Annotated in this window: 48 protein-coding genes, 10 tRNA genes, 3 rRNA genes, 1 pseudogene and 1 other annotated feature (1 of these 63 only partly in view); of the genes and pseudogenes, 12 read left to right on the plus strand and 50 right to left on the minus strand. The window is 36.6% G+C overall.

What is annotated here, in order from left to right; genetic code table 11:
- Positions 1 to 104: 104 nt before the first annotated feature.
- Both MOO47_RS01250 and glyA read left to right on the plus strand, forming a co-directional pair.
- Entirely contained in the window at positions 105 to 1,196 is a 1,092-nt protein-coding gene (locus tag MOO47_RS01250; protein WP_249513043.1) for a DUF871 domain-containing protein, read from the plus strand.
- 308 nt (positions 1,197 to 1,504) lie between these two features.
- Positions 1,505 to 2,734 carry a serine hydroxymethyltransferase gene (gene glyA / locus MOO47_RS01255; protein ID WP_249513508.1) on the plus strand — a complete coding sequence of 410 codons (1,230 nt, stop codon included), beginning with the start codon at positions 1,505 to 1,507 and terminating at the stop codon, positions 2,732 to 2,734.
- 40 nt (positions 2,735 to 2,774) lie between these two features.
- Here the strand turns inward: glyA and MOO47_RS01260 are convergent, their stop codons facing one another.
- A complete protein-coding gene (locus MOO47_RS01260; RefSeq protein ID WP_249513044.1) occupies positions 2,775 to 4,202 on the minus strand; it encodes a C69 family dipeptidase in 1,428 nt (475 codons plus the stop codon).
- A 17-nt stretch (positions 4,203 to 4,219) separates the two neighbouring features.
- Positions 4,220 to 4,813 (minus strand): sugar O-acetyltransferase, encoded by a 594-nt coding sequence (locus MOO47_RS01265; protein ID WP_249513045.1) that lies wholly within the window; start codon positions 4,811 to 4,813, stop codon positions 4,220 to 4,222.
- Positions 4,814 to 4,945: 132 nt separating this feature from the next.
- Here MOO47_RS01265 and MOO47_RS01270 point away from each other — a divergent pair.
- Positions 4,946 to 5,018: transfer RNA gene (locus MOO47_RS01270), tRNA-Gln, on the plus strand.
- 107 nt (positions 5,019 to 5,125) lie between these two features.
- On the opposite strand, the gene MOO47_RS01275 is transcribed toward MOO47_RS01270, so the two are convergent.
- The 3 genes from MOO47_RS01275 to MOO47_RS01285 all read right to left on the minus strand — a co-directional run bounded on the left by MOO47_RS01275 (position 5,126) and on the right by MOO47_RS01285 (position 7,630).
- Positions 5,126 to 6,436 carry a sensor histidine kinase gene (locus MOO47_RS01275; protein ID WP_249513046.1) on the minus strand — a complete coding sequence of 437 codons (1,311 nt, stop codon included), beginning with the start codon at positions 6,434 to 6,436 and terminating at the stop codon, positions 5,126 to 5,128.
- A 6-nt stretch (positions 6,437 to 6,442) separates the two neighbouring features.
- On the minus strand, positions 6,443 to 6,568 hold the full coding sequence (locus tag MOO47_RS01280; RefSeq protein ID WP_249513047.1) for a bacteriocin: 126 nt from the start codon (positions 6,566 to 6,568) through the stop codon (positions 6,443 to 6,445).
- Between the two features lie 219 nt (positions 6,569 to 6,787).
- Positions 6,788 to 7,630 carry an NAD(P)H-hydrate dehydratase gene (locus tag MOO47_RS01285; RefSeq protein ID WP_249513048.1) on the minus strand — a complete coding sequence of 281 codons (843 nt, stop codon included), beginning with the start codon at positions 7,628 to 7,630 and terminating at the stop codon, positions 6,788 to 6,790.
- Between the two features lie 57 nt (positions 7,631 to 7,687).
- On the opposite strand from MOO47_RS01285, the gene MOO47_RS01290 reads away from it, so the two are divergent.
- Positions 7,688 to 7,771: transfer RNA gene (locus tag MOO47_RS01290), tRNA-Leu, on the plus strand.
- Positions 7,772 to 7,896: 125 nt separating this feature from the next.
- On the opposite strand, the gene MOO47_RS01295 is transcribed toward MOO47_RS01290, so the two are convergent.
- The 3 genes from MOO47_RS01295 to MOO47_RS01305 all read right to left on the minus strand — a co-directional run bounded on the left by MOO47_RS01295 (position 7,897) and on the right by MOO47_RS01305 (position 13,302).
- Positions 7,897 to 9,561, minus strand: a complete 1,665-nt coding sequence (locus tag MOO47_RS01295) for a putative polysaccharide biosynthesis protein (protein WP_249513049.1) — start codon at positions 9,559 to 9,561, stop codon at positions 7,897 to 7,899.
- A 32-nt stretch (positions 9,562 to 9,593) separates the two neighbouring features.
- Complete coding sequence (gene leuS / locus MOO47_RS01300) at positions 9,594 to 12,014, minus strand: leucine--tRNA ligase (protein ID WP_249513050.1); 2,421 nt, start codon at positions 12,012 to 12,014, stop codon at positions 9,594 to 9,596.
- A 36-nt stretch (positions 12,015 to 12,050) separates the two neighbouring features.
- Positions 12,051 to 12,256, minus strand: a binding site (T-box leader).
- Positions 12,257 to 12,303: 47 nt separating this feature from the next.
- The gene (locus tag MOO47_RS01305; protein WP_249513051.1) at positions 12,304 to 13,302 is read right to left on the minus strand and encodes a glycoside hydrolase family 73 protein; all 999 of its coding nucleotides are present in this window, start codon (positions 13,300 to 13,302) and stop codon (positions 12,304 to 12,306) included.
- 299 nt (positions 13,303 to 13,601) lie between these two features.
- Between MOO47_RS01305 and MOO47_RS07730 the strand changes: the two genes are divergently transcribed.
- Positions 13,602 to 13,997 carry a phosphatase PAP2 family protein gene (locus MOO47_RS07730; protein ID WP_396022059.1) on the plus strand — a complete coding sequence of 132 codons (396 nt, stop codon included), beginning with the start codon at positions 13,602 to 13,604 and terminating at the stop codon, positions 13,995 to 13,997.
- Here MOO47_RS07730 and MOO47_RS01310 read toward each other — a convergent pair.
- From MOO47_RS01310 to MOO47_RS01380, 17 genes and pseudogenes are all read right to left on the minus strand, one after another.
- The gene (locus MOO47_RS01310; RefSeq protein ID WP_249513052.1) at positions 13,939 to 15,435 is read right to left on the minus strand and encodes an MDR family MFS transporter; all 1,497 of its coding nucleotides are present in this window, start codon (positions 15,433 to 15,435) and stop codon (positions 13,939 to 13,941) included. The two genes, MOO47_RS07730 and MOO47_RS01310, sit on opposite strands and share 59 nt — an antisense overlap.
- Before the next feature lie 16 nt (positions 15,436 to 15,451).
- Positions 15,452 to 16,651: a methionine adenosyltransferase gene (metK, locus tag MOO47_RS01315; RefSeq protein WP_249513053.1), complete on the minus strand. Its 1,200-nt coding sequence runs from the start codon at positions 16,649 to 16,651 to the stop codon at positions 15,452 to 15,454.
- Positions 16,652 to 16,773: 122 nt separating this feature from the next.
- Positions 16,774 to 17,946 (minus strand): SAM-dependent methyltransferase, encoded by a 1,173-nt coding sequence (locus tag MOO47_RS01320; RefSeq protein ID WP_249513054.1) that lies wholly within the window; start codon positions 17,944 to 17,946, stop codon positions 16,774 to 16,776.
- Between the two features lie 1,162 nt (positions 17,947 to 19,108).
- Positions 19,109 to 19,183 (minus strand): hypothetical protein, encoded by a 75-nt coding sequence (locus MOO47_RS07735; RefSeq protein ID WP_396022060.1) that lies wholly within the window; start codon positions 19,181 to 19,183, stop codon positions 19,109 to 19,111.
- Between the two features lie 77 nt (positions 19,184 to 19,260).
- Positions 19,261 to 19,356: pseudogene (locus MOO47_RS07740) on the minus strand (DNA-3-methyladenine glycosylase); the annotation flags it as partial.
- Between the two features lie 138 nt (positions 19,357 to 19,494).
- A tRNA-Val gene (locus tag MOO47_RS01325) sits at positions 19,495 to 19,567 on the minus strand.
- Between the two features lie 5 nt (positions 19,568 to 19,572).
- Positions 19,573 to 19,644 (minus strand) — tRNA-Glu (locus MOO47_RS01330).
- An 18-nt stretch (positions 19,645 to 19,662) separates the two neighbouring features.
- Positions 19,663 to 19,735 (minus strand) — tRNA-Val (locus tag MOO47_RS01335).
- A 5-nt stretch (positions 19,736 to 19,740) separates the two neighbouring features.
- Positions 19,741 to 19,812: transfer RNA gene (locus MOO47_RS01340), tRNA-Glu, on the minus strand.
- A 23-nt stretch (positions 19,813 to 19,835) separates the two neighbouring features.
- Positions 19,836 to 19,926 (minus strand) — tRNA-Ser (locus MOO47_RS01345).
- Positions 19,927 to 19,935: 9 nt separating this feature from the next.
- Positions 19,936 to 20,008, minus strand: a tRNA-Asn gene (locus tag MOO47_RS01350).
- Between the two features lie 7 nt (positions 20,009 to 20,015).
- Positions 20,016 to 20,132 (minus strand): 5S ribosomal RNA (gene rrf / locus MOO47_RS01355).
- 75 nt (positions 20,133 to 20,207) lie between these two features.
- Positions 20,208 to 23,116, minus strand: a 23S ribosomal RNA gene (locus tag MOO47_RS01360).
- 119 nt (positions 23,117 to 23,235) lie between these two features.
- Positions 23,236 to 23,308: transfer RNA gene (locus MOO47_RS01365), tRNA-Ala, on the minus strand.
- Between the two features lie 12 nt (positions 23,309 to 23,320).
- Positions 23,321 to 23,394: transfer RNA gene (locus MOO47_RS01370), tRNA-Ile, on the minus strand.
- Between the two features lie 89 nt (positions 23,395 to 23,483).
- Positions 23,484 to 25,050: ribosomal RNA gene (locus MOO47_RS01375) — 16S ribosomal RNA — on the minus strand.
- The 16S, 23S and 5S rRNA genes sit together here with 8 tRNA genes alongside, the layout of an rRNA operon.
- A 288-nt stretch (positions 25,051 to 25,338) precedes the next feature.
- Positions 25,339 to 25,713 (minus strand): CvfD/Ygs/GSP13 family RNA-binding post-transcriptional regulator, encoded by a 375-nt coding sequence (locus tag MOO47_RS01380; RefSeq protein WP_249513055.1) that lies wholly within the window; start codon positions 25,711 to 25,713, stop codon positions 25,339 to 25,341.
- Between the two features lie 67 nt (positions 25,714 to 25,780).
- Here MOO47_RS01380 and MOO47_RS01385 point away from each other — a divergent pair, with 67 nt between their 5' ends.
- Positions 25,781 to 26,770, plus strand: a complete 990-nt coding sequence (locus tag MOO47_RS01385) for an NAD(P)/FAD-dependent oxidoreductase (protein WP_249513056.1) — start codon at positions 25,781 to 25,783, stop codon at positions 26,768 to 26,770.
- 67 nt (positions 26,771 to 26,837) lie between these two features.
- Positions 26,838 to 27,476: a VTT domain-containing protein gene (locus MOO47_RS01390; RefSeq protein ID WP_249513057.1), complete on the plus strand. Its 639-nt coding sequence runs from the start codon at positions 26,838 to 26,840 to the stop codon at positions 27,474 to 27,476.
- On the opposite strand, the gene MOO47_RS01395 is transcribed toward MOO47_RS01390, so the two are convergent.
- From MOO47_RS01395 to MOO47_RS01415, 5 genes are read right to left on the minus strand one after another with little or no spacing between them, the layout of a single operon-like run.
- Complete coding sequence (locus MOO47_RS01395) at positions 27,473 to 28,117, minus strand: TIGR01906 family membrane protein (protein ID WP_317617091.1); 645 nt, start codon at positions 28,115 to 28,117, stop codon at positions 27,473 to 27,475. The two genes, MOO47_RS01390 and MOO47_RS01395, sit on opposite strands and share 4 nt — an antisense overlap.
- Positions 28,105 to 28,869, minus strand: coding sequence for a TIGR01457 family HAD-type hydrolase (locus MOO47_RS01400; protein ID WP_249513059.1), 765 nt, complete (start codon positions 28,867 to 28,869; stop codon positions 28,105 to 28,107). The genes MOO47_RS01395 and MOO47_RS01400 overlap by 13 nt, the downstream gene beginning before the upstream one ends.
- A 7-nt stretch (positions 28,870 to 28,876) precedes the next feature.
- Complete coding sequence (locus MOO47_RS01405; protein WP_249513060.1) at positions 28,877 to 29,392, minus strand: YutD family protein; 516 nt, start codon at positions 29,390 to 29,392, stop codon at positions 28,877 to 28,879.
- A 16-nt stretch (positions 29,393 to 29,408) separates the two neighbouring features.
- On the minus strand, positions 29,409 to 30,785 hold the full coding sequence (locus tag MOO47_RS01410) for a bifunctional metallophosphatase/5'-nucleotidase (RefSeq protein WP_249513061.1): 1,377 nt from the start codon (positions 30,783 to 30,785) through the stop codon (positions 29,409 to 29,411).
- Positions 30,786 to 30,789: 4 nt separating this feature from the next.
- Entirely contained in the window at positions 30,790 to 31,101 is a 312-nt protein-coding gene (locus MOO47_RS01415; RefSeq protein WP_249513062.1) for a hypothetical protein, read from the minus strand.
- 27 nt (positions 31,102 to 31,128) lie between these two features.
- Between MOO47_RS01415 and MOO47_RS01420 the strand changes: the two genes are divergently transcribed.
- Positions 31,129 to 32,532 (plus strand): glycerophosphodiester phosphodiesterase, encoded by a 1,404-nt coding sequence (locus MOO47_RS01420; protein ID WP_249513063.1) that lies wholly within the window; start codon positions 31,129 to 31,131, stop codon positions 32,530 to 32,532.
- 46 nt (positions 32,533 to 32,578) lie between these two features.
- Positions 32,579 to 33,979, plus strand: coding sequence for a dipeptidase PepV (gene pepV, locus MOO47_RS01425; RefSeq protein WP_249513064.1), 1,401 nt, complete (start codon positions 32,579 to 32,581; stop codon positions 33,977 to 33,979).
- Between the two features lie 28 nt (positions 33,980 to 34,007).
- Here the strand turns inward: pepV and MOO47_RS01430 are convergent, their stop codons facing one another.
- Positions 34,008 to 35,168: an MFS transporter gene (locus MOO47_RS01430; protein WP_249513065.1), complete on the minus strand. Its 1,161-nt coding sequence runs from the start codon at positions 35,166 to 35,168 to the stop codon at positions 34,008 to 34,010.
- A 272-nt stretch (positions 35,169 to 35,440) separates the two neighbouring features.
- On the opposite strand from MOO47_RS01430, the gene MOO47_RS01435 reads away from it, so the two are divergent.
- A complete protein-coding gene (locus MOO47_RS01435; RefSeq protein WP_249513066.1) occupies positions 35,441 to 38,263 on the plus strand; it encodes a transglycosylase domain-containing protein in 2,823 nt (940 codons plus the stop codon).
- A 37-nt stretch (positions 38,264 to 38,300) separates the two neighbouring features.
- On the opposite strand, the gene ccpA is transcribed toward MOO47_RS01435, so the two are convergent.
- Positions 38,301 to 39,317: a catabolite control protein A gene (gene ccpA, locus MOO47_RS01440; protein ID WP_249513067.1), complete on the minus strand. Its 1,017-nt coding sequence runs from the start codon at positions 39,315 to 39,317 to the stop codon at positions 38,301 to 38,303.
- Positions 39,318 to 39,470: 153 nt separating this feature from the next.
- Between ccpA and MOO47_RS01445 the strand changes: the two genes are divergently transcribed.
- Positions 39,471 to 40,574 (plus strand): M24 family metallopeptidase, encoded by a 1,104-nt coding sequence (locus tag MOO47_RS01445; protein WP_249513068.1) that lies wholly within the window; start codon positions 39,471 to 39,473, stop codon positions 40,572 to 40,574.
- 77 nt (positions 40,575 to 40,651) lie between these two features.
- Here the strand turns inward: MOO47_RS01445 and MOO47_RS01450 are convergent, their stop codons facing one another.
- Together MOO47_RS01450 and MOO47_RS01455 are read right to left on the minus strand one after the other, a co-directional pair.
- Entirely contained in the window at positions 40,652 to 40,936 is a 285-nt protein-coding gene (locus MOO47_RS01450; RefSeq protein ID WP_249513069.1) for a hypothetical protein, read from the minus strand.
- A gap of 15 nt (positions 40,937 to 40,951) precedes the next feature.
- Positions 40,952 to 41,347 carry a DUF948 domain-containing protein gene (locus MOO47_RS01455; RefSeq protein WP_249513070.1) on the minus strand — a complete coding sequence of 132 codons (396 nt, stop codon included), beginning with the start codon at positions 41,345 to 41,347 and terminating at the stop codon, positions 40,952 to 40,954.
- Positions 41,348 to 41,454: 107 nt separating this feature from the next.
- On the opposite strand from MOO47_RS01455, the gene MOO47_RS01460 reads away from it, so the two are divergent.
- Positions 41,455 to 42,360: a mechanosensitive ion channel family protein gene (locus MOO47_RS01460; protein ID WP_249513071.1), complete on the plus strand. Its 906-nt coding sequence runs from the start codon at positions 41,455 to 41,457 to the stop codon at positions 42,358 to 42,360.
- A gap of 22 nt (positions 42,361 to 42,382) precedes the next feature.
- On the opposite strand, the gene rdgB is transcribed toward MOO47_RS01460, so the two are convergent.
- The 16 genes from rdgB to MOO47_RS01540 form a co-directional block, all read right to left on the minus strand.
- Entirely contained in the window at positions 42,383 to 42,967 is a 585-nt protein-coding gene (rdgB, locus tag MOO47_RS01465) for an RdgB/HAM1 family non-canonical purine NTP pyrophosphatase (protein WP_249513072.1), read from the minus strand.
- Entirely contained in the window at positions 42,964 to 43,785 is an 822-nt protein-coding gene (racE, locus tag MOO47_RS01470) for a glutamate racemase (RefSeq protein WP_249513073.1), read from the minus strand. The genes rdgB and racE overlap by 4 nt, the downstream gene beginning before the upstream one ends.
- Positions 43,786 to 43,823: 38 nt before the next feature.
- Positions 43,824 to 45,101 (minus strand): D-alanyl-lipoteichoic acid biosynthesis protein DltD, encoded by a 1,278-nt coding sequence (dltD, locus tag MOO47_RS01475; protein ID WP_249513074.1) that lies wholly within the window; start codon positions 45,099 to 45,101, stop codon positions 43,824 to 43,826.
- Positions 45,094 to 45,336, minus strand: coding sequence for a D-alanine--poly(phosphoribitol) ligase subunit DltC (dltC, locus tag MOO47_RS01480; RefSeq protein ID WP_249513075.1), 243 nt, complete (start codon positions 45,334 to 45,336; stop codon positions 45,094 to 45,096). The genes dltD and dltC overlap by 8 nt, the downstream gene beginning before the upstream one ends.
- Positions 45,337 to 45,347: 11 nt before the next feature.
- Positions 45,348 to 46,568: a D-alanyl-lipoteichoic acid biosynthesis protein DltB gene (dltB, locus tag MOO47_RS01485; protein WP_249513076.1), complete on the minus strand. Its 1,221-nt coding sequence runs from the start codon at positions 46,566 to 46,568 to the stop codon at positions 45,348 to 45,350.
- Entirely contained in the window at positions 46,561 to 48,072 is a 1,512-nt protein-coding gene (gene dltA, locus MOO47_RS01490; protein ID WP_249513077.1) for a D-alanine--poly(phosphoribitol) ligase subunit DltA, read from the minus strand. The genes dltB and dltA overlap by 8 nt, the downstream gene beginning before the upstream one ends.
- Positions 48,073 to 48,087: 15 nt before the next feature.
- Positions 48,088 to 48,228, minus strand: coding sequence for a teichoic acid D-Ala incorporation-associated protein DltX (locus tag MOO47_RS01495; protein WP_249513509.1), 141 nt, complete (start codon positions 48,226 to 48,228; stop codon positions 48,088 to 48,090).
- Between the two features lie 129 nt (positions 48,229 to 48,357).
- A complete protein-coding gene (gene trxA, locus MOO47_RS01500) occupies positions 48,358 to 48,666 on the minus strand; it encodes a thioredoxin (protein ID WP_249513078.1) in 309 nt (102 codons plus the stop codon).
- A gap of 73 nt (positions 48,667 to 48,739) precedes the next feature.
- Positions 48,740 to 51,091: an endonuclease MutS2 gene (locus MOO47_RS01505; RefSeq protein WP_249513079.1), complete on the minus strand. Its 2,352-nt coding sequence runs from the start codon at positions 51,089 to 51,091 to the stop codon at positions 48,740 to 48,742.
- A 52-nt stretch (positions 51,092 to 51,143) separates the two neighbouring features.
- Positions 51,144 to 51,674 (minus strand): CvpA family protein, encoded by a 531-nt coding sequence (locus MOO47_RS01510; protein ID WP_249513080.1) that lies wholly within the window; start codon positions 51,672 to 51,674, stop codon positions 51,144 to 51,146.
- 31 nt (positions 51,675 to 51,705) lie between these two features.
- On the minus strand, positions 51,706 to 52,008 hold the full coding sequence (locus tag MOO47_RS01515; protein WP_249513081.1) for a DUF1292 domain-containing protein: 303 nt from the start codon (positions 52,006 to 52,008) through the stop codon (positions 51,706 to 51,708).
- A gap of 10 nt (positions 52,009 to 52,018) precedes the next feature.
- Complete coding sequence (gene ruvX / locus MOO47_RS01520; protein WP_249513082.1) at positions 52,019 to 52,459, minus strand: Holliday junction resolvase RuvX; 441 nt, start codon at positions 52,457 to 52,459, stop codon at positions 52,019 to 52,021.
- A complete protein-coding gene (locus MOO47_RS01525; protein WP_249513083.1) occupies positions 52,459 to 52,719 on the minus strand; it encodes an IreB family regulatory phosphoprotein in 261 nt (86 codons plus the stop codon). Before MOO47_RS01525 ends, ruvX begins: the two co-directional genes overlap by 1 nt.
- 65 nt (positions 52,720 to 52,784) lie before the next feature.
- Entirely contained in the window at positions 52,785 to 55,433 is a 2,649-nt protein-coding gene (gene alaS / locus MOO47_RS01530) for an alanine--tRNA ligase (RefSeq protein ID WP_249513084.1), read from the minus strand.
- Between the two features lie 230 nt (positions 55,434 to 55,663).
- Positions 55,664 to 57,013: a DEAD/DEAH box helicase gene (locus MOO47_RS01535; RefSeq protein ID WP_249513085.1), complete on the minus strand. Its 1,350-nt coding sequence runs from the start codon at positions 57,011 to 57,013 to the stop codon at positions 55,664 to 55,666.
- Positions 57,014 to 57,047: 34 nt separating this feature from the next.
- On the minus strand, positions 57,048 to 57,671 hold the 3' portion of the coding sequence (locus MOO47_RS01540) for a DHH family phosphoesterase (protein WP_249513510.1). It continues 315 nt past the right edge of the window; the window shows 624 of its 939 coding nt (coding positions 316-939); its start codon lies off the right edge, out of view; its stop codon occupies positions 57,048 to 57,050.

A 57,671-nucleotide genomic window follows, 5' to 3' on the forward strand; every position in this document is an offset into this window, starting at 1 on the left:
CCCCAAAAAATTATAACGCTATCTCTAAATCATTTTAGCATTGCAAAATAATCTGTACCAGTTAAAATGTAAAGGTATACAAATTATAGATAGTGGGGTTTCTTATGACTAAACGGCAACTTGGACTTTCCATTTATCCCGACCATAGTAACTTTGAACAAGATCAAAAATATTTAGAATTGGGTAAAAAATACGGCTTTTCACGAATTTTTATGAGTATGCTGGAAATTTCTGAAAGTGCTGCTGTTACGCATAATAAATTCGCTAAAATAATTAATGTTGCTAACCAATTAGGCTATCAAACTATTTTAGACGTCTCCCCCAGCATCTTTGATCGCCTACAAATATCTTATAACGACCTGTCATTTTTCAAAGATTTACAAGTTGCCGGAATTCGATTAGACCAATCCTTTGACGGAGCAACAGAAGCTATGCTTACGTATAATCCTTATAACTTAATTATTGAATTAAACCAAAGCAATAATGTTGCTTATTTGGACAATATTATTAGCTACCAAGCTAATAAACCGTTTCTTTATGGTTGTCATAATTTTTATCCACAAAAGGGGACTGGATTGCCATTCGATTACTTTATGGCTTGTAACCGGCGCTTCAAGAAATATGGTTTGCACACAGCAGCCTTTGTTTCTAGTAATGTCGCTCAAATGGGACCATGGAAAATTAACGATGGTTTACCTACTCTAGAAGCTGATCGTTACTTACCAATTTCTGTGCAAGCGAAACATCTTTTTGCCAGTGAATTAATTGATGATGTCATTATTGGTAATGCTTATGCTAGTGAAACTGAACTCGCAAAATTAGCGCAACTCAATAAATATCAAATTGAATTTAATTTGCAATTATTGCCTAATATCAACCCAATTGAAAAAACCATTTTATTCAAACCGCAACATTTTAGGCGTGGTGATGTTAATACGCAAGTCATTCGATCGACTATGCCGCGCGTCACTTATCGTTCTCAAACTAATCCGCCACATGATAATGATATAGTCTTTGAACGCGGTGATGTAATCATCGGTAATGACGATTTTAAAGTCTACAAAAATGAATTACAAATTGTCTTACAACCTCATCAAGATCCCCGCAAAAATAAAGTAGCCCACATTAATTCACAAGAATTAATGCTCTTAGATTTCATCAAACCTTGGTCTAAATTTAAATTTCAAAAGCAATAAAAAGCTACCAACAAAATGATAGATGTTATTGTTTTCTAATATGTACAACAATAAGTTTTTAAAAGCAGCTTTTCCAAATAGAAAAGCTGCTTTTTAATCAGGTCATCGGGGAAAAAATATTTTTGAAGTTTTTGAGGTTAATATTAGTTCAAATAATTGGATAGTTAAAGCTTTTCATGACCTGCATGCTCATTATAGAACATCAAAGTGAAAGTATGCACATAATTTGGCTTGTAATTAATCTTTAGTTTCTATTTTTTTATTGACCATATATAATAATAAAATCAGCTTAACAAGGGAGTGTTATGATGGATTATCAACAACAAGATCCACAATTATGGCAAGCAATCGCCGCAGAAAATCAGCGTCAAAAACAAAATATTGAATTAATTGCTTCAGAAAATATTGTTTCCCAAGGCGTCTTAAATGCTCAAGGATCCATTCTAACTAATAAATATGCTGAAGGTTACCCTGGAAAAAGATATTACGGTGGCACCCAATATATTGATGTAATTGAACAATTAGCCATTGACCGTGCCAAGGAATTATTTCACGCATCATACGTTAATGTGCAGCCTCATTCCGGATCACAAGCTAATGAAGCAGCTTATCGTGCTTTAATTAAGCCTGGTGATCGTGTTCTAGGCATGAACTTGGATGCCGGCGGTCATTTAACGCACGGTTCAGCCGTTAATTTTTCCGGTAAAACTTATGAATTTCACGCTTATGGCGTAGATAATCAAGGCTTCCTTGATTATGAAGCGATTGCCCAATTAGCAATACAAGTGCGACCACAGTTAATTGTCGCTGGAGCTTCTGCTTATAGCCGACAAATTGATTTTCGCAAATTTCGCCAAATTGCCGATAGTGTCAATGCTAAATTAATGGTTGATATGGCACACATCGCTGGTTTAGTAGCAACTGATTTACATCCTAGCCCGGTTGGTATTGCTGATATCGTAACCACCACGACACACAAAACTTTGCGTGGCCCGCGTGGAGGAATGATTTTAGCAGACCAGAAATATGCCAAAAAAATTAACAGTGCTGTTTTTCCCGGTACACAAGGTGGTCCACTAGAACATGTTATTGCAGCTAAGGCTGTTGCCTTGTACGAAGCTTTGCAACCCGAATTTACAACCTATATGCAACAAGTCATTACAAACGCGCAGGCAATGGCAGCTGTCTTTAACCAAGAAAATAATTTAAACGTTCTAACAGGTGGTACTGACAATCACCTCATGACTTTAGATTTGAGCCAAACACCACTCAATGGCGCCCAAGCCCAAGACTTGTTGGATATCTTGCACATCACAACCAATAAGGAAGCAATCCCCAATGATCCCCTTCCTCCTTCACAAACTTCCGGGCTGCGCTTAGGGACACCTGCAATTACAAGCCGTGGTTTCTTGGAAAATGACAGTCAACAAACTGCTGAACTAATCATTGCAGCTTTTAAGAACTATAATAATCCGCGACAATTAAGCAAAATTAAAGAACAAGTTTTACAACTCACCAGTAAACATCCACTTATATAACTAAAATGCTCTAGATTAATTAATAATCTAGAGCATTTTTTTACAAATTCAGATCAGTTTTAAAATTTAAAGGTGATAGTTCTGTAGCTTTAGTCAATAACTTGGCTGCTAATTGTCGATATTGCTCCGCAGCATAATCAGCCATTTGCGCCGATTGTTGTGTCAAAAAGTCTGTCAACATCGCCTGATCACTATATTCGAGAGCTTGCTGATCAATTTGGCGCACTTGTTGGTTTAGGTGTACGTTAATTTTTTTCTGATAATCGTGCAGCATAGATCCTAATTCAGGATAATGCGCATCTACTAAAACACCTACTAATTTATATAACCAATAAGCTGAATCAAAATCTGCTGGCAACTTACCTTTTCGATAAAACACCGGCGTTTGTTTCATGCCTAAATAAAACGGCACATAAACACTTTGAGCAGTCACGCCCAATGCTAACCAATGTAAACAAGCTATTGCTTGATTATCAAAATTTCTAATTTGCAGTAAATGGGATTCTTGCGTTTTAGCTAAACTAATCGGACGAAAATCATGATGTTGTGCTTTAGGATTTAATAAATCATAAGGTGTTTGTTGGTAATGTGAACTCAAATACATTTTGGCATCATCGATACTTAATTTACGTTGTGGACGCAAGTAAAATGGCAAATCTTCACTAGTTGGCTGAACTTCTTTATCAAAATCAGAAAATTGTTGTTGTCCCCACCAAACACGTGGCGTATTATAATGTTCGTCAAAATCACCGCGCGTCCCAAAAATCAAGCGAAAATTAAAATGATCCGGTTGTGGATTGAGCTGATTATCAATCACGAATTCTTTTAAATCATCTTTAAACATAAAATTATAATTATCTTCAAAATCCACTTCTTGAATAGCAACTTGATTGGCAATAACCGCATAACAATCGTCCGGAATACGTTGAGCTAACCATTGATGCCCGCAAACAATTTCCATATACCAAGCTTCTTTGACATCAGCGAACAAGACACCATTTGACTCACAAGTTCCATATTTTTCTACAATGGATCCTAGGCGCTCAATCGCGGCGCGAGCAGTCTTAACATATGGCAAAACACAAGTTACCATTGCTTCTTCGCCAATTCCCTCAGCTACTAAAGGATCTGCCCCTAGTGCCGTGGCATTTGTGTAAGTACTTTCTGTAGCGCTCATTGCCACACCAAATTCATTAAAGCCACTTTCCTCAAACTTTCCCTCTTTGTCTGTCCATTCCGGTGTAGCAGTATATTTATAGCGTATTTTGGGTAATGTTAGTCGAAATTGATTGACTTTCGAAATAAAACATGGATTTTCTTTATATTCTTTCCGTGAATGGACAATAAAATGCTTGGGCAATGATGCACTGGCATCTTCATTGCGTCCAATGATAATAGAACCGTCAATCGTAGCTTTTTTACCAATTAAAATACTCGTACAAGAACTAGTTCTGTGGTTATTACTCATTTTTTATCCACCTCCTATTATTCAAACTCATCAACCAAATCTTGTTCACTTTGCTGATCAATTTGCCGCTGTACAACTGCTGGGACACCATAAGCCAAAGAATTATCTGGTAAATCATGTACCACTACCGCACCAGCACCAATAACACAACCACTACCAATACTAACACCTGATAAAACAGTGACATTAGCCCCAAACCAGCAATTGTCACCGATTGTAATTGGTTTGCCTGTTTCGATTTTTAGATTGCGTGCAGCACTAGTTAAAGGATGCTCCGGTGTCGCCAAAGTGACTTGCGGACCAAATAAAACATTATCTCCAATCGTGATCAAACCATCATCCATAAAATAACAATTATGATTCACGAAGCAATGCGCACCAATTGTAATATTGACGCCATAATCGACCATAAAAGGTCCCAGTATAGTTGTATCAATAAGATTTTGTTGTAATAATTCTTCTAAAATATGTTGTCGTTGTTCTTCTTCTATAAGCGAAGTTTGATTCAATTGTTCACATAATTTTTTAGCGTGTAACCATTTTTTAGCTAATTTTTTGTTGCCTGAAGCTAAATACCAATCACCAGAAATCATCTTAGTAAATTCATCCATGCAAATCCCTCACATCATAATTTACTTCAATTGTAGTGATAAGCAGTTTTAGAAGCAAATTTTATTATTAGTCTTGACAGCTTCACCATTATTGTATATCATTTTACTTGTCGTTTGAAATGCTATGTCCACTGGGTATTCGCCAAATTGGTAAGGCAACGGACTCTGAATCCGTAATTTGTAGGTTCGAGCCCTACATACCCAATCAATATTAAACATCAAGCTAGTTGCTTGATGTTTTTTTGTGACTAACAATAAAAAACCAGACTACAAAAGTAGTCCGGTCACTATTTAACTTGTTAACATTGCAGGTTAATTGATTATTGTCAAACTAATACGCAAGTGGTCACCAATAATATGCGTGTTTAACAATAAATTAGATTCCTTACTAATTAATTCTCTAACATTACCCAAGCCCAGGCCCTCATGTTTATCCTTAGTCGTATACCCTGAACGGAATAGCTGATTAACATTATCCAATGGCTTACATTGATTATCAATAATAATTGTCGCAGTATCACCATCAGCATTAAATGCACATCGAAATATTTTAGCACCAATTTGCTGCACTTGTTCCAGTGCATTATCTAATAAAATACCTATAATGCGAACAATCGCCAAGATGTTATTGGCTTTAATAAAAATTGGTTGCGTCAATTCTACATCTAAAGAAATATTAGCTTCCTTAGCTAACAAAAATTTTTGAATAATTAATCCGCGGATCGGATCATTTTGCAAATAATCAATGTTTGCAATGGTTGACTGACGCAAATCTTGCTTAACAGGCTGCTGTTTTAGCAATTCTTGATAGTACTTATCAAATTGTGGCGAATGCTGCTCTTTTACAAAACCATCTAGTGATAACAAAATATTTTGATAATCATGTTTAAAACGCCGCATCTCATCATATTCACTTTCAATAACCTTCAAATATTGGCGCAATTCTTTGTCTTGTTTTAACTTTTGTGTTGCTTCGGCGTTAGCCAGATAAGATCTGATGTATAAACGCGACATGAAAAAAGAAAAGATTATAAAGAGCAAATATAAATAGAAAACAATAAAAATTGACTGCACCATCAATTTTTTTATTTGTAAAAACACAATCGCAGCTTCCCAAAGAATGAATAAAACAAATGAAAACCAGAACAACTGTTTATCTATTTTCAAAAAAACAATTTGCCTAATAAAATCAGTCATTTTACTAAAAAAGCTATAAATAATAAAAATAAAAACAAACAATAAAACAAATTTAATTGCCAAAAATACTATCAAATCAACAGTTAAATTATCAATTGTATTATAGAAAACCAAATATATAATCTGTTCCAAAATTTCAAATGACAGTACAATTGCAATACTAAAAATTTTTATAAGACCATAGTAATGGTCTAATTTAAATGACCTGCTTTTAATCATTTTTAAAATCATTGTCACAATTAGCCAAATAACAATGTAGCTATCACCAATAAGATTTCCTATCAAGCCCCATCCTAATGCAGCCAAAATATCTGTAACAAAATATCTTTTTTGATGATCATAAGCTAAAAAATGTTCCAAAATTAAAATTAAATAAATCAAGGATGAATCTTCTAGCCAATCAAACCACATATTGACAATTATCATGGTTTATTAACCTTTTAAATGATTGTAGATCCAACCTAGAACACTACCATTGCTTCCACAAAACAAATTAAAATTAGACACCGTTGCTCCACCATTGATTTGTTTTAGTTCCTGATCAGATAGATTCTTCATAAATAAAACCCCCAAATTAATTTTGGACCATTCAACATATAAATTTCATGCATGACCCAACTTAATTTATTATATGCTTTAATTTATGGCAAAAGCAACTGATCATTAATAATAAAATATACAATTTAATAAGTTTAATTCAATTATCTGGAATATTTTATTTGAAAATTTCTTTATAGTAGAGTACCAGCATTCAAAAATAACTTATTTAAGAATATTTCAGTTTTCCCAGCGTTTCATAAACTGCGGTAAATGCTGAATAATCATCGAAGGCAAGACTACATATCTATCTTGTGCTAGTTCTTCAGCCAAATAACTGTGAGTAAAAACAGCAGAGGCCACAATTGATGCACTAAAACCAAATTGTGCAACAAATCCGGCAATGATCCCTGTCAAAGTATCGCCCATGCCACCAGTTGCCATAGCGGGGGTTCCTTTAGTATTTTGAACTACAGTTTGTTGACGATTATCATACAAATGACTTGGTGCTCCTTTAAGGAATAAAAAAGTTTGCGGTGGGGTTAATTGTTGGAGTATTGCTAAATTATTAGTATGCGTTTGCTGAGCAATATCTAAATCGGATAAACGCTGCCATTCCACCACATGGGGCGTTAGAACTAAATTAGCTGCTGCCGTTTTTAGCACTTGCTTTTGCTTTTGTAATAAGGTGAACGCACTAGCATCCAAAATAATGGTTTGCCTAGAATTTGCTAGTTGTAACAATTGCTTAATTAATACTTCATTAGTTGCGGAAATCGCTAATCCCGGACCAATAGCAATAACATCAACTGTGACAGCTAAATCCAGTATCTTTTTATGATCGCTTAATTTTTGTGTCATGACCTCAGGAAAATTGCTACGCAAACTAGTAAAATTACTCGGATCGGTTGCCAAAGTCACCAGACCTGCTCCAGCATAGACACTTGCTCCACTGGCCATAAGTGCCGCTCCGCCATATTGTGCGTCACCTGCAACCAGAAGCACCTTACCGAAAGTGCCCTTATAAGAATTTCGTGGCCTTTTTTTGATTACTTGTAAAATTGTTGAATTTATTTGTTTCATATTTGGTTACTCCTAGTTACAATTAGTCTAAAATTTGATATAATATCTGATTGTGAGGCCGTTGTGGCGGAATTGGCAGACGCGCAGCGTTCAGGTCGCTGTATGGGTTTCCATGTGCAGGTTCGACTCCTGTCAACGGCATATTATATATCATTAAGCCTTAAAACATCATTTTAAGGCTTTTTGTTGTACTCAATTGAAGAAGGTTTAAATAACAAAAAACACTTCCTAATATATAATATATCAAGAAGTGTTTGTAATATTGATTAACTAATACGTAATTTTTGACGTAAACGTGCCAACCTTGAACCAACTATTTTTTCTGCTAGTCTAGTTTTCAAAATTAAATACAGGTACACACCCACACCAATAATGACTTCCACTATCAATAAACAAAGTGCTGCAATACGATTAGTGTTTGCCAGCCAATGGTAGCAAATCAAATTGATCACACTAATAATGACCAGCATTAACACTGAAATTAAAAATATCAAGCATACTCGATATAAAGTTTGCTGTATATTAAACTTAAAGCGCACTCGCAAATGGCGCAACATAAACCAACAAGTAACTGTCATACCTACCATTGTAGCCATTAATGGTCCAAACATGCTAAACAGCAAAATCATCGGGTATTGCACAATCATTTTAACTATAAAACCAATTACAAAACATTTAATCGCAACTTTATTTTGATATAGTCCTTGCAAAACAGCTGCTAAGACCGTAAATAAGCCCAAAACAATTGCAACTATCGCACTAAACTGTAAAATATAAATTCCTAAACTATCATATCGATAAAATAAAATATAAAGCGGTTTAGCAACAGCATACATTCCTAAGGAAGCTGGCAGCATTACTAAGAAAAATAACTGCAACGTGCTACCAATATGCCCTTTTACTTCGGTACGATCATGTCTTGAATAAGCAGCCGACAATAATGGAACTGCTGTAACTGCCATCGCTGTAGCCAAAGAAACAACGATCATAATTAATTTATTGGCATTAAAACCAAACAAAGCGTACATGTAATCTAAAGTATCTTTCCCCAAACGTTGAAAAGAACTCATCATAGAATTAAACGTCGCTTGGTCAAAAATCTGAAATAAAACAATCCCTGAATCCAAGATAATAAAAGGCAAAGCCTGATGCATAATTTCCAAAAAGAAATTCTTATTATCAATATCAATTTCTTGCTTACTATTTTGCGATAATTTACGTAATTTAGGTAATTGCTTAACTAAAAAATAAACCAAAATTCCTAATCCAAAAATTGCCCCGATAAAAGCCGCAAAGGTCGATTGAGTTACCGCACTAACATAGCTGCCTTTTTGCACTTTCATAATCCAATAAGTTGCTACAAGCATATAAATAACACGTGCTACTTGTTCAATAAACTGGGAAATTGCTGAAGGAGCCATTTGGGAATAACCTTGAAAATAACCACGTACCAGACTCATTGTAGGAATAATTAACAGGGCAAATGATAATGCTTGTAAAACTGGAATAGCCTGTTTGTTGCCTCCAGCAAATATATTAGCAATAAAAGAAGCCCCAAAATACATTACAGCAGCTGTTACAATGCCCATCAATGCCATAATTTTTAAACCTTGGCGAAACAGTTGATTACCAGCCTGATACTCATTTAGCGCATTATAATGCGCAATTTGCTTTGAAATGGCACCAGGAATTCCGGCTGTCGAAATAATCAAAAAGAAACTATAAATATTATATCCCTTAGAAAACAGAGAATTAGCTAAAGTAGCAGTAAAAACACTACCAAACCACATGTTCCACGGAATAATATAAATTGCACCCAAAATGCGAGAAAAGATACTACCAGCTGTCATCCAAGCTGAACCTTTGATTAAATCAGCCTTACCTTGATCAGCCAAATCACTAGTAGTTTTTTCTTCGATGTCACTAGCCATTAATTAAGACCTCTCTAATCATTTAGAAGCAATTATTTTACCACAAAATTAACAATTTTATTAGGCACTACAATAACTTTTTTAATGTCTTTGTCAGCTATGAAAGACTGCACTTTAACATCAGCTAATGCTAATTTTTCTAAATCGTCTTTAGTAGTGTTCAAAGGAACAACAATTTTATTACGTAATTTACCATTAACTTGCAAAATTATTTCTGCTTCATCATTAACTAAATCTGCCTGATTATAAGTCGGCCATTTAGCATAAGTTATTGATTGGGAATTACCTAATTTTTGCCATATTTCCTCGGAAATATGTGGCGCAATCGGGGCTAACAATTTAATGAAACCAGTTGCATATTCTTTGGGGAACGTTGTACTTTTTTGCACAGCATTCACAAATGTCATTAATTGCGAGATTGCCGTATTAAATTGCAACTTTTCAAAATGATCAGTAACAGTCTTAACAGTTTCACTATAAATTTGCTTCAAATCATCATTAGCTTGTGGCGTAATAAAATCTGCACGTAATGAGTTGTCGTCATCATTGTTCACATATAGTCGCCAAACACGTTCCAAAAAGCGATAAGAACCCGCCAAACCATCTTCACTCCAAGAAATGGAAGCATCTAATGGCCCCATAAACATCTCATAAAGACGCAAAGTATCCGCACCGTACTCTTCTACAACATCGTCTGGGTTAACTACATTACCTTTAGATTTAGACATTTTCTCATGATTGCCGCCTAAAATCATGCCTTGATTATACAATTTTTGGAAAGGTTCACGTGTTGGCACAACACCCAAATCATACAGTACTTTATGCCAAAAACGTGCATACAGTAAATGCAATACTGCATGTTCAGCACCACCAATATACAAATCTACTGGCAACCATTTTTTCAATTTGTCATAATCAGCAATAGCGTGGTCATTGTTAGGATCAATATAACGAAGATAATACCAAGAACTACCTGCCCACTGCGGCATTGTATTAGTTTCTCTTCGACCCTTACGACCATTTTCATCAACAACGTTGACCCAGTCTGTCAAATTAGCTAGCGGACTTTCAATCGTACCAGAAGGCTTAATGTCTGCCTCTTCTGGCAAACGTAACGGCAATTGATCTTCTGGCACCAAACTAGTAGTTCCATCTTCCCAATGAATTAAAGGAATTGGTTCGCCCCAATAACGTTGACGAGAGAACACCCAATCGCGCAACCGATAATTCACTTTTTTAGTTCCTACTTTATTATCAGTCAGCCAAGTAAGCATTTTTTCTATAGCTGCATTTTTATCTAAACCATTTAAAAAATCTGAATTAATATGTTCACCATCACCGACGTAGGCTTTTTGAGTAACATCACCACCGTTAATTACTGGTGTAATTCGCAAACCAAATTCCTTGGCAAAATCGTAATCTCTTTGGTCGTGCGCCGGTACTGCCATGATAGCCCCAGTCCCATAGCTAGCCAAAACATAATCTGAAATCCAAATGGGTAGATGCTCACCATTAACTGGATTGATCGCAAAAGCACCAGTAAAAGCGCCAGTTTTTTCATGATTAAGATCTGTCCGATCTAAATCACTCTTTTGAGCTGCTTGCTTTTGATAACTTACCACTGCCTTCTTTTGATCAGCTGTTGTGATTTCATCAACTAGCGGTAATTCAGGTGCCATCACAATATAGCTAGCACCGAACAAAGTATCTGGACGTGTAGTAAATACTTGAAAATCTAAAGCAGTATCTGCCACTTTAAAATTAATTTCAGCGCCTTCAGAGCGACCAATCCAATTGCGTTGCATCTCTTTGATATTTTCAGGCCAATCTACTAATTCCAAATCATCAATTAACCGATCTGCATATGCCGTGATTTTTAGCATCCACTGTTTCATAGGTTTGCGGTAAACGGGAAAACCACCACGTTCAGTTTTGCCATCTACAATTTCTTCATTAGCAACGACTGTTCCTAAATCAGGACTCCAGTTAACCGGAATTTCGGCTTCATAAGCCAAACCTTTTTTATACAGTTGCTCAAAAATCCATTGCGTCCATTTGTAATAGTTTGGATCAGTAGTATTAACTTCACGCTCCCAATCATAAGAAAAGCCTAGTGAATTAATTTGACGTTTAAACGTATTAATATTTTCTTGTGTAAAATCTTTGGGATTGTGTCCGGTTTTAATAGCATACTGTTCTGCAGGTAATCCAAAAGCATCCCAACCCATTGGGTGTAAAACATTACGCCCCTGCATCCTTTTAAAGCGAGCAACAATATCAGTTGCCGTATAGCCTTCTGGATGTCCGACATGTAATCCTTTACCAGATGGATAAGGAAACATATCTAAAGCATAAAAATTTTCTTTATTTTCATCCTCAGTAGTTTTAAAAGTTTTATTGTCTGCCCAATATTTCTGCCATTTTTTTTCAATGGTTTTGTGATTATAACTCATAAATTTCCTCCTACAAAAAAGTCCTATTGCATAATGCAATAGGACGAATAACCGCGGTACCACCTAAGTTTTATGAAATAAATCATAACACTTGTTGTAGTTAACGATACCCCGATAATGACTGAGAACTAACATCAGACCAATAGAAACAAGTTCACCAAAATTTTCTTGTGGAATCACACCAAACTTCCACTCTCTGAAAAAGAAAAATTAAAGTTACTACTTTTCTACACATAAACTTAACAATATAACGCTATTATAAAAAACAAGATATCCAATTGCAATACAATTATTGATTATTATCTCTAGTTACAGTAATAGTTGATTGTGAATTATAGTCATCATTATTTTGTACTGGGTCAGATTTTGGCTTTGCACTAAAATAAGCTTTATCTTTCATGGATGAACTATTTTTGGCAACTGGTGGCTGTGTTAACTCTTCGTTATAACCGATCACATCATCCAAAGAATTATTGACTGATGATGCAGTATCCTCAGATTCATCATTCTTTTGATAATTATTTAAAACAATTATCGGAGCTTGTTGATCACCATAAGATCCTTTTAGATTAATTGGATTATTCAAAGTTTTAGTAGCAAAATTAATATTATTAACTATGATATCATTGCTACTTGTTTGCTGGTTCCAATCTAATGGCTGATCAAATCTGGTCAAATCATACTTTTCAATTAAGCTATTTAACTTTTGATCATAAGATGTATCTGTAGCATACTTACCTGTTAAACACTTGGTGGCATCTTTATAAGAAGCAGCATTACTCTTCCAAGCATCTTTATATATCTTATTATCACGAATGACACGCACATAATCTTCTAGTGATTCTTTGTATGAAGGATATTTACGAAAATTGGATTGAATAGTATATAAATTGCCGGAACCATCATCTTCTTGCGTCGACATATCAACACTATCTTCCTGATATGTTCCTTTCACACCGAATAAATTATAATTAGGTGCTTGCGCTAAAGAGCTAGTTCCCCAACCACTTTCTAACAATGCTTGCGCTATCATTACGGAAGCATAGACATCATTATTATTGGCTAATTTTTGCGCTGATAGTCCCAAGTAATTCAGAAAAACAGTGTCACCATAACCATTAGACGTAATCGTATTTTGCTGGTCAGCTACATCGCTGACTTGAATTGTCAACGGATTATTAGTTGTAGCGTAAACGACTTGCTCGTGATGATGCAAACTTCCAACTGATCCCCCACTAATTAACATTAACATCAATATTTTTTGATATTTATTTGCTTTTAAAATCATGTAAGTTAATCTCCAGCTTCCAATATTAAATAATGATCCAAAATTATACTAAAATAAAAACAACAAATATTTCAGGAGTGCTTATTCTTATGAAAAAAAATTATCTATATCTAAGTTTTGTACTATATATATTTTTTATTATATTAACTTTCTTAATAGTAACTAACAATCTATTTGTTAACCATATTGATCAACAAACTTTCAACGTCCTAAACAATGTCAGCCATCACTATACAAAATTATTTGCTACTATTACCGTACTAGGTGCTCCCAAAACCATTAATTGTCTAACGGTTATTATGCTACTTTTTTTAAAAAACAACCAACAAAGAATCTTTTTATTGTGCAGCGTACTGGGCAACAATCTGCTAAATCAAGTTTTAAAATTCAACATTCAGCGTCCCCGTCCTAATATTGAACATTTAACTGCAGCCAGCGGATTTAGTTTTCCTAGTGGACACGCTATGGCTACAGCAAGTTTTGCACTAGCAATTTGTTTGATCTATAGTCAAATTACCCATAAAAAACTATTTTTTTGCTTGAATAGTATCTTTTTTTGCTTAATTTTTATAAGTCGCCCGCTACTGCACGTTCATTATTTGTCTGATGTCGTTGCTGGAAGTCTTCTAGCCAGTGCTAATATTCTACTGTTTTATTACTTTTTTGGTAATCGCGTAAAGTATAATCACTCTTAGTATCGAAGAAAGTAATTATTAAAGCCAAAATCAAAACAATTAATCCCACGATATATATCCAATGTAAGCCACCAAAGACAACTTGACGCGCCACACGCAAATATTTTGCAGATATTCCCGCAGCTGTTGAAGGATTGATCATTTGATCCAACATCTTAAAAGTTAAACCAGAATTATCTTGAACGCACTTAGCCATACGTAAATTAAAGACAATACCAAATAATGAAACCATTAAAGTTTGGCCTAAACTACGCGCTAACGTATTAAAACTAGTAGCCGTTCCTACTTGGTCAGCAGGTACAATACTTTGGGAAGTGACAGTTGACGTTGTAATTGATAAACCAAATCCCAAACCGTATACCCCAGAAATCAACAAGAAAATGTAAAAAGGGGTCTGAAATGGTAAAAATAAATAAGCGACACAGCCAACCAATAAAAAGCTCAAAGCAAACAAAGTAATTTTATGTGGCGGATATTTTGCAATCATTTTACCGGAAACAAATGATCCCACTAGCCAAATAACAGAACTAGGTGTTACAGCAAAACCACCCATTGTTGGGTTTAGCCCTAGTACACTTTGCATCCAAATCGGCAAATATGTCTCAAAACCAATTAAGAAACCAGAAACTAATAAAACAGCAATATTTTGGATCACAAAAGTGCGATTTTTAAATAGTTGCAACGGTAAGACAGGATCTGATTGATGACGCTCCACATGAATAAAGAAACCAAAAAGCATGGCTGCCACAGCTAACATTACCAAACTGAAAAACCATTGTTTTAAATTACTTAAACTCTGCAAAGTGAGCATTAATAATACTAATGCACTTGTCAATAAAGTGATACCTTTAAAATCAATAGTACTTGTTTGCGTTTTAATGTCTTCATGTAAGAAAAATTGAAGCAAAACAATTGTTATAATACCAACAGGAATATTAATAGCAAAAATCCAATGCCAAGATAATTGTTCCACAATAAAACCACCCAATAATGGCGCCACAATTGAAGCAATACCCCAAGAAGAACCATTGAGTCCTATCATGCTAGCACGTTTTTCTAGCGGATAAATGTCAGCTAAAACGGTGTAAGTCAAAGGCTGAATCGCACCAGCACCTAATCCTTGAATAATACGAGCTCCAATTAACTGCGGCATCGATTGTGAAATACCACAAAGTAACGATCCAATTACAAAAACTACTAACCCAATGTTCAGCAATTTTTTACGGCCATAACGATCTGATAATTTACCATAAATCGGTGTCGTTACTGCAGTCATTAATAAATAAACAGAAAAGACCCAATTCATTATTTTCAAACCATGAAGGTCGCCAATAATTGTCGGCATTGCTGTTGAAACAATCGTTCCTTCAATGGCTGTCATGAAAGTTGCAATAAAAACCGCAATTGTAACCAACTTGACGTTTGTTTGTTTTTTCATGTTTTTTCTCAATATCTTAGTTTTGAATAGCTACTTTTAAGGCCTGAACTTTATCTATTTGTTCCCAAGGCAATTGCACATCAGTCCGCCCAAAATGCCCGTAAGCAGCAGTTTTTTGATAAATTGGGCGTTTCAAGTCCAGCATTTGAATAATCCCAGCAGGACGTAAATCAAAAACTTTTCTAACAGCAGCTACAATTTCTTCATTACTATAGGAACTAGTATTAAAAGTATTAACAGTAATCGAAACTGGACGAGCCACACCAATCGCATAAGCTAGTTGCAACTCTACTTGTTTAGCAATACCTGCCGCTACTAAATTTTTCGCAACATAACGAGCTGCATAACTAGCTGAACGATCAACTTTAGTAGCATCTTTACCAGAAAAAGCACCACCACCATGATGGGCAAAACCACCATAAGTATCGACAATTATCTTACGTCCAGTCAATCCAGTATCACTGCTAGGTCCGCCTAAAACAAAACGTCCCGTCGGATTAATGAAAATTTTAGTTTCATCATCTAATAATTCTTCTGGGATCACTTTTTTAATTATCTTATCAGTAACATCACGTTTCAATTGTTCTAAAGTTACATCAGGATCATGTTGGGTACTTAAAACAACTGTATCTACCCGTAAAGGTTGCCAATTATCATTATATTGAACTGTTACTTGTGCCTTAGAATCTGGACGCAAATAAGTCAATTCATTATTTTTGCGCAACTGAGTAATTTGATAAGTTAATTTATGTGCCAAAATGATTGGTAAAGGCATATATTCAGGTGTTTCATCCGTAGCATAACCAAACATTAATCCTTGATCACCAGCGCCAATCTGATCCAATGGATCATTGGCATCAGCTTTTTCTCGTTTTTCTAAAGCATCATCAACACCTTGTGCAATATCAGGTGATTGTTGATCCAAAGCAACGATTACCGCGCAAGTATCTGCATCAAATCCATAATCAGAGCTGGTATAACCAATTTCTCTAATTTTTTGGCGCACAATACTTTGAATATCCACGTATGCACTGGTTGTTACTTCACCAGCAATTAATACTAATCCAGTCGTCACAGTCGTTTCACAAGCAACACGTGCATCAGGATCCTTTGCTAAAATAGCATCCAAAACAGCGTCACTAATCTGATCTGCTATTTTATCAGGATGTCCTTCTGAAACTGATTCTGACGTAAAAAAATGTTTTTCTTTATTCAATTTATTTCCCCCTTAGTAGGTTACAGGTAAGCTAAATAGCCCCATCAGAAATTTAGTTAACTAAGTTATAGTAGCACAGTTATTTAGATAACTAAATACTTTCTGATAAGGGTTTTCGTTTATTATTTGTAAATGTAGTCACGCGTCATTGGTAAGTTGGTTCCGGAAGCGCCTTTAGTGATTAAAAATTGAATCACATCAATATTACCGGAGGCAAATGATGCCGCACAAGCCTGCAAATATAAATCCCACATACGGATAAAGCGTTCATCAAACATTTCTTTAATTTCTGGTAAATGATTTTTAAAATTACGTTCCCAATGTTCTAATGTTAATTGATAATGACGTCGTAACATCTCAATATCACTAATTTGTAAACCACTAGCTATAATATTGGTCACATTTTCACTCAATCCTGGGATATAACCACCTGGGAAGATCCATTTATCAATCCAGCCATTAGAAGCGCCTTCGCCTTGGCGTGTAATACCATGAATTAATGCTGTTCCACCGTTATTCAAGAAATCTTGAATATCCGCAAAATAACCCGGCAAATTTTCTTTACCAACATGTTCAAACATTCCGACTGAAACAATATAATCCCAATGACGTCCCTTTAATTCTCGGTAGTCGGTTAAAATCACCTCAGCTTGCTCTTGTAAACCTAATTCAGCAATTTGCTTAGTTACATAGCGATATTGCTCTTCACTCAAAGTGATTCCTGTAACTTTAAGACCATATTCTTGCACTGCAGTCAACATAAGTGTTCCCCAACCACAGCCAATATCTAATAAAGTCTTACCTGGTTTAGGGTCTAACTTTTTCAAAATATGATGTACTTTATTGAGTTGTGCTGTTTTTAAATCATCATCATCATTCTCAAAGTATGCACAAGAATAAGTCATAGTGTCATCCAACCACAACTTATAAAAGTCATTACCAATATCATAATGATTTTGCACGTAATCTTGATTATTTTTTTCGCTATGTTTGTGGCTTGGCATCCACTTTTTGAACTTTTTATTGTACAAAAAACTTTCTTTGCTTCGATAAGCAGAAACAATCAAGTCTTCGATACTACCTTCAATTTCAATTTTTTTGTCCATATAAGCTTCGCCTAAGGCAATCGAAGCATTTTCCATAATTTTTTTAATAGGAATAGCTTCATTAAATGTAATGTGAATTTGCGGTTCACCAGATCCATAAATTTCTGATTTTTGATCCCAATAAGTAACTTTAATGGGAATATCAAAAGAATTTTGGAGTAATTCTTTATAAAAAGTTTTCTCTAACATGTATATAACCTCTATTCAAATCTAATACAAAAACATTACACCAATAGCTAAAAAACTTCAAATTGATTACAATAGTTATAAAGGAGTCATTATGAAAATTTTAAATACATCAACATCATTATTAAGTATCTTTTTTTACCCATTAGCATTAACACAGACTTATCCAGCACATTTAGACAGCAACTTTAGAACCGTTACTGTTATTATTTTATTAGTAATAATTTATGTAAAAATATTTATGCCACTTAAAGCTAATAAGTTTTTCAATATTATTTACTTAATAGCCAGTTTGTTCATAACTTATTCAGTAAATGTATCAACATTGCCTTTATATTTAGTAATCCTAGGATTAAGCCAACTATTTATTTGCTTTTTTTCTAATTATGATAATAAATTTTTATTCAACTTTGCTATTCCTGGGTTTAGTATGCTATTGCTAATATTAACCTTGATGCATTTTTTATCACCTAATTTATTAATAAACGTAATCTTAATCAATTTATCTGTTTTTCTGGCAAGTATTGTGGACGACTGGAAACAGAATTTACTAACATTATTATGCGTCAGTGGGCTAACTATTATTCTATTTTTATTGCACTACATTTCATTAAATCTTGGAATCATTTATGTAATATTCTTCAGTATACTAATTATTTTAAAGACTAAATTCAAACTCAAACTTGATAATTATAAATTGGATATAATTAGGATGACATTGTCCATTTTACTTTTGATCATTTAACACTGAAGCAAATCATTATTATGCGTCAGTGGGCTAACTATTATTCTATTTTTATTGCACTACATTTCATTAAATCTTGGAATCATTTATGTAATATTCTTCAGTATACTAATTATTTTAAAGACTAAATTCAAACTCAAACTTGATAATTATAAATTGGATATAATTAGGATGACATTGTCCATTTTACTTTTGATCATTTAACACTGAAGCAAATCATTATTATGCGTCAGTGGGCTAACTATTATTCTATTTTTATTGCACTACATTTCATTAAATCTTGGAATCATTTATGTAATATTCTTCAGTATACTAATTATTTTAAAGACTAAATTCAAACTCAAACTTGATAATTATAAATTGGATATAATTAGGATGACATTGTCCATTTTACTTTTGATCATTTAACACTGAAGCAAATCATTGTATTGGCTGCAAACCACGTAATAAAATTCCTTGTGGCAAATCTCTTTTTTGCGTAACCAGATTAAGCATAAGGTGTCCATATAGAGAATAAATATAATAGGTCCTGGATCAGCATACAATGCTTCATTAGCAAGACTCCGATGTCCTTTATAGGCATGAGCAGTCGAATATTCTCCACCCAAATAAGCCTCAGCTTCTACAATTAATCCACTTGTAATTTGTGATCCATTACGATAAACCAATTCGCACCTTAAGATATCTTGCGTAATTTGTGAGGTGACATTGCTTCTATATATACATGTAATTATTTACTTTTTAAAATATAAATAATTACAAACAAAAAAAGTCTAAGAACAAATCCTAGACTTTTATATAAATAATGGAAGATACAGGGCTCGAACCTGTGACCCTCTGCTTGTAAGGCAGACGCTCTCCCAACTGAGCTAATCTTCCACAAATGACCCGTACGGGATTTGAACCCATGTTACCGCCGTGAAAGGGCGGTGTCTTAACCACTTGACCAACGGGTCAGCTTAATATATAAATAATGGAAGATACAGGGCTCGAACCTGTGACCCTCTGCTTGTAAGGCAGACGCTCTCCCAACTGAGCTAATCTTCCACAAATGACCCGTACGGGATTTGAACCCATGTTACCGCCGTGAAAGGGCGGTGTCTTAACCACTTGACCAACGGGTCAGCTTAATAAGTTAATAAGCCAACGGAGAGTAAGGGATTTGAACCCTTGATACAGGTAAAAGCCCGTATACATGATTTCCAATCATGCTCCTTCAGCCACTCGGACAACTCTCCAAATAAAAACTCCGGTTGTCAGACTCGAACTGACGACACCCTGATTAACAGTCAGATGCTCTACCAACTGAGCTAAACCGGAATAAACAGCGTGGCAACGACCTATCCTCGCAGGCAGTTTCCCACCAACTACTTTCGGCGTTGAGAAGCTTAACTTCTGTGTTCGGCATGTCGACAGGTGTTTCCTCCTCGCTATCGCCACCACACTTGCTCTCTTCTCTTCTGAAAGAACCTTAGTCCTCTCAAAACTGAATATTAAGATAATTCTTCACCTTCACTGCTTGGTTAAGCCCTCGACCGATTAGTATTGCTCCGCTCCATATATCACTACACTTCCACGCGCAACCTATCTACCTCATCTTCTTTGAGGGGTCTTACTTCATTACTGAATGGGAAATCTCATCTTGAGGTGGGTTTCACACTTAGATGCTTTCAGCGTTTATCCCTTCCATACATAGCTACCCAGCGATGCCTTTGGCAAGACAACTGGTACACCAGTGGTATGTCCATCCCGGTCCTCTCGTACTAAGGACAGATCCTCTCAAATTTCCTACGCCCGCGACGGATAGGGACCGAACTGTCTCACGACGTTCTGAACCCAGCTCGCGTACCGCTTTAATGGGCGAACAGCCCAACCCTTGGGACCGACTACAGCCCCAGGATGCGATGAGCCGACATCGAGGTGCCAAACCTCCCCGTCGATGTGAACTCTTGGGGGAGATAAGCCTGTTATCCCCAGGGTAGCTTTTGTCCGTTGAGCGATGGCCCTTCCATACGGTGCCACCGGATCATTAAGCCCGACTTTCGTCCCTGCTCGACTTGTCTGTCTCGCAGTCAAGCTCCCTTCTACCTTTACACTCTACGAATGATTTCCAACCATTCTGAGGGAACCTTTGGGCGCCTCCGTTACTGTTTAGGAGGCGACCGCCCCAGTCAAACTGCCCACCTGACACTGTCTCCCGCCGTGCTTCAACGGCGTGGGTTAGAACTTTCATATAACAAGGGTAGTATCCCACCATTGCCTCCATCGATACTAGCGTACCGATTTCTATGGCTCCTACCTATCCTGTACATGTTACACAAAAATTCAATATCAAGCTACAGTAAAGCTCCATGGGGTCTTTCCGTCCTGTCGCGGGTAACCTGCATCTTCACGGGTATTATAATTTCACCGAGTCTATCGTTGAGACAGTGCCCAAATCATTACGCCTTTCGTGCGGGTCGGAACTTACCCGACAAGGAATTTCGCTACCTTAGGACCGTTATAGTTACGGCCGCCGTTTACTGGGGCTTCAATTCTGGGCTTCGACTCGAAGTCTAACTCATCCTCTTAACCTTCCAGCACCGGGCAGGCGTCAGCCCCTATACGTCATCTTACGATTTTGCAGAGACCTGTGTTTTTGATAAACAGTTGTTTGGGCCTTTTCACTGCGGCTGGCTTTTACACCAGCACCCCTTCTTCCGAAGTTACGGGGCTATTTTGCCGAGTTCCTTAACGATAGTTCTCTCGCTCACCTTAGGATTCTCTCCTTGACTACCTGTGTCGGTTTGCGGTACGGGTAATCAGTTTCTAACTAGAAGCTTTTCTCGGCAGTGTGACGCTCGTGCTTCGCTACTTAATTTCGCTCCCCATCACAGCTCGTCCTTAGAAATAAGCATTTGACTCATTCCCAGACTCACTGCTTGGACATGCTTTTCCAGCTGCATGCTCACGTTAATCTCCTGCGTCCCTCCATTGTTCAAACAAAACTGATTAGTACAGGAATCTCAACCTGTTATCCATCGATTACGCCTCTCGGCCTCATCTTAGGTCCCGACTAACCCTGGGCGGACGAGCCTTCCCCAGGAAACCTTAGTCTTCCGGTGGATCAGATTCTCACTGATCTCGCGCTACTCATACCGGCATTCTCACTTCTAAGCTCTCCACCAGTCCTCTCGATCTGGCTTCTTCGTGCTTACAACGCTCTCCTACCACATACACTTACGTGCACATCCACAGTTTCGGTACCATGCTTAGCCCCGGTACATTTTCGGCGCAGAGCCACTCGACTAGTGAGCTATTACGCACTCTTTAAATGAATTGCTGCTTCTAAGCCAACATCCTAGTTGTCTATGCAGCTCCACATCCTTTTCCACTTAGCATGGATTTTGGGACCTTAACTGGTGATCTGGGCTGTTTCCCTTTCGACGATGGATCTTATCACTCACCGTCTGACTCCCGAGTATAGATCTATGGCATTCGGAGTTTATCTGAATTCAGTAACCCATGACGGGCCCCTAGTCCAAACAGTGCTCTACCTCCACGATCCTCTCCTCGAGGCTAGCCCTAAAGCTATTTCGGAGAGAACCAGCTATCTCCAAGTTCGTTTGGAATTTCACCGCTACCCACACCTCATCCCCGCAATTTTCAACTTACGTGGGTTCGGTCCTCCAGTGCGTTTTACCGCACCTTCAACCTGGACATGGGTAGGTCACTTGGTTTCGGGTCTACGTCTACGTACTTCTTCGCCCTATTCAGACTCGCTTTCGCTTCGGCTCCGTCTTTTTCAACTTAACCTTGCACGCAAACGTAACTCGCCGGTTCATTCTACAAAAGGCACGCCATCACTCTTTAACGAGCTCTGACTACTTGTAGGCACACGGTTTCAGGATCTATTTCACTCCCCTCCCGGGGTGCTTTTCACCTTTCCCTCACGGTACTTGTTCACTATCGGTCACTAGGGAGTATTTAGCCTTGGGAGATGGTCCTCCCTGCTTCCGACGGGGTTTCACGTGCCCCGCCGTACTCAGGATCCTGGTAGAGTGTCTCTGATTTCGCTTACTAGACTGTCACTATCTTTGGTTCAGCTTCCCAACTGATTCTGCTATCTTTGACTTTCTCATGTCCCAGTCCTACAACCCCAAAAAGCATGCTCTTTGGTTTGGGCTCTTTCCATTTCGCTCGCCGCTACTCAGGAAATCGATTTTTCTTTCTCTTCCTGTGGCTACTTAGATGTTTCAGTTCACCACGTTTACCTCACTCTTAACTTTCGTTAAGGTGTAACTAGCTTTTACTCTAGCTGGGTTGCCCCATTCGGAGATCTCCGGATCTACGCTTACTTACAGCTACCCGAAGCATTTCGGTGTTCGTTCCGTCCTTCATCGGCTCCTAGTACCTAGGCATCCACCGTGCGCCCTTATCATCTTAACCTTACTAAAACAATAATTCGTTTCTTCTTGAATCTCTCGATTCGCAGTTTCTCGGTGTTTTCTGTTTCTTTCTCTTAATATTCAGTTTTCAAAGTACTAACATCGACAGTTTCCTGTCAATGGAGGTTAACGGGATCGAACCGATGACCTCCTGCGTGCAAAGCAGGCGCTCTCCCATCTGAGCTAAACCCCCATACAAATTGAATGGGCCTAAATGGACTTGAACCATCGACCTCACGCTTATCAGGCGTGCGCTCTAACCAGCTGAGCTATAGGCCCGACACGTGATCTTCTTCAACTTACATCTGAGAGTAGACCTCTCAAAACTAAACAAAGTTTCTACAAAGTGCTTCCGTTATTTTCCTTAGAAAGGAGGTGATCCAGCCGCAGGTTCTCCTACGGCTACCTTGTTACGACTTCACCCTAATCATTTGTCCCACCTTAGACGGCTAGCTCCCCGAAGGGTTACCCCACCGGCTTTGGGTGTTACAAACTCTCATGGTGTGACGGGCGGTGTGTACAAGGCCCGGGAACGTATTCACCGCGGCATGCTGATCCGCGATTACTAGCGATTCCAACTTCATGCAGGCGAGTTGCAGCCTGCAATCCGAACTGAGAATGGTTTTAAGAGATCTGCTTGCCCTCGCGAGTTTGCTTCTCATTGTACCATCCATTGTAGCACGTGTGTAGCCCAGGTCATAAGGGGCATGATGATTTGACGTCGTCCCCACCTTCCTCCGGTTTGTCACCGGCAGTCTCACTAGAGTGCCCAACTTAATGCTGGCAACTAGTAACAAGGGTTGCGCTCGTTGCGGGACTTAACCCAACATCTCACGACACGAGCTGACGACAACCATGCACCACCTGTCTTCCTGTCCCCGAAGGGAACCCTGTATCTCTACAGCTTTCAGGAGATGTCAAGACCTGGTAAGGTTCTTCGCGTAGCTTCGAATTAAACCACATGCTCCACCGCTTGTGCGGGCCCCCGTCAATTCCTTTGAGTTTCAACCTTGCGGTCGTACTCCCCAGGCGGAGTGCTTAATGCGTTAGCTGCAGCACTGAGAGGCGGAAACCTCCCAACACTTAGCACTCATCGTTTACGGCATGGACTACCAGGGTATCTAATCCTGTTCGCTACCCATGCTTTCGAGCCTCAGCGTCAGTAACAGACCAGAGAGCCGCCTTCGCCACTGGTGTTCTTCCATATATCTACGCATTTCACCGCTACACATGGAGTTCCACTCTCCTCTTCTGCACTCAAGTCTTCCAGTTTCTGATGCTCTTCCTCAGTTAAGCTGAGGGCTTTCACATTCAGACTTAAAAAACCGCCTGCGCTCCCTTTACGCCCAATAAATCCGGACAACGCTTGCCACCTACGTATTACCGCGGCTGCTGGCACGTAGTTAGCCGTGACTTTCTGGTTGAATACCGTCACTATCTGAGCAGTTACTCTCAAATACGTTCTTCTTCAACAACAGGATTTTACGATCCGAAAACCTTCTTCATCCACGCGGCGTTGCTCCATCAGACTTTCGTCCATTGTGGAAGATTCCCTACTGCTGCCTCCCGTAGGAGTTTGGGCCGTGTCTCAGTCCCAATGTGGCCGATTACCCTCTCAGGTCGGCTATGCATCATTGCCTTGGTAAGCCGTTACCTTACCAACTAGCTAATGCACCGCAGGTCCATCCCAAAGTGACAGCCGAAACCGTCTTTCAACTTCTAGCCATGTGACCAAAAGGTTTATGCGGTATTAGCAACTGTTTCCAGTTGTTATCCCCCGCTTTGGGGCAGGTTACCTACGTGTTACTCACCCATCCGCCGCTCGCTTTACTATCTTCCTACCCGAAGGTATTCCGTTAGCTCAGCTCGCTCGACTTGCATGTATTAGGCACGCCGCCAGCGTTCGTCCTGAGCCAGGATCAAACTCTCATTTTTAGTTTGTGACTCATAGACTCAAACTTGCGTTCTTGTCTTCTTTATTGCTCTTAATTGACAGGTTCTTGTGAACCCTGCACTTTGCTTAAAAGAAACTTTGTTCAGTTTTCAAAGGTCTACTTTGTTGCTCGTCGACTTGCGTCGGCTCTCATATTATATCATCTCAACAATCACATGTCAACAACTTTTTTTAGAAGTGTTTGCGTTTCTTTCAACGCCTGTGTCTGTCTCGCTGACAACAAATGATATATTATCAACTTTTCGTCCTTTTGGCAAGTACTTTTTTCTTTATTTTGTTATTTTGGCTTTTATTTCTGTAATCCATCTATCTTTTTCATGTTCAATGCTAGTAAAACCTATTTTGTGCTTATAATTAGTCCAGTATTTTTTAGCATTAATATGTTGTACATCATAACTAACTTTTTGCAAAGCGCGCAAAGATAAACTAATTTCTCCTGTATATTCATCCTTGTTTAAAATGATTACTGTTACTTTCTGCCCTAAAGATAAAAATTGTGAAATGTCTTTTACGTAGCCATTCTTGCATTCAGAAATATGGATCAGTCCTTGTTTATTACTATTATCTAACTTGACAAAAGCTCCATATGACCGGATACCAGAAACTTCCCCTGAAACTACTTGACCAATTGATAAATTTGTCATTACTTTCCTCCACAAAAAGGTTAACATATAAGAGGTTTTAATTGTTAATTATTATTGAGGTGATTGTGTGTCAAAAAAAATTTATGATATAGCTATTATTGGTGGGGGACCTGTGGGCATTTTCACTGCTTATTATGCCGCAATGCGGACTGTAAATCCTATTTTAATTGAGAGTATGCCTAAACTTGGTGGGCAGCCTGCTAATTTATACGCACAAAAACAAATTTATGATATTGCTGGTCAATTTGGAATTAGCGGTCGTGAGCTTATTGATAATTTACTGCAAACAAAGGGTCATTTTCACTATAATACTAAATTACAGACTACAGTCACAAATATCCAAAAAGTCCCTAATACAGATTATTTTTCTTTGGAAACTAATGGTGAAAATATTTGGGCAAAATCTGTGATTATAGCTATCGGTAACGGTCCATTTGAGCCACGCAAACTGGCTGTTAAATATGATCCTCAATTGGAAAAGAATCAATTGGCTTATTTTGTTAAAGATCTCAACACTTATAAAGATCAAGATGTCCTAATAGCTGGTGGAGGCGATACAGCAATTGATTGGGCCCTAGCAATTAACAAAATTGCACACAAAACTTTTCTTTTACATCGTAGAGATACTTTTCGGGCATTGGAATCTAGTATTACTAGCTTGCAAAAATCTGATATCGAAGTACTGACCCCCAATATCATTACAGATGTTCAAGAAATTAATGCTGATTCCATCCAAGTAACTTTCCAAACTGTTAAATCCAAAGATATCAAACAAATTACAGTAAATAAGTTGCTGGTAAATTATGGCATCAAAACTGATTCTAGACTGTTGCGTGGCTGGCAACTGGATCTTAAAGGACCCTTTATCAAGGTGGATTCACAAATGCGTACTAATCGTCCATTAATTTATGCAGTGGGTGATGTCGTCTATTATCCGGGCAAAAAACGCCTGATTGCCCTCGGATTTGCTGAAGGACCTATCGCTGTAAACACTGCTATTGCCGAATTGTATCCTGATAAAACTAAATTTGGTCATAGTTCTTCATTATTTAATTAATTTTATGTTGGATTATTAGCAATAATCCCTTTAAAATGTTATTAGACTTTAAATTCAAGGAGAAAATATGCAATTAATTGATTTTGTAATGAACGTCGATAAACATTTGGCGGGAATAGTTAGTCAGTTCGGAACTTGGTCATACGTAATTTTATTCGCAATTATTTTTATAGAGACCGGTGCAGTTATCTTGCCATTTCTCCCTGGCGATTCCTTACTATTCGCTGGAGCTGCCCTTGCTGCTAATCCTGCAAGTGGTCTCAATATTTGGATTTTAGCAATTTTATTTTTTACAGCAGCTGTTTTGGGAGATTCAAGTAATTACTTTATTAGCAAACACTTAAATCACTGGTTACAAAATAAAAAATGGTTTCATAAATTAGTCAAGCCAGAGTATTTAACACAAGCCGAAGAATTCTTTGAGCGGCACGGAGGTAAAGCAATTGCTTTAGGAAGATTTATCCCAATTGTTAGAACATTCGTCCCTTTCGTAGCTGGCGGTGGCGCTTTAAAGTATTCGCGTTTCTTACACTATAATATTATCGGCTCATCAATTTGGGTAGCTATTTGCCTAATATGTGGTCATCTATTTGGCAACTTACCATTTGTGCAAGAACATTTTTCCATGATAGTTTTAGGAATAATATTTGTATCTATTTTACCAGCAATTATTGGATTTTTCAGATCAAAAAAAGCAAGCAACTAAAATTGCCTGCTTTTTTTGTGATTTACATACAATAAAACAATTACCAATAATTCAAAAATTACGAAAGCTAAAATAAAACAATGACAAAAGAAAGTATCAGGTAAAATATTAATAACAGGATCTTTCAGTGGATCAAATAGCCAATTGCTATTGTGGAATAATATGCGGTGAAAAATTGCAAATAAACTATCAAAGTCAATTAATGAACACGCTGCTAAAACAATGGGAATCACTGTTAGAAACAGCAGCCAATTATTATTTATTTGTAGTAATATTGTAAATTTTTTGTACATTAATAAGCTTACAAAAATCAATAAGCAAATCACCCAAATTACAATAACAAATAAAAATAATATTTTTACATCATGAAAATGCTGCAAGCCATTACAGGATGAATAAAAATCTGTCATTTTTAAACTACTATGATTCGGGATTAATAAATAATCCATAACTTGTAGATAATTATGCCAAATTCTAGACTGCGACAAATGTACTATTAAATCAAGCTGCAGATAGCGAGCATCCCATTTAAATATCCCAAAACTACCTATAATGGTCCAAATGACAGTGGTACTTAAAATAAAAAATGTTAAAAATATGTTAAAACTGATACGTTGCAAAAATTTCATTATAATGACCATTCATGTAGACTATCAATTTGATAAGTTGGCTGTTGTTTAAATTGAGCCACTTGCTCCTTAGTGCTAACTCCTGTATAAACTAAGATTGTATCTATTGAAGCATTTAAACCACACTCAATATCTGTATGATAATTATCACCAATAATAGCCGTTGTCGATCGTTGCCAATGTAATTTTTCTAAAGCGTAATCAGCAATAAAACGTTCAGGTTTACCTATATAAATTGCCTTTTGTTGTGTAGCAGTCTCCACCATTGAAATAACAGAACCTGCTCCAGGCACCAGCCCACGTTCATTTGGCAAATTAGTATCCGCATTTGTACCAATAAATTTACTACCACGTTTAATAGCTAATGTTGCTACTTCAAACTTGTGATAAGTGACGTCAGTATCCAATCCAACTACCACAAAGTCAGGATTAATCTCATTATACTCAATGCCTTGATTATAAATTGCTGTCTTTAAACCTTGTTCGCCAATCACGTAGCAACTCTTGGCATTTTGCTGCTTAATAAATTCAGCTGTCGCATCTGATGGCGTGATGATTTGCTGCGGTTCAACTTTAATATCATGATTCATAGCTAAATTAGCTACAACTTGCTGTGGTGTTTTAGTGGAATTATTAGTTAAAAAAGCAAACGGAATTTTTTGTGTTTGTAATTGTGTAATAAAACTACTTGCAGCTGGTATTTTATCTTTACCTAAGTAAATCGTACCGTCTAAGTCAATCAAATAACTTTGATAATGTTTCATGGTTACCTCATTTGTCTAAATTTCTAATTTTAAATTTCACTTCTTTGGGTGCTTTAGAACTTCTATTAAACTGCTTAGTTTTTTTGTTTTTTGAAGAATCCATATTAACTTTATGATCCCGCTCTAAAACAAAATAAGCACAGCCAAAATTGCAGTATTCCAATAAGTAATCTTGCAAAGTGTTTATTTTTTGATCAATTTTGGCTTGCGAGCGTTTAACATCATAAAAACCGCGCAATCGTAGCTGACCATAACCCCAATCACCAACAATATAATCATACTTATCTAAAACATCATTATAGCGCATCGCTAAACGCTGGCGATCAAAACCAGCAGCATGATCCAGTACTAATGTATATGCCACTTGATTAATTTTAATTTTATGATCATTAATTTGAATAATTTCAGCCGCAGATTCATTATCAAAATTATCATTATCAGCAGCAGCAATCGCATGCTCAATACTGCGACTCAAAACAGATTGCTTTTTATTCTCGAAATTATCTGATTTTGGCTTAGTCATCTGATTCACTCACCTTTCATAATGGAAAATGTCGTGCTAAATATTTACTTAAAACACTTCTTAAAAAATCTGGATATTCAAATTGATTGACTCCCATAATCTGTAATGTTGGAAAAAAGGGAATGAAATAATAATGGTCTAGTAGAGCTATTTCGTAAGTTTGGTCTTTCACAATTGGTTTACCTAAATAAAACACAGTATTACTAGTTGAATCAAACTCCACACCAGAAAAAGCAATCTCACCAAAGATCTTACCGCGAAAACCCATACCTTTCTGAGGGAAATTACGCAAAAAATTACGATTTTTTTCTACTTCCATTATGAATCGCCAAAAATCACATCCCTGCAATTTAGTTTTCATCAGATGTATTGCATGAGGCAATTGTCGATGCAAATCGGCAGCGGTCACAATGCCTTGTGGTAGATCATCCAAAAACAAGCCACTGCTAACCATGGCTGCTGAACAACCAGTGGCTTCTTTCATAGCTTGTAAAGTTATTTTAATAGCAGAATTGTCAGAAGCCATGTTTTTTGTTAACTTAAATGGTAGGTTTGCTATTTTTTGCTGCTTCAACAAATTCTCGCCTTGTTGCATGACTTTAGTTGTCATTTGTGCATCTTGAGCCTGTGAAGGCAAAGTAGCAACTTCAATTGTACTAGCATTTTTGGTAATTAATTGATGGTTTTGTAATTCCAAATCGATTTTGCCAACATAATGTCCAAATTTTTGTACAGCAGCTAATAAAACTCCATTTACCACTTCTCCATTACGCAAAAGATGGTGTGTGTGTCCTCCAATAATAACATCTAATTGTGGGTAAGTGGTCGCTAACTGGCGATCAGCTGGTAAACCAAGATGAGATAATAAAATTAATACATCAACTTGCGGTCTTATCAGCTTAATTAATCGTGGCAAGACCTGTTCAACGGTTTTGACTTGCCAATTTAGCAAAGGATAAGTCAATGTATAAGGTGCCGTCAATCCTAACAAACCCACTTTAGTATGTTGTGGCGTTGTCATAATTTTATAAGATTGGGCAAAATTAGCCAGTGATCCATCCATTTCATATAAATTACTCAAAACAACAGGAAAATTGGCTGTTTGATACATCTGCTCTAAAGTTTGGTGAGCGAAATATAAACCCTCACTATTACCAATAGTTACCGCATCATACCCCACGTCACTCATCCAAGCAATATTAGCTCTAGCCATTGTCGCTTCCGTTAAGGGATGCTGACGATCTGCTGCATCACCGATATCCAGTATTAAAGTTGAATTACCTAATTTTTGATTAGCTTGTCGTTGATCTTGAAAATAGCGCTTAATTTGCGGAAAATTTTCAAAATGTGAATGCAAATCGTTTGTGTGTAAAAGTTGGATTTTTTCTGACATATCTTCAACCAATGTGATTAGCCTGCAAAACTTGTTCAAAAGCAGTTTTGATTTTACCAGCAGGCTTATCCCATTCTTGCCAATGATCAAAGTCTTCAGCTGGAAACTCATACGTGTCATTGATATATTTTTCGTAAGTTTGCACAGCCGTGGAATGAGGTATATTGAGTTGTACAATAGCAACTTCTTTGATCATTCCGCGTTCAGCAGCCAACTCAGCACGACCATTCATAAAAATATTAGCTAATTCATAATACTTAGTGTTATCGTTTCTGGTAATTTGTTCTATTAGATCCAAGATTTGATAATTATTCATATAATTACTCCTGATGAGGTCAAAATATTGTCTAAAAAACTATCGCTTACTATATTACTATTAATTACTTTTATTTTTAACACTGGTTTTACAGTTGTGGGTCATCGCGGTGATCCAATTAAGGCACCTGAGGAATCTTTTCAAAGTATTGACTCTGCCTTTCATGATGGGGCCCAGTGGGTCGAGCTTGACGTCCATGAATCCAGTGATAATCAATTAATTATTTCCCATGATCGTAACTTGCAACGTGTCACAGGACAAGATATTGTTGTTTCACAGCACCCTGCCAGCCAACTAACTCAATTAAAACAGAGCAACGGTCAAAATATTTACACAATTGATGAACTTTTTGAACACTACCAAAATAATCCCAATACTAAATTTTTGATTGAGACTAAAAAAACCAAACATGGTAATCCGAAAAATATGGAAGAATTATTAGTTAATTCAATTAAAAAATACCATATGGAAGATCGAGTAATGGTTCATTCGTTTTCGTTAGATAGTATTAAAAATATGGCTAAACTGGATCCCAAAATCTTCCGCATCTTTATTGCTGGCAGCCTGAAACGCTTAAATTTTGAAGTTTTTCAATACTCCAATGCCGTCAATGTTTCTTCTTCCATTTTAACACCAACTTTAATTGATCAACTTCATACTATCAACCAAAAAGTTTATGTGTGGGATGAAATGAATGAAAATCCCCAAAAATGGAACTGGTTAGTTAATTTGCCAATTGATGGTGTCGTAACTAATTTTCCAGCAACAGCCTCACATTATCAATATTTAAAAGATCACGCTGATCATAGTTCGGTCAATTTTGATGCAAGTGTCTTAGCCGATCAAAATCAGCCGATTTGGGAAAATCCCTATCCTGATGCACCACAGAAAGGAACACTAACACCTGATAGTCAGATCCATATTCAAGGTATTGTGATTACTGATCACCAAACTTTCTTACAAATTGATACCAATCGCTTTATTAAACCAACTGGGATCGTTCAGACGGATTTGGTAAGCAATTTAGCACCATTTTTGCAAAAACAAGTTATCATCAAACCAGACACAAAGCAATCTAACTTATTGACTAATCCCGAGAATAAAACTTCTTTTGCTGGTAGTTTGCAAAAAAATTATTTTTATCAAGTAACTGCTCTGCAAAACATTGACGGACAAAGTTGGGCACAAATCAATCATCAAGGCTGGATTAAAGTTAATAATTTATTAGTTACTAATCAAAATCCGCTAATTAGTTATGTACCAGAAACAGGAACTTTAAAACGTTCCATTAATATTCAAGATCAAACACTGATTCGTACTGCTTTCTTGCCCTTAAATAATGGTAAAATTCAAAAATTACCACAAATCACTTATACTGATTCAACCATTGCTAATAATTTAAATCAAATAAAAAGCTACATTTTAGACTGATTTTTCAAGTATAATTGATGAAAGAATATATTAGGGAGGGTTTAGCATGGAATGGAAACAACTGGCACAAGCTAAACAAGCAAATTTAATAGCTGATTTAGCAGAATTAGTCAAAATTAATAGTTCTTGTGACACAGAACATCAAACATCTGATTATCCTCTGGGACCAGGACCGGCAAAAGCTTTACAAAAAGTTTTAAGTTTTGGTGAGCGAGACGGTTTTCTAACAAAAAATGTTGATAATTTAGCCGGACACATCGAATATGGCTCTGGAACGGAAATACTGGGAATTTTAGCTCATGTGGATACGGTACCTGCGGGCGAAGGTTGGAATACTGATCCCTTTCAATTAACTCAAGTCGATCAACAATTATTTGGACGGGGTGCATTAGATGATAAAGGACCCGCACTAGCCGCCTATTATGCGTTAAAAATTTTGCAAGAACAATCTTTATTACCTACTAAAAAAATTCGTTTAATTTTTGGTACTGATGAAGAAAGTCAATGGCGTGGCATCAACCACTATTTTTTGTCAGAACCAAAACCAGATCTAGGCTTTTCTCCTGACGCCCAATTTCCGCTCATCAATGGTGAAAAAGGTATTGTTTCTTACGCTTTAACTTTTCCACAAACGACTGCAACTAAAGCAGCTCAACAACTACTATCATTTAATAGTGGCTTACGTGACAACATGGTGCCACAAACTGCTAACGCTATTATTAAAACGACGCAACCCCAAGTGCTAATGACTGCCTTTCAAGAGTTCATTCAACAAAATAAAGTTATTAGTGGAAATGCTAATTTAGATAATCATCAAGTCACACTGAAGCTAGCTGGCAAGGGTTCTCATGCTATGGAACCAGAAAACGGTGTCAATGCTGGAACTTATTTGGCAACTTTTTTGGCTGAACAGCAATTGGACGAAGCTGGACAAAATTATGTAACTTTCATAAAAAATTATTTACATCTTGATTTTTACGGTCAGAAAAGTGGTGTTGGCTACCGAGATCAAATAATGGGACCACTGACTCAAAGTCCAGATATTTTTAAATACGAATCCAATCAAGAGGGTCTTATCGTCATCAATGTTCGCTATCCTAAGGGACGTAGTGAGATTGATCTGCAAAAACTATACCAAAATCTAACCTCACAACTTATGGTAAAAATCAGTGGTCATGCTCAAGAACCACATTTCGTAGCAGATGATGATCCACTTGTTCAAAAACTTTTATCTGCATATCGCGCACAAACTGGCGACAATCAAAACAAACCAGTTACAGTCGGTGGCGGAACTTACGGACGCATCTTACCGCGTGGTGTGGCTTTCGGTGCATTAATGCCTGATGGTGCTAATGTAATGCATCAAGCTAATGAATTCATTACTATTGATAATTTAATTAATGCTACCGCAATTTATGCTCAAGCAATTTGGAATTTAGTAAAATAAAAAAGAATGATCTAAAGATCATTCTTTTTTATTTTGTCTGGCGAATTGCTACCAATTGAACTATCAGAGAAATCAAGAAAGATAAAAACAAAATAGCGGCAACCAATAAATACGGACTATGCGGATTAATATCCATTAATACGCCCGCCATGATTGGTCCAACTACATTACCAACACTAGTCAATGACATATTTAAACCATTAATCAATCCTTGATTAGCATGACTCATTTTAGTTAGTAGTGTTGTAATGGCTGGTCGCAATAAATCAAATGCCGTAAAAACAATTAAAGTTGCAACAATAACTTGCCAATGATTGCGCGTTTGTGTAATCCAGATAGTACTCAAACTGCCCCCTAAAAAACAAAGTGCAATTAATTTTAATTCGCCTAAAACTTTGGTTAACCAATCGAACATCACAATTTGGAAAAATAATGAAATAACCCCATTCAACGTTAATACTAAAGCTATCGTACCCATGCCAAAATTAAAAACTTGATTAACATAAATACTATAAATACTTTCAAATCCCTGTAAACCAAAAGAGGAAATAAAAATCATAGCAAATAAAATAGTTAATAACGGTGTTAAAAATTGTCGCCAATTAATTTTAGGCATTGCTTGGATATCCTTAGCTGGTTCATCGGGCAAAAGCCACTGGGTGATAATAGTACTTAATAACCCCAATATTGCTGCTGCCCAAAAAGGCACTTTATACGTAATATGGGCTAACATGCCCCCAATTCCTGGTCCTAAAATCAATCCACCGCTAAAAGCTGCTGAAATCCAACCAACAACTCGTGCTCGCTGTTTATCATCCGTTAAATCTGCCGCCATGGCCATTGAAGTTGGCACAAACATCGCTGCAGCTAAACCGCCAATAATACGTGATATATCAAATAACCATAAACTATTGGACATGGCAAAAATTGCCTCGGCCACCATATACAATAACAAACCAGTTACAATAACTTTTTTACGACCTATTTTATCGGATACGCGACCAGTAATTGGTGAAGCCACAAATTGGGCAAAAGCAAATAGCGAAGTCATAATCCCAATTTCAGTGGTAGAAAAACCATAAGATTTTTTGATATAAGGTTCCACTGGAATTACCAAACTAATTCCCAAACAAATCAAAAAATTACCGAATACTAAAATATAAATAGCTCGTTTTGCTTCCTTACTCATTTTCACTCCTATAATAAAACGCCTAATAACTAACTCTGTTAGAGAGTTCCATTATCAAGCGCTTATCTTTTGCATTAATTTAAATTAATAGTAGCATATTTCAGCATAATAATATAGAAAAGATTATGTTTAATGCGCCATTTATAATGACAGATCCAGTATACAGAAAAATTTAACTTGTTGTATAATAAATCAGATAAACTATTTGTTGTATTAATTAGTATTTATTACGAGAGTTACAGAATGCAGCGTAAATAAAGGTAGGTTTTTTTGTGAAAAGACATGATTCATTAGGGAGTAGATTTAAAAATAAGTTTTCAAGTGACTCTACAGGTGAAAAGCATCGCCTGAATTCACATTCAACAAACCATTTTCGCTCTCAAAATATAGAACCACCTTCTTCCACAAGAACAGTCAATGATCAAAAACCGACAATTGTTGATCATAACGACTTGCCACAAACATTAAGCGGTAAAATCAATTTAAGTATTAGTTTGCTTAAAAAATTAATTATTATCTTTTCTGTTGGTATTATCTTATTACTTGGTTTGCTAGTTGGTATGGGGGGCGGTTATTTGTGCGCAATTATTAAAAATGAACCTATTCCTAGTTATACCAGCTTAAACAACCAAATCGAAAAAACCGATCAGTCCACTACACTTTATTTTGCTCATAATGTCAAAATGGAAAAAGTTCCTACTGATACTGAAAGGAAAAAAGTTAGTTTCAATCACATTTCCCCGTATTTAAAAAAGGCTGTTATAGCAACTGAAGATGAGAATTTTTATCAGCATAAGGGGGTTGTCCCTAAATCTATCATCCGTGCAATTGGCTCTGAAGTAACTGGCTACGGTACTCAAACGGGTGGATCTACTTTAACGCAACAACTGGTTAAAATGCAGTTATTATCTTCTGAAACTACATGGAAACGTAAAGCTACAGAAATATTATTAGCACTGCGTTTGGAGAAACATTTTTCTAAAGATCAAATTTTAGAATCATATTTAAATGTTGTCCCGTTAGGGCGCAACAACCGGGGACAAAATATTGCAGGTGTTCAAGCTGCCGCTAAGGGACTTTTCGGTGTTGATGCTGATCAATTGAGTTTGGCGCAATCAGCTTTTATTGCGGGCATGCCTCAAAGTCCTTCTGTATATACTCCTTTTGACCAAAATGGTCATTTAAAAAGTAATATGAAACTAGGGCTGCAGCGTAAAAATACCGTTTTGTTCAGAATGTATCGTCATGGCGATATTTCCAAAAACGAATATAATCAAGCCCAAAAAGTAGATTTAAAGACCCAATTTTTACCACGGCAAGCTGCTCCTAAGGTAAAAATTAAATATGGCTATTTATATAATTTATTGACTGATCAATTGCGCAACAAATTAATCCATCAATTAGCTAAAGAAGATAATATAAAATATAGTGAAATCACTAAGAACAAAGATTTATATTCCTTTTATTCACAAAAAGCCGATCGTTTAATGCGTGAACACGATTATCACGTACATTCCACTATTGATAAAAATGTTTACGATAACATGCAAATAGCCTTTGCACAAAATGCTGATCAATTAGGAACTACACATACAACCACAACAACTGACTCCAATACTGGTGCCACTGTCAAAGTCCAAGAACCTGTCCAAAACGGCAGTGTCTTGTTAAATAATAAAACAGGCGCTGTTTTAGGATTTATTGGTGGACAAAATTTCAAAGAGAATCAATTAAATCATGCTTTTGATACATCTCGTTCACCAGGATCTTCTATAAAGCCTTTATTAGTTTATGGTCCAGCCATCGAACAAGGAATCATTGGTAGTAAATCGATGCTAGCAGATTTCAAAACCAAATTTGGCAAATATGCACCGACTGATTTTGATAACACAATCGGTAATAAATTTGTATCCGCTGATAAAGCTTTGGAACAATCTCTCAATATTCCAGCGGTCAATCTTTATCAACAGGTCTTAGATAAAACTGACCCTTCTGAATATATGAATAAACTCGGTTTACCACTTACGCAAAAAGAATATAGTGAATTGGGCATTGCTCTAGGGGGAACACGTAATGGTTTCACAGTTTTACAAGAAGCAAGTGCTTTTTCTACTTTCGCTAACCAAGGTGTCCGAGTTAATCCTTATTACATTGACAAAATTACTGACGTTAATAATCAAATAATTTATCAGCATCACACTAAAAAACAGCGTGTTTATCAAAAGGGTACTTCCTATATTATGCAAAAAATGATGCATGGAGTTATTAATAAAGGAACAGCCTCATCATTAACGTATCAATTAGATTTTAATTACCATAATACTTTTGGTAAAACAGGAACTTCGAATAATTTCCGTGATAACTGGTTTGTCGGGAGTACACCTGGTGTAACTCTAGCTTCTTGGATGGGTTACGATAATCTTTATGGCGATAATTATAATTTGAGAGATGATTCTACAGAAACTAATCAAACAACTTGGGCTAACTTGATGAATAGTGTCTATGAAAGCAATCCAGAGTTGCTAGATTTAAATAATTCTATGAGTAAACCTGCATCGGTAAATAGTGATAAAGTTCTTTCACATACTGGTACTTTGCCGGGAAGCGTGGAATACCATGGTATTGAATCCGATTTATCCCATCCAACGACAACAAGTCTTTTCTATCGTGGACATGCCAAAGAATTATCTAAGCATTTCGCCATCGGTGGCACAGATAAAAATTACAAATTATTCTGGGACCATTACTACGGCAAAGATAATAGCTATGGTGTAACAATTAATATAGATGATGAAAAGCGGGCTAAAAAACTGCGTAAACGTTCCTCACGAACCAATATTAGCAAAAGTAACTTACCTAAAAGCGATTCTGTCTTAGGTAGTTATACACCTAACAATCGGACTAATAATTCTTCAGACAGTACTAACAATTTCGAGAGTAATAATTCTACTAACAGCACTACTATCGGTAGTGGTTCTACAGGCAGTGGTAATAGTCCTAATAATAACGCGGATCAAGTTGCTCCTCCTGTGACTGGTGGTGATGAAAACGGTGGTGATGAAACATCCAACGTTCCTGCTACTGGGAGTAACTAAAAAATAGATCTCACTAAAATTTGTGAGATCTATTTTTTTAGTTATTTTTTTTTGTCGTATCCCGCTTCACCAAGCTATAAGGTAAACGTACTTCCAATTCATCAACTATTTCCTTATTCATCAACTTAGTTAACATACGCATGGCTACTGCGCCAATGTCATATAATGGTTGCGCAACTGAAGTCATCTGTGGACGTGTTACATCACACAAAATGGTGTTACTGCTTGTTATTATTTCAAAATCTTGAGGAATATTTTTACCAGCAGCCATAGCGGCGTTAACGATGCCGGCTGCTAATAAGTCATTGGTCACATAAGCCGCTGTCGCACCACTGTCATTGATCGCATCCCATACAGCAGCGCCTGCCTGTAAATTATAGACCGTTTCAAAAACATTATTGGATGAATAATTAATACCGCCCTGTTCTAAAGCTTGCTGATAGCCCTTTAAACGATAGTCGCCATTAATTGAATTCTTTAAATCACCTGTTACCATAGCAATTTTTTGATTACCATTATCAATTAATAATTTCACTACGTCACGAGCTGCCGTCACATAGTCAATATTTACACTAGCAATTTGATTCTTATGATCTACTGCGCCCGCGAAAACTACTGGCACTCGAGAATTAAGCATACTTTCATATAATTCATCTGAAACTTGCTCGCCCATATAAATGATGCCATCAACTTGCTTCGCTAACAAACTGTTAAACAACTGTTGCTCTTCATTTTTGCCATTATCAAAACTAGTCAATAAAATATTATACTTATACATTGACGCTACATCATCAATCCCATCCGCTAAATTAGCATATAGCAGTTCAGTAATGCTGGGCATAATGACACCAATTGTTGTACTTTTCTTGCTAGCTAGTCCGCGTGCTACTGCATTAGGACGATAATGCAACTTATCAATAACAGCCAATACTTTTTGCCGTGTAATCTCTTTGACATTATTATTACCATTCACGACCCGCGAAACAGTTGCCATAGAAACACCTGCTTGTTTAGCAACATCAGTAATTGTAATTTCTTTTTCAGGTTGATCCATCCAAAATACCTCAATATTCATATTTTAAGTTTATCGTTTTCATACACTTTCATAGTTAATTTATCAAAAAGAATTCTTTTTTGCAAGCGCTTTAGATGCTAGTTAATAAAAAGTGCTATAATTCTTACTATATTATATAGGAGGCTATCACGAATGAATCATTTACAGAGTTTACAAAAGTGGCTTGCAGATTCTAACTACGATGTAGCTTACATTAGCAATCCAACTGACATTTTATATTTTACTGGTTTTCATAGTGATCCAGAAGAACGCGTTCTAGCATTATTTGCTTTTCCAGAAGCAGAACCTTTCTTATTTACACCACAATTAGAAGTGGAGGCTTCCAAAAAAGCAGGTTGGCAACAAGATGTTTACGGTTATTTAGATCACGAAGATCCTTTCCAAATTATTGCAGAACATATTAATGAAAGAACTAAGAAAACGAATCACTGGGCAATTGAAAAAGCTGATCTACCTTACGCACGCTATGAAGCAGTTCAACAAAAGTTTCCTAATGCCCAATTTACAGGGGATGCTTCTGAATTTTTGGATCATTTAAAATTAATTAAATCACCAGCTGAAATTAAACTAATGAAGGAAGCTGGGCAACAGGCTGATTATGCCTTTAAATTAGGTTTTGAGGCTTTATCCACCAAATTAACTGAACAGCAAGTGGTTGCTGAAATCGAATATGGTTTAATGAAACAAGGCGTCATGCATACTAGTTTTGACACGATCGTCCAATCCGGTGAAAATGCTGCTAATCCGCATGGCGTACCAGAAAAGAAATCTATTAAAGCCAATTCACTTGCCTTATTTGATTTGGGAACTGTTAATCAAGGTTACATGAGTGACGCTTCAAGAACAGTGGCTTTTGGTGAACCAACTGCTAAACAAAAAGAAATTTACAACGTTTGTTTACAAGCACAACTTAGTGCAATGGACGCTGCTAAACCGGGCATTACCGCTGAAGAATTAGATGCTGTTGCTCGAAAAGTTATTACAGATGCCGGCTATGGTGAATATTTCATTCATCGACTAGGACACGGCATTGGCACATCAACACATGAATTTCCTTCCATTATGCAAGGAAATTCAATGGAATTACAACCAGGAATGTGTTTCTCCATCGAACCAGGTATTTATATTCCCGGTGTTGCTGGCGTGCGAATTGAAGACTGTCTTTACCTAACCGAAAATGGTAACGAACCATTTACCCACACTACTAAAGAACTACAAATTATTCCTGTTAAGTAAAAAATAAAAGCGTTAACTCTACTTTAATCTACACTCAATTGTGCTGATTAATTGAAGAGTTGACGCTTTTTTATTGCTTAATCTGCTTGGTCCATAATAACTTGACTTTCATCTAAGTGAATGTCATCAAAATCAGTTTCGACTTGCGCCACATTTTCTTGATCCAACACATTTTGTAATTGATCAGTATTCGTCTGAAACTTTTTTTGAGCTAAAAATTTAGTATCGCTAGACACTTTAGTCAACTTATCGACAACAAAGTCTAATAACTCTTCTTTATTAAAAGTTGCGCTTTTTTTTGCTATCCAAACGGTGGCACTAGCACCAATAGCTGCACCTAAAACAAACTTAAACTTCGACATAATAATCTCCAATACTTACTTTTTACGATAAATCTTCCAAGCTATTTTAGCTAAACGACCAGCAGCAACTGGCGAAAACTTATGAGCATGTTTTTTGGCATCTGACTTATCAGTAGCATTTTCTAAAGTTGTACCCACATTTTCTAAAGTATTGAAAAAGGGATCTAATTTAGCTACTTTGCCATTCACATCAGTCATTAAAGTATTAACTTTAGCCGTTAATTCATCACCTTGATGCGCGATTTGATCCATATCAATAGTTAATGTTTTGACAGTTTTTGTTGTTTCTTCTACTGTTGCTTGCAAATTTTTTAAGAGCTTCGCTAGTTGCACCAACATCATTCCTAAAAAAATCACCAATCCAACAAATGCCAGTGCCGCGATCAAACCCGCAATCTGTCCTAATGTCATAATTTATCCTCCTAATTTATTCATCCAATAAATTTTATCACCAATCCATGACAACAGCAATTTTACGGGTTATACTTTAAAATAGTTTATTAAGGAAGTGAATATTAGTGAATAATATTTTAAGTAAGTACAATCAGGTCACTAACAACAATCAAACTAATCAACCAACTAAAAACCCACAATTATTGTGGGAACAAATGAGCACACCTCAGTTTTGGATTAATTTAATCAACACCGTTGTCAGCGATTTAATCAAAATTATTTTATTATCACTCCTCTTTTGGATTTTATACCGCTTTGGCAAACGCGTTGTGCATAAAGTCAGTCATAATTTAAGATCTAAGCAAACTAGTTCAAACCGCTCGCGTACTATCGCCACACTAACGCAAAATATTTACTTTTACTTTTTGGCATTTATTTACATTTATTGCGTTTTAGCTATCTTAGGTGCTCCCGTAGGAACCTTAATTACTGGTGCTGGCATCTTTAGTTTAGCTTTAGGGCTTGGCGCACAAGGATTTGTTAGTGATGTTGTTACTGGTTTTTTTATTTTAGCTGAACAACAATTTGATGTGGGCGATTCAGTAAAAGTCAGTGACGTTTCTGGAACTGTCACCTACATTGGTTTGCGTACTACCCAAATTCGCAGTGGCGATGGTACTTTGAATTACGTGCCTAATCGTAATATTACTGTTGTCCAAAATCTTTCGCGTGGTAACATGACTACGATTATTGAATTACAATTATTTCCCAAAACCGATATCAAAAAAGTTACGCAAGTATTAAGTCAAGTCAACCAAAAATTGACACCAGACGATCCTGATCTTATAACTGCTCCCCGCTTATTAGGTCCAACGGAAGTTAATAATGGTCTTTTAACTTATCAAATCCAAATCGATACCAAGAATGGTGCACAGCTAATAGTTAAAAGAAAATTTTTAGAAGCTTATTTGCTAGCTTTGCAAAAAGCCAACATTCCATTACCTGAAAACAAATTAGACTTAAATAAATAAAAACGCGCTAACTAGCGCGTTTTTATTTGTTATATTCTTCGACAAATTGTCGCAAGGCACTTCCCCGATGACTAATCTTATTTTTATCTGCTAGTGAGAGCTCTGCCAAAGTTTTATGCAAAGTAGGCACATAAAACAAAGAATCATAGCCAAATCCATCGTGTCCTTGTGGCACTAGAGATATTAGCCCCTCAAGCTTACCAGTAACTACAATTTCTTGGTCTTTTAAAGGATCCAAATAAACCATAGTCGTACTAAAATGAGCTGTTCGTTTTTCCAGTGGCACCCCACCCAGTTCAGCAAGTAACTTAGCATTATTGGCTGCATCATCATGATCACCCGCATACCGCGCTGAACGTACCCCAGGTTGCCCATGTAAATAATCAACACTCAAACCAGAATCATCAGCAAGCGTCGGTATTTGTAAAAAATCGATCGCAGATTGTGCCTTTAAACGAGCATTTTCCGCAAATGTTGTACCAGTTTCCGCGATTTCTGCAAAATTAGGATAATCCAACAAACTTTCCACTTGGACATCATTACCTAAAAGCGTCTTAATTTCAGATAATTTATTGGCATTCTTGGTGGCAATTAGTAATTGCTTCATAAAATCGGCTCCTTGACATCCAGCTGCACAGATTGAATTTTGCCCGTTGATATCGGTAACCAATCCTTGGTAATCGTAGTAAATTGCTGAGCATTACCTGTAGTATAAAATTCATACTGTGCTTTTAGATTAGTTGTATTTAACAAATTATTAGTTAGTAGATGCTGCTTGATAGTTGCCACTGTTTCTTTACCAGCATCAACCAAGCACACATCAGAACCCACTGCTTGTTGAATTAGCGGATATAACAAAGGATAATGCGTGCATCCTAAAATCAACGTATCAATATCAGTTTGCTGAAGTATGGGCTGCAAATCATGCCAAATAGTTTGGCGAGCTTTCTGAGAATGATATTGCCCATTTTCCACTAGTGGCACAAAATGTGGTGTTGCCAATTCAAAAACTGTTACGTTCGGTGTAAGCAACTGAATTTGTTCAGCATAAGCATGTTGATTGACTGTAGCTTGGGTCGCAATAACTGCGACTTTCTTACTTTTAGTTTGCTTAATTGCTGCATCGCTCCCGGATGCGATCACTCCGATAATTGGTACAGAAACTTGTTGTTGAATGATTGGTAATGCCACCGCAGTAGCAGTATTACAGGCAAAAACAATCATTTTAACATTTTTAGTTAGTAAAAAAGCTACTAATTGCTGTACAAAAGCAATTATTTGGGCAGGCGTCTTTTCACCATAAGGCAAATGTGCCTCGTCCCCGATAAAAATTACATCTTCGTGAGGAAGTTGTTGCAACACTTCTTTGACAACTGTTAAACCACCCACCCCCGAATCCAAAAAACCTATGGGACGTTTGTCCATGAATATCACCATCTTCTCTGTTAAAAAACGTTGAGTAATTATTTACTCAACGTAGGAATTGTCTGTGGATTGCGATTACACCAAGCACTTTTATAAAAGTAATCATTCAGACGATAATGTGGTTGTGCAATTTTCTGTTCTGAAAAGCGACTAATTGAGCGATCTGTCGCTACCCAACCTTGCCATCCCAAATGAATCGTATCTTCCATAAAGTAAGGCACATCGCCTTGTTTATGAAAATCGGCAATTTGATTGAATCCTTGGGAACGCAATTGATAAGTTATTTTTTGATTGAAATTGTCTAACATTGATTGACGCAAGCCGGTATAAGCCATCCATTGCGAATTCACCGGTGGAATAATAAATAGTGGCTTAACATTATGCTGCTTAAACACTTGCAATAGCAATTGAAAATCAGCATACTCTGGTCCGTATTCATAAGACTTACCTACTTGTCTACCTTTTAAGGAACCAACAGAATGCTTTAATTGATGGTCAAAAAAATGATCATCAATACGAAAATCATTATTTGTACTATGCTCTTTACCCAGCGTAGTTGCCATGGTCTGCAATTTTTGATAATCGTATTTGGCAGGTAGCACTTTTTCCTGTGCTACAATTTCTGAACGCCGATCAGGTAAAAACAATGACGAAAATAATTGGTCTTGATGTTCTGCATTAGGCCGGGATACTTTATCTAAAAATAACTTTTGAGTAGTACTCAAAGACTGGTACTTTTTGATATTTTCCAGATCCAATTTAATGTTATTATCAGCTGATCCAGATGGCATCGCCAATAACCGACTGGCAGCATATCTGGAAGCCATCGAATTAGCATTAGCATGGCGTAAAAAGTAAATCGCCTGTTGTTTAGAATAGTAATGATCAAACATAGCAGGTTTAACACCTTTTTGATCAAACCATTGCGGTGACAAAATAACCACTACCTTTTTATTATCTAAGTCATTACCTAGGGCTTGTAATGAAAAAAAGTGCGTCAAAGATTGCGTGCCAGGAGATCCCAACAAAAATGGCTGATAACCGCGTTGGTATTTTTGCGTCAAAACTGACGGATGAAAATTATCAAAGCGAGATAACTCTGAAGAACCAATTACTAAAGTATAGCCATCATCAAGTGCTTGTTTCTTAATTTGATTGCCACGTAAAATATTGGGTGATAGCGAAGTAGCTGCTTTTTGCACGGTCATAGAACTTGGAGCAGTTAACCTCAAAGGTCCATATAAGACCACAATTGCCAGTATTGCAGCAGTTAAAGCTGGTGCTAACACTGCCAACAATTTTTTGAAATTAAGCATTACGTAAATGATCCACTTGGGTAATTATTTTATTCGGTGTATCCCATTCTGTGCGCTCTAATTCTGATACTGGCACATCAATATCCAACTGTTGTTGTAATTCTAATAATAATTGAACTGTTGCCATTGAATCTAACAAACCACTATCAAATAATGACTCATCTAAATTATTCTGAATAGTAGTGTCGCCGGTTAAATCAGCCAAAATATTTAAAACTGTTTCTTTTGTGTCCATAATTATCTCTCCTATTTAAACCATAATGTATCTAAAAAACCTGAAAAAATCAAAAAACTAAAGCAAACAATATTAAAAGTTAAAAAAATCGCCGACAATTTTGTAAACCGATTACTTGGCAAGTACTTTTGGTGCTTCTTTTTAAAGCGCAACCAAGCGTCATTGCCAATCATTAGTCCAGCATGAAGCAAACCATAAATAATGTAATACCAATATTCACCATGCCATAGTCCCATCAATAAGAATAACAATAAATAACCAAGATTAGCTATTGTTATTCTACTTTTAAATAACTTTTTTTTCAGCGCCCAAAATACAAAACGCATATAAACATAGTCGCGGAACCAAAAAGATAGCGTCATATGCCAACGATTCCAAAAATCTTTAATATTTTGGGAAATAAATGGTAAATTAAAATTCATTGGCGTTTTAATTCCCATCAAATAGCTAGTTCCTACAGCAAATAAACTATAACCAGCAAAATCAAAGAATAAATACATACTATAGCAATACATCACGCCTACTAATGCCAACGAAATGCCAAAAGGATGATTATGACGTTGTGCCATAGCCATTTGCTCTAATTCAGGCAACCATAAAGTACCAAATAAATAACCTAAAATAAACTTATATAGTAAACCAAGAAAGATATAATGTACACCTTGTCCAATCAGCCCAATATAAGAACTTTGGTCAGGAACATTGTCATAATCTTTAATAAAACGCCGATAACGATCAATTGGACCAGAAGAAATGGTCGGGAAAAATAACAGAAATTGCAAAAATTTGATGAAACTAAATTCTTTAATAGCACCATCTCTGATCTCTATAATCATCCCCACAGTTTTAAACGTCAAATAACTAATTCCTAAAAAGGCGATAATCGAATCTTTACCATTAGCCAACAATGGTGTCAATTTGACAACAACCAATTGCAAAATTGATAACCCAATAGCAACTGCAAAGATCCAAAAATTATTGTTAAACCGCTTATTGGTTCGATAATGAAAATAAATTTTAACGATCAATGCTTGAGTAATTGTATAACCAATTAACGCAAAACCCTGTATTGTTTTATCCGCATCAAAAATCAAAAAAATAAAAAGTAATGAAATTAAACTCTCATACCAACGCCAACGATGTCCGTTATATAAACCAATAACCAACGGAATAAAAGCTAACAATAAAAGTAAAAAATATTGTGGATTTTGATACGGCTGAATGTTAAGCATGTCGATTTACCTCAGCCATTAAAGTCTTACGATCAATCTTACCATTGGCTGTTTTGGGTAAGCTAGTACGTACTTCGATTCGCTGAGGAATCATATAATCCATCACATTAGCAGCTAATAATTTTTTCAAAGCTGTATTGGGGTCAGTCAAAGGTTGGTTTAAAACTACATAAGAAATTAACTGCGTCACTTTGTGATTTGTATCATAACGCGGAACAGTAATTGCTTGATCAATTGGTGCCAAACTGACCAAATTTTGATCAATATCTTCTAACTCAATACGGTAACCGTGTAATTTAACTTGAAAATCAGTTCGTCCCCGATAAAAAATATTACCATCGGCACTAATTTTCCCTAAATCACCAGTACGATAAGCTTGTTGTTCATCTTGCTTAAAGAAAACCTGTTGTGTTTTCGCGGAATTATTTAAGTATCCTTTAGAAACACTGGGACCACTAATGAGTAATTCGCCCGCGCAACTAGGTGTTCCATGCTCATCAACTGCCGTAATATTAGTATCGCCTTTCGCAAAACCAATTGGCAATCGCGAATAATTAGCAACGATCGTAGGTGTAATTTCAATAGCTGTAACCGCCACACAAGCTTCAGTTGGCCCATAAGTGTTAAAAATACGAGCCTCTGGAAAGCGCTGTAATAAAGTTTTAGCTGTGCTATTCGTCAATTCTTCTCCACAAAATAAGAAATGACAAAGATTAGGATAATTAGCTTGCTGAAAATTCTTATCCAATAAGCATAGTTCCACAAAAGAAGGCGTCGATACCCATTCTTGTAAATCTAAAGTAGACAAAACTTTAAATAATTGGGCAAAATTCTCAGTAATATCTTGTCCAATCGCTTTAAGCTGGCCACCTAAAGCTAAAGTCGGATATAAATCCATGACAGATAAATCAAAAGAATAAGGAGCCTGTGATAAACAACTAACATGCTCAGGTAAATCAAAATCATTCAACATCCAATTAACATAGCTTAATAAATTGTTATGGCTAATTTGGACACCTTTAGGCACTCCAGTAGTCCCGGAAGTGAAAATAATATAAAAATTCTGATCACCTTGCACACTTTGTGTACTATCTAAAGCAGTAGCTTGGTAAAAGGTAGCTTGTTGTAATTCAGTAGGAGATAAAACCTTTGTTTGAACTGTAAAAGCCAATTCTTGAATCGCCAAAATCATGGCCGGTTGAGCAATTTCTTCAATCTGCAAAACCCGTTCGTTAGGTGAGTGAACATCAACGGGAATATAAGCATGCCCAGCTTTTACTGCTGCTAACATAGTTACTACTGTCATGAAACTTTGATCACTATAAATCATGATCGGTGCTTTTGTTTGCAAATTTAATGTCTGTAAATAAGCCGCTAATTGATTACTCTTTTGGTATAGCTCATTGTATGAATGTTGCCCAGCTTCATCTTGATAACAACTGCTGGGATTATTGAGTGCTAAGGCATCAATATGCTCTAAAAGATTAGTTAACTTGTAATGCAAAAGCAGGCATCCTTCCTAAAACTCATTGTAAATAAAATGACTATTATTAATACCAGAATAACTATATAAATAAACTAACGCCATAATAATTAAAAAATAAAAGGCAGTCAGTAAGATAAACTTTAACATTGGATGCTGTTTTAACTTGTTCACAATTAAAGTCTCCTTTAAATTGACAATTATATTAACTAAATTTGCATAAAAATAATTGGCAGATAGCCAATTTCAGTATCATTATACAAAAAAAGCCTGGAGTAAAACAATCTTTCCAGACTTAATATTCAATTATGAATGTTTCTCAATGGCCTTTTTTAATTGATCTTCACTTTGATAACCAACTAAAGTCTCCACAACTTGACCATTTTTCTTCAAAATCATTGTTGGAATTGCCCGAATACCAAATTTTTCTGGCACTTTAGGATTAGCATCAACATCCATTTTAGTAAACTTAACGTCATCATATTGTTCAGCTAATTTATCCATAACTGGTGCTTGCATCTTACAAGGACCACACCACGTTGCCCAAAAATCAGTAATAACCAATCCATCATCTGTCTCTTGCTCAAAATCTTGATCCGTAATAGCTGTAATCATTCAGATCATCTCCTTATAGTTTATTACATAATTAATTGTAGCAAGCTTGTCAAATTTCCAAAAGAATTTTGCCTTATTGTAAATCAACGATCGTGGCCCCTTGTCCGCCAGCATTGGCTGGTGCATAAGCAAAGTTTTTAACACGCTTATTTTGCTGTAAATATTGCTGCACACCTTTACGTATAGCACCGGTACCAAAGCCATGCACAATCGTCACTTTACCATAACCCGCAACTAAAGCTTGATCAATATACTGATCTAAATCAGCCATCGCTTGCTCATAGCGTTCACCACGTAAATCTAATTTTAAAGCTACTTGATCATGGGCACGTTTAGTGGTAGCATGCTCATTTTGTTGCGGAGTAGCTTTAATCTTAACAACTTCTTCTGGAGCAAACTTCATCTTGATGATACCTAATTGTACCTCCAAGTTACCTTTTTTATCCTTGCCAATCACTACCCCATCTTGACTATATTGTGCTACATGTACATCATCACCAACATTGATAATTTGCTTTTGTTTTTCACGGCGCAAAACTTTGTTGTGCTTTAAAATTTGTTCATAATGCAAATTTTTCAGATTAGTTTTTGCAGCAATTAAGCGATCCTCTTTTACTGACACTGCAGATTCTTGTTGCAAATGATGTAACTCATTAATAATTTTATCAGCTTCCGATTGCGCTTGATCCACTAATTGATTGGCTTTTTGCTTCGCCTCAGTTATTATTTGCTCTTGATTTTGTTGCAATTTGTCAGCTTTTGTTTGCCATTCAACCTTATTTTGTTCGGCTTCTTTTGCTAAAGCATGATAATCATGAGCCTGTGTTTCAAAATTTTTACGCTGTTTTTCTAAATCTTGAATCATCATATTTAAGTCTTGGCTATCACCAGCCTGCAGGGCTTTAGCACGTTGCACAATTGACCGTTTTAAGCCTAAACGTTGGGCAATTTCAAAAGCATTACTGCTTCCTGGAATACCGATTAATAAACGATAAGTTGGTTGCAAGGTTTGCAAATCAAATTCCATGGAGGCGTTTGTAGTTTGCGGATAATTATAAGCAAACAATTTCAATTCTGGATAATGCGTTGTGACCAATAATCTGCAGTCAGTTTGGCTGATTGCTTCTATCAATGAAATAGCTAATGCAGCACCTTCTTGTGGATCAGTACCAGCACCTAGTTCATCTAACAATACTAAACTGTTGGCTGTTAATTGGGGCAAAATCGCAATAATATTATCAATATGTGATGAAAAAGTACTTAAATTTTGCTCAATAGATTGTTCATCACCAATGTCTGCAAAAATCTCATCCAAAATAGCAACTTGACTGTTATCAGCAGCTGGAATAAATAAGCCGGATTGAGCCAACAGTTGCAATAAACCAACAGTCTTTAAAGTAATCGTTTTACCACCAGTATTGGGACCAGTGATGATAACATTACGTTGAGAATTCGTTAAAGTAATTGAATTGGGTACAACTTTTTGTGGATCAATTAACGGGTGGCGCGCATCTTTTAAAATAATATCATTAGTATCGCTAATTAAGGGCTCGCTAGCTTTTAACTGCTTAGCATAACAAGCTTTGGCATTAATTAAATCTAGTTGACCAATTAATTGTGCATTATCAGCCAATTGTGTTACATAAGGACGCAACAAGTCGCTTAATTCGTGTAATATTTTTTGCATTACTTCTTTTTCTAAAGCTTGTTGTGATTGAATCAAATTATTCAACTCAATTACACTTTGTGGCTCTACATAAACTGTCTGTCCACTAGCACTTTGATCATGAATCACACCACCAAAATGATTACGCGATTCTTGTTTAACTGGCAAAACCAATTTACCATCGCGAACTGTAATAAGACTCTCACTTAAATATTTGCTGTGTGAATTATGCAAATACTGTTCCATACGTTCACGTACACGTTGTTGACTTTTTTGGATTGTTTGCCGAATTTTTTTCAACTCTGGAGTTGCGTCATCTAACAATTTACCAGTGGGATCCAAAGATTTCTGCAAACGCTCATAAATACTGGGTAAGCCAAACAAATTTTGCGTATATTGATACAATGTCCGCAACTGGACACCTTGCTGGCGTGCCTGTTCAAAAAAATCTTGTAAATCATTAGCCATCTGCAAAACTAAACATAAGCGATACAGTTCACCGCCATTCAAAACAGCCCCGATTTTAAGACGCTTTAATTCATCAACAATTTGTGGTGCTTTGACAATTGGCATTGTCAAAGCCAGTCGCAACAGTTCTGCACCGTCATAAGTTTCATTCAACCATTTCTGAACTTGAACTTTATCTGAACTAGGAACTAAGTTTTTTAATTGTTGCTGTCCGTGTTCAGTGATTAAGAAGTCTGCTACTGCTTGTTTAATTTTGGCATATTCTAATGTCTTTAAAATTCGCCTATTCATATCTATCCTTTATCAAAATACTGTAAAATAAAAGGTTGCTTAACCAGCAACCTTAATTATAAATTAGTAACTTAGTAAATAAATCGGTTAAGCCAGTTGAATAACGAATCATCACAGAAGCCAACCAAGAATGATTTAATAAGTGTTGCAAACCTGAAATCGGCACTAAAGCCATAATATAAAGTACGATAAAAATACCAATATAATTACATATTAAAGCTAAAATGCCACTCAAAGGTGCATTCCAATCATCACCGATTGTCAAGTAAGTCCAATCCGTGAAATAAGCGCCAACAATTCTTGTAATGATCCAACCACCAAAAACTACCATCAAAAAAGCTGTTCCTAAATAAAATGATTTATCTAAAGAAAGGCTCACTTTAGGACTAAAAAAAGCAAAATAACTTTGGGGTGAAGCTGATGGATATGGAATAATTAAATCTAATTTTGGACCAATCGACCGATAACTAAAAATTGCCACCAAAAAACTAATTAAATATCCACACGTATAGACAATTTGTAGAGCTAGTCCCCGTCTAATTCCGGCATATACTCCATAAGCCAAAATTAGCATAATCAACATACTTAACATCAAGACACCTTAATTTTTTATTTTAGAACTCTTGTTCATCATCAGCTGAAAAAGTATTCAACACTTCTTGAACCATTTCCCATTCACGCTCATCTTCAATTGGTTCTAAATCACCTGCTGTAACATCACCATTAGCATCAGGCGTAAAACTAAAAGCTTGAATCTCAATTTCAGCATTTTCTTCATCAGATGCACGGTACATTAGGACATAAGACTTTTGATAATCATCTGAATCAAAAGTAAACAAAATTCTAAAAGTTTCTTTGTTGCCTTGATCGTCACTTAAAATGATTTCACGATCAATATTATTAGGTTGTTCGCTCATAATAACTCCTCTAATGACCATTAGCTTTTTGATAAGCTAAACGATCTAAATAATTTTGTAAAATCATCATCGCTGCCACTTCATCAATAACTTGATGTCTTTTTTTACGTGAAATATCAGCTTCTTCAATTAACATTCTTTGCGCTTGGACGGTTGTTAAGCGCTCATCAACATAACTTACAGGTAAGTCAAATTTATCTTGGATCATTTGGCCATACTGTTGCGATTTTTCAACCCGTTCACCTTCGGTATTATCCATATTTTTCGGTAAACCAACCACAAATTGTTCTACTTGATATTTTTGCACTAATTGACCTAATCTATCTAAACCAAACTCGGACTGATCTTCATTGATGCGAATAATTTCAACGCCTTGTGCAGTCCAACCTAATGGATCACTAACGGCAACACCCACGGTTTTTGAACCGACGTCTAATCCCATAAATCGCATTATTTATCACCACTGCCTAAATAAAAACGAACCAGTTCTTCGATAATTTCATCACGCTCATGTTTCAAAATCAAATTACGAGCATCATTGTAACGGGGAATATATGCAGGATCTCCAGACAATAAATAACCAACAATTTGATTAATCGGATTATAGCCTTTTTCTTCTAGTGCACTGTACACCTTCTTCAAGGTATTACGGACATCTTGTCTTCGATTCTCGTTAAAGTCAAAACTCATTGTATTATCTAAAGAACTCACAAGCTTACACCTCTTTTTATAAAGACTATCATACTCAAAAAATGCGCCAACCACAAATACATTATTTAATTTAGCTTAATGTCAGCTAAGAAATCTTTGGCAGCCGCCAAGGCTTCTTTTAAACCAGCGGGATTTTTACCACCGGCTTGAGCCATTTGATCGCGACCACCACCACCGCCGTTAATCTTTGGAGCAATAGCCTTAATGATTTGATTAGCAGTTATACCACTTGCAATAGTACTGGAATTAACTGCAACAATCAAGTTAGCTTTATCTTGGTTAGTAGCACCCAAGACTAAAACATCAGATTTAGCTTGTTGTTTCCAGTCATCAGCAATTTGACGCAACTCATTCATACCACCAACAGGAGCGAGTGCTAAAATTGCTGTCAAATCACCGATTTTTTGTACTTGATCCAGCAAATTGCTAGCTTCTTGCTGAGTTACTTTAGTTTGTAAGCTTTGCAATTTTTGCTGTGTTGTCTTAAGCTCTGCAACTAATTGCTCCACTTTAGCGGGGACATTTTTGAGTTGTGGAACTCTTAAATCAGACTGAACGGCTTCCAAATATTGCATATTAGTTTGATCATATTCATAAGCTTTTTGACTAGTAACTGCAGTAATTCGGCGTACACCAGCGCCAACAGCAGTTTCAGAAATAATTTTAAAAAGACCAATTTCTGCTGTATTTTGAGCATGCGTACCGCCACAAAATTCCATTGAAAAATCGCCAATTTTAACAACTCGGACTTGCTCACCATATTTATTATCAAACAAGGCAATAGCGCCCATTTTTTTGGCAGTATTAATATCTGTTTTAATCGTTTCAACAGGAATAGATTGCCAAATTTGTTCATTAACAATCTGTTCAATTTGCTGCAATTGTGCAGTTGTCAAGCGATCTAAACTAGTGAAATCAAAGCGCAAATACTCAGGTTCAACCAATGATCCTGCTTGATGCGTTTGCCCCCCCAAGACATTGCGCAAAGCTTGATCCAACAAATGCATAGCTGTATGGTTTCGACGCACATTTTTTCTAAAATCAGCATCAACACTTAATGTATAATGCGCATCTTTTCGTAAGGGAGCTTTCACTTCTACTAAATGCAAATTTTGTCCCTTAGGCGCATGCTGCACATCAATGACCTCAGCAACAATCGCATCATCATCAGTTTTTAGAACACCGACATCAGCCACTTGACCACCCATTTCGGCGTAAAATGGCGTTTGATCAAAAATCAATTGTGCCTGTCCACTCGTAATTTCTGCAACTTCTTGATCATCAACGATAATATTTTTCAAAGTGCCCTCAATAGTTAAATGATCGTAACCGACGAATTCACTAGATGTCGTGATGCTCATTAATAGTTCATCTTGTGAGCCCATTGATTGTCGATTACCACGTGCAGCCCGGGCACGTTGTTTTTGTTGCTCCATCTGTTCATCAAAACCAGTTTGATCAACAGTTAAACCTTGTTCTTTGGCATATTCGACAGTCAATTCAATAGGGAAACCATAAGTGTCAAATAGCTTAAAGGCCGCTTGTCCACCTAAAACAGCACTACCCGCTTTTTTAACAGCTTGAATTTGATTATTCAAAAGTTCCAGACCATCGGTTAAAGTTTCAGCAAAACGGCTTTCTTCATTAAAAATTACTTTTGCAATAAATTCTTGCTGTTCTGTAATTTGTGGATAGTAGCTATTCATGATATCGCCAACTATTGCCACTAATTTGTGCAAAAAAGGATCTCTAATTCCTAATTTTTGCCCATTTAAAACAGCTCTTCTAATCAAGCGGCGCAAAACATAACCCCGACCTTCATTAGAAGGTAATGCACCATCGCCAATCGCAAATGTCACCGCCCGTGCATGGTCAGCAATGATTTTAAAAGCAATATCTTTTTGCATATCGTCACCATACTGATAATGATCACTCAAACGTTCAGTTTGCTTAATAATTGGCAAAAATAAATCCGTTTCAAAGTTAGTTGGTGCATCTTGAATGACCGAAACAATCCGCTCTAGGCCCATTCCCGTATCAATATTTTTATGTGGTTGATCCACAAAACGACCATCTGGCAAATGATTAAATTGTGAAAAGACAATATTCCAGATCTCTAAGTAGCGTGCATTTTCACCACCAGGATAATTTTCCGGATCATCTTCTGCTACATCATTATTTTCTTGCCCACGATCATAAAAGATTTCAGAATCTGGACCACTTGGACCAACTCCGATATCCCAAAAATTATCCTCCACTTTATAAATGTGATCAGGACTAACTCCTTGAGCCAACCAACAGTCATACGCAGCCTGATCTTTAGGGTAAACGGTCATATATAATTTTTCTGGATCAAAAGCAAACCAATCTGGACTGGTCAATAATTCAAAAGCCCAAGCAATGGCTTGCTCTTTAAAATAATCACCCACTGAAAAATTGCCCAACATTTCAAAAAAAGTCTGGTGGCGTGCAGTATGACCAACATTTTCAATATCATTAGTCCGAATACTTTTTTGTGCAGAAGCAATCCTTGGATTATTGGGAATCACTTGACCATCAAAATACTTTTTCATCGTGGCCACGCCCGAATTAATCCATAATAGAGTCGGATCATCTTTAGGAACTAACGATGCACTAGGTTCAATCGTGTGCCCCTTAGCAGCAAAAAAATCCAGAAACATTTGTCTTACTTGGGAACTAGTTAACTTTTTCATTATGATCTCCTCAAAATAAAAATCGTTGCAGATCAAGGACGCTTCAGCGCGGTACCACCTTGTTTGCAACGATTATTCGTTTGCCTCTTAAATAGACGTTAAATTAAATTTAGCTTGGTAGCGTCAATAATACTTTCTAGGTAATTCCACTAACTCTTACCCTCTCTGACAAAAAAGCTCACTATTAACATATCCAACTAAATGATAATTTTAAAAGATTAAAAAGTCAATCACTTTAAATGATTCTGTTTTTTGATTTTCCGTTGTTGGCGCTGTTGCTGTCTATGTTCCAACTTACGTTGCTGACGCCGATCATCAGAAATGGCCTGCTTAATCTTTTTACGATAACCCGGTTTTTTCTTTTGTTTTTGCTTTTTGACTAGACCAACTAACTTATTGTCCAATTGCTTATTAGTAGCTGATCGTTTTTGGCGGCGATCGCGTTCATACGTATCCACAAATTCGCCATTTTTAATTTCTTTTGGTTGAAAAACAATACCTAAATTTTCTAAATGATGAATTTGTTCTTCCTCATCGGGTCCGTACAAAGTAATTGCAGTGCCACCCAATTGGTTACGACCGGTACGACCGACTCGATGAATGAAAAATTCATCATCACTAGGCAATTGATAGTTTACCACATGAGAAACTCCGGGAATATCAATTCCCCGCGCTGCTAAATCTGAAGCCACGACATATTGAAATTCCATATTTTCAATAGCTTTCATAATTCGACGGCGTTCACGTGGTTTTAGGTCACCATGAATTTTCGCCACGTTTAAACCTTGTTGGACTAAATAATCATAAACTTCATCCACTGTTTTTTTAGTGTTGGCGAAAACCAAAGCCAAATAAGGCTGTCCAATAGTTAAAACTTGTTTTAAGACTTGTTTGCGATCGCGTCCGCGCGTAAAAAGCGACCAATTATCAATGTTAGGTGCAATAACTGTTGGTACCGCTAATTTTTCTACTTTTGGATTATGCAAATATTTTTTCAAAAATGGTTGTAATTTGGGAGGTATGGTAGCTGAAAAGACCATTGTTTGTAGCTTTTCCGGCATGCTACCAGCAATCAGATCAACATCTTTTAAAAATCCTAAATCTAAAGTCATATCGGCTTCATCAATAACAAAATATTTAGTTTGATAAACCAATAGATCGTGACTGCGAACTAAATCCCAAACTCGTCCGGGAGTACCAATTACAATCTGAGGCTGTTTATTTTTAAGACTATTAACTTGCTTTTGTTTGTCAGTTCCACCAACGTACAATCCTACGCGCAAAGTACTTGGCTGGTTTGCCAATAATTGCTCAGTATCATTGCGAATTTGGTATGCCAACTCACGACTAGGTGCTGTAATGACTAATTGCACTTGTTGCGCATCCGTCAGTTCATCCAGCAAGGGTAATAAATAAGCATGTGTTTTTCCACTACCCGTTTGAGCCTGCACAATTAAATCACGTCCGGTCTGCACGAGCGGAATGACTTTTTCTTGAACGGGAGTTGGTTTTTGAAAATTAATTTTAGTAAGTGCTTTATTTAAAAAATCAGTAAAACGATAATCGGCAAAATTTGCCATTTTTCATACCTCATGTAATTAATTTAATGAGCAATTAGGTTAATTTAGCTTGCAATTGAGCAAAAATTTGTTCAACTTCGGCTTCATTTTGAGCATTAGCGCCACTTGCCAAAGGATGTCCCCCACCATCATGCTCACTAGCAATATCATTAATAACTGGACCTTGTGAACGCAAATGGATTCGGTAAGTGCCATCTGGCTTAGCAACTGCCAAAACCCAACAAGTAACTTCTTTCAATCTACCTGGTGTAGTTACTGCCACATGAGCATCAGCTTGCTGCAAACCTAGTTTTTCTAAAACATCCGCCGGAATTATAGCTTTGGCAGCACCATTTTCAGCTACAATCAAATGTTCTAAAACATAACCTTGTAGTTTAGCTTGATTTAACGTTATTTGTCCCATTCGCTGATTAATTTTATCGGGCTGAAAACCAAAACTCAACAATTGTGCCACTACATTGAAGGTATGCACTGTTGCATTGGAATACATAAAACGCCCTGTGTCACCGACAATTCCAGTATAAAGCGCTGCAGCAATTGGCTTGGTGAGTGTTAAGTCATTACCAGCATGATTAATCAAATCAACAATGATTTCTGAGCAACTAGAAGCACTAGTATCCACATAATTCAAATCACCATAAGGATCAACATTAGGATG

Source organism: Bombilactobacillus thymidiniphilus (genome assembly GCF_023380245.1).
GTDB lineage: Bacteria > Bacillota > Bacilli > Lactobacillales > Lactobacillaceae > Bombilactobacillus > Bombilactobacillus thymidiniphilus.

Bases quoted from the DNA above. Each gene is read 5' to 3' on its own strand.
- MOO47_RS01250 (WP_249513043.1), top strand. From the start codon at position 105: ATGACTAAACGGCAACTTGGACTTTCCATTTATCCCGACCATAGTAAC.
- glyA (WP_249513508.1), top strand. From the start codon at position 1,505: ATGGATTATCAACAACAAGATCCACAATTATGGCAAGCAATCGCCGCA.
- MOO47_RS01260 (WP_249513044.1), bottom strand. From the start codon at position 4,202: ATGAGTAATAACCACAGAACTAGTTCTTGTACGAGTATTTTAATTGGT.
- MOO47_RS01265 (WP_249513045.1), bottom strand. From the start codon at position 4,813: ATGGATGAATTTACTAAGATGATTTCTGGTGATTGGTATTTAGCTTCA.
- MOO47_RS01275 (WP_249513046.1), bottom strand. From the start codon at position 6,436: ATGATAATTGTCAATATGTGGTTTGATTGGCTAGAAGATTCATCCTTG.
- MOO47_RS01280 (WP_249513047.1), bottom strand. From the start codon at position 6,568: ATGAAGAATCTATCTGATCAGGAACTAAAACAAATCAATGGTGGAGCA.
- MOO47_RS01285 (WP_249513048.1), bottom strand. From the start codon at position 7,630: ATGAAACAAATAAATTCAACAATTTTACAAGTAATCAAAAAAAGGCCA.
- MOO47_RS01295 (WP_249513049.1), bottom strand. From the start codon at position 9,561: ATGGCTAGTGACATCGAAGAAAAAACTACTAGTGATTTGGCTGATCAA.
- leuS (WP_249513050.1), bottom strand. From the start codon at position 12,014: ATGAGTTATAATCACAAAACCATTGAAAAAAAATGGCAGAAATATTGG.
- MOO47_RS01305 (WP_249513051.1), bottom strand. From the start codon at position 13,302: ATGATTTTAAAAGCAAATAAATATCAAAAAATATTGATGTTAATGTTA.
- MOO47_RS07730 (WP_396022059.1), top strand. From the start codon at position 13,602: ATGCTACTTTTTTTAAAAAACAACCAACAAAGAATCTTTTTATTGTGC.
- MOO47_RS01310 (WP_249513052.1), bottom strand. From the start codon at position 15,435: ATGAAAAAACAAACAAACGTCAAGTTGGTTACAATTGCGGTTTTTATT.
- MOO47_RS01320 (WP_249513054.1), bottom strand. From the start codon at position 17,946: ATGTTAGAGAAAACTTTTTATAAAGAATTACTCCAAAATTCTTTTGAT.
- MOO47_RS01380 (WP_249513055.1), bottom strand. From the start codon at position 25,713: ATGACAAATTTATCAATTGGTCAAGTAGTTTCAGGGGAAGTTTCTGGT.
- MOO47_RS01390 (WP_249513057.1), top strand. From the start codon at position 26,838: ATGCAATTAATTGATTTTGTAATGAACGTCGATAAACATTTGGCGGGA.
- MOO47_RS01395 (WP_317617091.1), bottom strand. From the start codon at position 28,117: ATGGTCATTATAATGAAATTTTTGCAACGTATCAGTTTTAACATATTT.
- MOO47_RS01400 (WP_249513059.1), bottom strand. From the start codon at position 28,869: ATGAAACATTATCAAAGTTATTTGATTGACTTAGACGGTACGATTTAC.
- MOO47_RS01405 (WP_249513060.1), bottom strand. From the start codon at position 29,392: ATGACTAAGCCAAAATCAGATAATTTCGAGAATAAAAAGCAATCTGTT.
- MOO47_RS01410 (WP_249513061.1), bottom strand. From the start codon at position 30,785: ATGTCAGAAAAAATCCAACTTTTACACACAAACGATTTGCATTCACAT.
- MOO47_RS01415 (WP_249513062.1), bottom strand. From the start codon at position 31,101: ATGAATAATTATCAAATCTTGGATCTAATAGAACAAATTACCAGAAAC.
- pepV (WP_249513064.1), top strand. From the start codon at position 32,579: ATGGAATGGAAACAACTGGCACAAGCTAAACAAGCAAATTTAATAGCT.
- MOO47_RS01430 (WP_249513065.1), bottom strand. From the start codon at position 35,168: ATGAGTAAGGAAGCAAAACGAGCTATTTATATTTTAGTATTCGGTAAT.
- ccpA (WP_249513067.1), bottom strand. From the start codon at position 39,317: ATGGATCAACCTGAAAAAGAAATTACAATTACTGATGTTGCTAAACAA.
- MOO47_RS01445 (WP_249513068.1), top strand. From the start codon at position 39,471: ATGAATCATTTACAGAGTTTACAAAAGTGGCTTGCAGATTCTAACTAC.
- MOO47_RS01450 (WP_249513069.1), bottom strand. From the start codon at position 40,936: ATGTCGAAGTTTAAGTTTGTTTTAGGTGCAGCTATTGGTGCTAGTGCC.
- MOO47_RS01455 (WP_249513070.1), bottom strand. From the start codon at position 41,347: ATGACATTAGGACAGATTGCGGGTTTGATCGCGGCACTGGCATTTGTT.
- rdgB (WP_249513072.1), bottom strand. From the start codon at position 42,967: ATGAAGCAATTACTAATTGCCACCAAGAATGCCAATAAATTATCTGAA.
- racE (WP_249513073.1), bottom strand. From the start codon at position 43,785: ATGGACAAACGTCCCATAGGTTTTTTGGATTCGGGGGTGGGTGGTTTA.
- dltD (WP_249513074.1), bottom strand. From the start codon at position 45,101: ATGCTTAATTTCAAAAAATTGTTGGCAGTGTTAGCACCAGCTTTAACT.
- dltC (WP_249513075.1), bottom strand. From the start codon at position 45,336: ATGGACACAAAAGAAACAGTTTTAAATATTTTGGCTGATTTAACCGGC.
- dltB (WP_249513076.1), bottom strand. From the start codon at position 46,568: ATGCTTAACATTCAGCCGTATCAAAATCCACAATATTTTTTACTTTTA.
- trxA (WP_249513078.1), bottom strand. From the start codon at position 48,666: ATGATTACAGCTATTACGGATCAAGATTTTGAGCAAGAGACAGATGAT.
- MOO47_RS01505 (WP_249513079.1), bottom strand. From the start codon at position 51,091: ATGAATAGGCGAATTTTAAAGACATTAGAATATGCCAAAATTAAACAA.
- MOO47_RS01510 (WP_249513080.1), bottom strand. From the start codon at position 51,674: ATGTTGATTATGCTAATTTTGGCTTATGGAGTATATGCCGGAATTAGA.
- MOO47_RS01515 (WP_249513081.1), bottom strand. From the start codon at position 52,008: ATGAGCGAACAACCTAATAATATTGATCGTGAAATCATTTTAAGTGAC.
- ruvX (WP_249513082.1), bottom strand. From the start codon at position 52,459: ATGCGATTTATGGGATTAGACGTCGGTTCAAAAACCGTGGGTGTTGCC.
- alaS (WP_249513084.1), bottom strand. From the start codon at position 55,433: ATGAAAAAGTTAACTAGTTCCCAAGTAAGACAAATGTTTCTGGATTTT.
- MOO47_RS01535 (WP_249513085.1), bottom strand. From the start codon at position 57,013: ATGGCAAATTTTGCCGATTATCGTTTTACTGATTTTTTAAATAAAGCA.